At 62.4% G+C, this 55,290-nt stretch carries 55 protein-coding genes and 1 tRNA gene (2 of these 56 cut by a window edge); 34 read left to right on the forward strand and 22 right to left on the reverse strand.

What is annotated here, in order from left to right:
- The 9 genes from thrS to HWV67_RS14325 all read left to right on the forward strand — a co-directional run.
- On the forward strand, window positions 1-1,150 hold the 3' portion of the coding sequence (gene thrS / locus HWV67_RS14285) for a threonine--tRNA ligase (RefSeq protein WP_110970816.1). It extends 773 nt beyond the left edge of the window; the window shows 1,150 of its 1,923 coding nt (coding positions 774-1,923); its start codon lies beyond the left edge, outside the window; the stop codon is at window positions 1,148-1,150.
- Window positions 1,150-1,701, forward strand: coding sequence for a translation initiation factor IF-3 (infC, locus tag HWV67_RS14290; protein ID WP_175651949.1), 552 nt, complete (start codon window positions 1,150-1,152; stop codon window positions 1,699-1,701). Before thrS ends, infC begins: the two co-directional genes overlap by 1 nt.
- 60 nt (window positions 1,702-1,761) lie before the next feature.
- A complete protein-coding gene (gene rpmI, locus HWV67_RS14295; protein ID WP_009394045.1) occupies window positions 1,762-1,956 on the forward strand; it encodes a 50S ribosomal protein L35 in 195 nt (64 codons plus the stop codon).
- A 28-nt stretch (window positions 1,957-1,984) separates the two neighbouring features.
- Entirely contained in the window at window positions 1,985-2,341 is a 357-nt protein-coding gene (gene rplT / locus HWV67_RS14300) for a 50S ribosomal protein L20 (protein WP_095159233.1), read from the forward strand.
- Window positions 2,342-2,448: 107 nt separating this feature from the next.
- Window positions 2,449-3,465, forward strand: a complete 1,017-nt coding sequence (gene pheS, locus HWV67_RS14305) for a phenylalanine--tRNA ligase subunit alpha (RefSeq protein ID WP_095159234.1) — start codon at window positions 2,449-2,451, stop codon at window positions 3,463-3,465.
- A 36-nt stretch (window positions 3,466-3,501) separates the two neighbouring features.
- Entirely contained in the window at window positions 3,502-5,877 is a 2,376-nt protein-coding gene (pheT, locus tag HWV67_RS14310; protein ID WP_175651683.1) for a phenylalanine--tRNA ligase subunit beta, read from the forward strand.
- Between the two features lie 3 nt (window positions 5,878-5,880).
- Window positions 5,881-6,183, forward strand: coding sequence for an integration host factor subunit alpha (gene ihfA / locus HWV67_RS14315; protein WP_009394049.1), 303 nt, complete (start codon window positions 5,881-5,883; stop codon window positions 6,181-6,183).
- On the forward strand, window positions 6,164-6,520 hold the full coding sequence (locus HWV67_RS14320) for a MerR family transcriptional regulator (RefSeq protein ID WP_043213594.1): 357 nt from the start codon (window positions 6,164-6,166) through the stop codon (window positions 6,518-6,520). The genes ihfA and HWV67_RS14320 overlap by 20 nt, the downstream gene beginning before the upstream one ends.
- Window positions 6,521-6,621: 101 nt before the next feature.
- Window positions 6,622-6,698: transfer RNA gene (locus HWV67_RS14325), tRNA-Pro, on the forward strand.
- 82 nt (window positions 6,699-6,780) lie between these two features.
- Here the strand turns inward: HWV67_RS14325 and HWV67_RS14330 are convergent.
- Together HWV67_RS14330 and HWV67_RS14335 are read right to left on the reverse strand one after the other, a co-directional pair.
- The gene (locus tag HWV67_RS14330; protein WP_175651684.1) at window positions 6,781-8,955 is read right to left on the reverse strand and encodes a DNA/RNA helicase domain-containing protein; all 2,175 of its coding nucleotides are present in this window, start codon (window positions 8,953-8,955) and stop codon (window positions 6,781-6,783) included.
- Window positions 8,952-9,272 carry a nucleotide pyrophosphohydrolase gene (locus tag HWV67_RS14335; protein WP_175651685.1) on the reverse strand — a complete coding sequence of 107 codons (321 nt, stop codon included), beginning with the start codon at window positions 9,270-9,272 and terminating at the stop codon, window positions 8,952-8,954. The genes HWV67_RS14330 and HWV67_RS14335 overlap by 4 nt, the downstream gene beginning before the upstream one ends.
- 213 nt (window positions 9,273-9,485) lie before the next feature.
- On the opposite strand from HWV67_RS14335, the gene feaR reads away from it, so the two are divergent.
- From feaR to HWV67_RS14365, 6 genes are all read left to right on the forward strand, one after another.
- A complete protein-coding gene (feaR, locus tag HWV67_RS14340) occupies window positions 9,486-10,418 on the forward strand; it encodes a transcriptional regulator FeaR (protein WP_095159238.1) in 933 nt (310 codons plus the stop codon).
- Between the two features lie 176 nt (window positions 10,419-10,594).
- Window positions 10,595-12,706, forward strand: coding sequence for a PQQ-dependent dehydrogenase, methanol/ethanol family (locus tag HWV67_RS14345; protein WP_175651686.1), 2,112 nt, complete (start codon window positions 10,595-10,597; stop codon window positions 12,704-12,706).
- 90 nt (window positions 12,707-12,796) lie between these two features.
- On the forward strand, window positions 12,797-13,657 hold the full coding sequence (locus tag HWV67_RS14350; RefSeq protein WP_175651687.1) for a transporter: 861 nt from the start codon (window positions 12,797-12,799) through the stop codon (window positions 13,655-13,657).
- A 221-nt stretch (window positions 13,658-13,878) separates the two neighbouring features.
- Window positions 13,879-15,897 carry a TonB-dependent receptor family protein gene (locus tag HWV67_RS14355; protein WP_175651688.1) on the forward strand — a complete coding sequence of 673 codons (2,019 nt, stop codon included), beginning with the start codon at window positions 13,879-13,881 and terminating at the stop codon, window positions 15,895-15,897.
- 83 nt (window positions 15,898-15,980) lie between these two features.
- A complete protein-coding gene (locus tag HWV67_RS14360) occupies window positions 15,981-16,421 on the forward strand; it encodes a lysozyme (RefSeq protein ID WP_175651689.1) in 441 nt (146 codons plus the stop codon).
- Between the two features lie 176 nt (window positions 16,422-16,597).
- Window positions 16,598-17,473, forward strand: a complete 876-nt coding sequence (locus HWV67_RS14365) for a LysR substrate-binding domain-containing protein (RefSeq protein ID WP_175651690.1) — start codon at window positions 16,598-16,600, stop codon at window positions 17,471-17,473.
- Between the two features lie 152 nt (window positions 17,474-17,625).
- Here HWV67_RS14365 and HWV67_RS14370 read toward each other — a convergent pair.
- From HWV67_RS14370 to HWV67_RS14400, 7 genes are all read right to left on the reverse strand, one after another.
- Window positions 17,626-18,848 (reverse strand): IS3 family transposase gene (locus HWV67_RS14370; protein WP_175651691.1). Its coding sequence is split into 2 segments (ribosomal slippage): window positions 17,626-18,497 and window positions 18,497-18,848, totalling 1,224 coding nucleotides; the frame shifts between segments, so codons are not numbered across the junction.
- 119 nt (window positions 18,849-18,967) lie between these two features.
- Complete coding sequence (locus HWV67_RS14375) at window positions 18,968-19,801, reverse strand: bifunctional allantoicase/(S)-ureidoglycine aminohydrolase (RefSeq protein ID WP_110970898.1); 834 nt, start codon at window positions 19,799-19,801, stop codon at window positions 18,968-18,970.
- Window positions 19,802-19,933: 132 nt separating this feature from the next.
- Entirely contained in the window at window positions 19,934-20,581 is a 648-nt protein-coding gene (locus HWV67_RS14380; protein WP_256680115.1) for an START domain-containing protein, read from the reverse strand.
- 153 nt (window positions 20,582-20,734) lie between these two features.
- Window positions 20,735-22,675 carry an autotransporter outer membrane beta-barrel domain-containing protein gene (locus tag HWV67_RS14385; RefSeq protein ID WP_175651692.1) on the reverse strand — a complete coding sequence of 647 codons (1,941 nt, stop codon included), beginning with the start codon at window positions 22,673-22,675 and terminating at the stop codon, window positions 20,735-20,737.
- Between the two features lie 357 nt (window positions 22,676-23,032).
- Window positions 23,033-27,292: an AAA family ATPase gene (locus tag HWV67_RS14390; RefSeq protein ID WP_256680116.1), complete on the reverse strand. Its 4,260-nt coding sequence runs from the start codon at window positions 27,290-27,292 to the stop codon at window positions 23,033-23,035.
- 6 nt (window positions 27,293-27,298) lie between these two features.
- Window positions 27,299-28,876, reverse strand: coding sequence for a hypothetical protein (locus HWV67_RS14395; protein WP_175651693.1), 1,578 nt, complete (start codon window positions 28,874-28,876; stop codon window positions 27,299-27,301).
- 13 nt (window positions 28,877-28,889) lie between these two features.
- Complete coding sequence (locus HWV67_RS14400) at window positions 28,890-29,762, reverse strand: helix-turn-helix transcriptional regulator (RefSeq protein WP_175651694.1); 873 nt, start codon at window positions 29,760-29,762, stop codon at window positions 28,890-28,892.
- 322 nt (window positions 29,763-30,084) lie between these two features.
- Here HWV67_RS14400 and HWV67_RS14405 point away from each other — a divergent pair, with 322 nt between their 5' ends.
- The 6 genes from HWV67_RS14405 to ku all read left to right on the forward strand — a co-directional run bounded on the left by HWV67_RS14405 (window position 30,085) and on the right by ku (window position 32,959).
- On the forward strand, window positions 30,085-30,690 hold the full coding sequence (locus HWV67_RS14405) for an SCO family protein (protein ID WP_110970904.1): 606 nt from the start codon (window positions 30,085-30,087) through the stop codon (window positions 30,688-30,690).
- Entirely contained in the window at window positions 30,690-31,169 is a 480-nt protein-coding gene (locus tag HWV67_RS14410) for a copper chaperone PCu(A)C (protein WP_175651695.1), read from the forward strand. Before HWV67_RS14405 ends, HWV67_RS14410 begins: the two co-directional genes overlap by 1 nt.
- A gap of 197 nt (window positions 31,170-31,366) precedes the next feature.
- Window positions 31,367-31,549, forward strand: coding sequence for a general stress protein (locus tag HWV67_RS14415; protein ID WP_095159252.1), 183 nt, complete (start codon window positions 31,367-31,369; stop codon window positions 31,547-31,549).
- A gap of 142 nt (window positions 31,550-31,691) precedes the next feature.
- Window positions 31,692-31,865, forward strand: coding sequence for a hypothetical protein (locus HWV67_RS14420; RefSeq protein ID WP_175651696.1), 174 nt, complete (start codon window positions 31,692-31,694; stop codon window positions 31,863-31,865).
- A 92-nt stretch (window positions 31,866-31,957) separates the two neighbouring features.
- Entirely contained in the window at window positions 31,958-32,092 is a 135-nt protein-coding gene (locus tag HWV67_RS31710; RefSeq protein ID WP_256680117.1) for a PSPA7_2676 family Cys-rich small protein, read from the forward strand.
- A 9-nt stretch (window positions 32,093-32,101) separates the two neighbouring features.
- Window positions 32,102-32,959 (forward strand): non-homologous end joining protein Ku, encoded by an 858-nt coding sequence (ku, locus tag HWV67_RS14425; RefSeq protein ID WP_175651697.1) that lies wholly within the window; start codon window positions 32,102-32,104, stop codon window positions 32,957-32,959.
- 288 nt (window positions 32,960-33,247) lie between these two features.
- On the opposite strand, the gene HWV67_RS14430 is transcribed toward ku, so the two are convergent.
- Genes HWV67_RS14430 through ligD form a run of 6 tightly spaced genes read right to left on the reverse strand, consistent with a single transcriptional unit; the run spans window position 33,248 to window position 39,020 of the window.
- Window positions 33,248-33,895 carry a glycosyltransferase gene (locus HWV67_RS14430; RefSeq protein WP_175651698.1) on the reverse strand — a complete coding sequence of 216 codons (648 nt, stop codon included), beginning with the start codon at window positions 33,893-33,895 and terminating at the stop codon, window positions 33,248-33,250.
- Window positions 33,892-34,491 carry a class I SAM-dependent methyltransferase gene (locus HWV67_RS14435; RefSeq protein ID WP_175651699.1) on the reverse strand — a complete coding sequence of 200 codons (600 nt, stop codon included), beginning with the start codon at window positions 34,489-34,491 and terminating at the stop codon, window positions 33,892-33,894. The genes HWV67_RS14430 and HWV67_RS14435 overlap by 4 nt, the downstream gene beginning before the upstream one ends.
- Window positions 34,488-35,240: a PIG-L deacetylase family protein gene (locus HWV67_RS14440; protein ID WP_175651700.1), complete on the reverse strand. Its 753-nt coding sequence runs from the start codon at window positions 35,238-35,240 to the stop codon at window positions 34,488-34,490. The genes HWV67_RS14435 and HWV67_RS14440 overlap by 4 nt, the downstream gene beginning before the upstream one ends.
- Window positions 35,237-36,280, reverse strand: a complete 1,044-nt coding sequence (locus HWV67_RS14445) for an acyl-CoA dehydrogenase (protein ID WP_175651701.1) — start codon at window positions 36,278-36,280, stop codon at window positions 35,237-35,239. The genes HWV67_RS14440 and HWV67_RS14445 overlap by 4 nt, the downstream gene beginning before the upstream one ends.
- Window positions 36,277-36,540, reverse strand: coding sequence for a hypothetical protein (locus tag HWV67_RS14450; RefSeq protein ID WP_175651702.1), 264 nt, complete (start codon window positions 36,538-36,540; stop codon window positions 36,277-36,279). The genes HWV67_RS14445 and HWV67_RS14450 overlap by 4 nt, the downstream gene beginning before the upstream one ends.
- Window positions 36,540-39,020 (reverse strand): DNA ligase D, encoded by a 2,481-nt coding sequence (gene ligD / locus HWV67_RS14455; RefSeq protein ID WP_175651703.1) that lies wholly within the window; start codon window positions 39,018-39,020, stop codon window positions 36,540-36,542. The genes HWV67_RS14450 and ligD overlap by 1 nt, the downstream gene beginning before the upstream one ends.
- Window positions 39,021-39,187: 167 nt before the next feature.
- Here ligD and HWV67_RS14460 point away from each other — a divergent pair, with 167 nt between their 5' ends.
- Window positions 39,188-39,667 carry a phosphotransferase system, HPr-related protein gene (locus HWV67_RS14460; protein ID WP_175651704.1) on the forward strand — a complete coding sequence of 160 codons (480 nt, stop codon included), beginning with the start codon at window positions 39,188-39,190 and terminating at the stop codon, window positions 39,665-39,667.
- Between the two features lie 17 nt (window positions 39,668-39,684).
- Entirely contained in the window at window positions 39,685-39,921 is a 237-nt protein-coding gene (locus HWV67_RS14465) for a metallothionein (protein ID WP_175651705.1), read from the forward strand.
- A 155-nt stretch (window positions 39,922-40,076) separates the two neighbouring features.
- Here HWV67_RS14465 and HWV67_RS14470 read toward each other — a convergent pair whose 3' ends face one another.
- The gene (locus tag HWV67_RS14470) at window positions 40,077-40,988 is read right to left on the reverse strand and encodes a DUF72 domain-containing protein (RefSeq protein WP_175651706.1); all 912 of its coding nucleotides are present in this window, start codon (window positions 40,986-40,988) and stop codon (window positions 40,077-40,079) included.
- 158 nt (window positions 40,989-41,146) lie between these two features.
- Here HWV67_RS14470 and HWV67_RS14475 point away from each other — a divergent pair, with 158 nt between their 5' ends.
- From HWV67_RS14475 to HWV67_RS14495, 5 genes are all read left to right on the forward strand, one after another.
- Window positions 41,147-41,542 (forward strand): low affinity iron permease family protein, encoded by a 396-nt coding sequence (locus tag HWV67_RS14475; protein WP_175651707.1) that lies wholly within the window; start codon window positions 41,147-41,149, stop codon window positions 41,540-41,542.
- Window positions 41,543-41,602: 60 nt separating this feature from the next.
- Window positions 41,603-42,154 (forward strand): ATP-dependent Clp protease proteolytic subunit, encoded by a 552-nt coding sequence (locus HWV67_RS14480; protein ID WP_175651708.1) that lies wholly within the window; start codon window positions 41,603-41,605, stop codon window positions 42,152-42,154.
- A 136-nt stretch (window positions 42,155-42,290) separates the two neighbouring features.
- On the forward strand, window positions 42,291-43,175 hold the full coding sequence (locus HWV67_RS14485) for an EamA family transporter (protein WP_175651709.1): 885 nt from the start codon (window positions 42,291-42,293) through the stop codon (window positions 43,173-43,175).
- A gap of 172 nt (window positions 43,176-43,347) precedes the next feature.
- On the forward strand, window positions 43,348-43,539 hold the full coding sequence (locus HWV67_RS14490) for a hypothetical protein (protein WP_110970919.1): 192 nt from the start codon (window positions 43,348-43,350) through the stop codon (window positions 43,537-43,539).
- A 202-nt stretch (window positions 43,540-43,741) separates the two neighbouring features.
- A complete protein-coding gene (locus HWV67_RS14495; RefSeq protein ID WP_095159841.1) occupies window positions 43,742-44,044 on the forward strand; it encodes a hypothetical protein in 303 nt (100 codons plus the stop codon).
- Between the two features lie 57 nt (window positions 44,045-44,101).
- On the opposite strand, the gene HWV67_RS14500 is transcribed toward HWV67_RS14495, so the two are convergent.
- Both HWV67_RS14500 and HWV67_RS14505 read right to left on the reverse strand, forming a co-directional pair.
- A complete protein-coding gene (locus HWV67_RS14500) occupies window positions 44,102-44,521 on the reverse strand; it encodes a group II truncated hemoglobin (protein WP_175651710.1) in 420 nt (139 codons plus the stop codon).
- A gap of 112 nt (window positions 44,522-44,633) precedes the next feature.
- A complete protein-coding gene (locus HWV67_RS14505; RefSeq protein WP_175651711.1) occupies window positions 44,634-44,966 on the reverse strand; it encodes a hypothetical protein in 333 nt (110 codons plus the stop codon).
- A 463-nt stretch (window positions 44,967-45,429) separates the two neighbouring features.
- Between HWV67_RS14505 and HWV67_RS14510 the strand changes: the two genes are divergently transcribed.
- Window positions 45,430-46,920 (forward strand): DASS family sodium-coupled anion symporter, encoded by a 1,491-nt coding sequence (locus HWV67_RS14510; RefSeq protein ID WP_175651712.1) that lies wholly within the window; start codon window positions 45,430-45,432, stop codon window positions 46,918-46,920.
- A 44-nt stretch (window positions 46,921-46,964) separates the two neighbouring features.
- On the opposite strand, the gene HWV67_RS14515 is transcribed toward HWV67_RS14510, so the two are convergent.
- From HWV67_RS14515 to HWV67_RS14525, 3 genes are all read right to left on the reverse strand, one after another.
- A complete protein-coding gene (locus HWV67_RS14515) occupies window positions 46,965-47,513 on the reverse strand; it encodes a cupin domain-containing protein (RefSeq protein WP_175651713.1) in 549 nt (182 codons plus the stop codon).
- Window positions 47,514-47,603: 90 nt separating this feature from the next.
- Window positions 47,604-48,806, reverse strand: a complete 1,203-nt coding sequence (locus HWV67_RS14520) for an MFS transporter (protein WP_175651714.1) — start codon at window positions 48,804-48,806, stop codon at window positions 47,604-47,606.
- A 92-nt stretch (window positions 48,807-48,898) separates the two neighbouring features.
- Window positions 48,899-50,155, reverse strand: coding sequence for an OprD family porin (locus HWV67_RS14525; RefSeq protein WP_175651715.1), 1,257 nt, complete (start codon window positions 50,153-50,155; stop codon window positions 48,899-48,901).
- Between the two features lie 186 nt (window positions 50,156-50,341).
- Between HWV67_RS14525 and HWV67_RS14530 the strand changes: the two genes are divergently transcribed.
- Entirely contained in the window at window positions 50,342-51,535 is a 1,194-nt protein-coding gene (locus tag HWV67_RS14530) for a multidrug effflux MFS transporter (RefSeq protein WP_306167782.1), read from the forward strand.
- A gap of 187 nt (window positions 51,536-51,722) precedes the next feature.
- Window positions 51,723-53,096: a nucleotide 5'-monophosphate nucleosidase PpnN gene (gene ppnN / locus HWV67_RS14535; RefSeq protein WP_175651716.1), complete on the forward strand. Its 1,374-nt coding sequence runs from the start codon at window positions 51,723-51,725 to the stop codon at window positions 53,094-53,096.
- Window positions 53,097-53,156: 60 nt separating this feature from the next.
- On the opposite strand, the gene HWV67_RS14540 is transcribed toward ppnN, so the two are convergent.
- The gene (locus HWV67_RS14540; RefSeq protein WP_371929310.1) at window positions 53,157-53,597 is read right to left on the reverse strand and encodes a hypothetical protein; all 441 of its coding nucleotides are present in this window, start codon (window positions 53,595-53,597) and stop codon (window positions 53,157-53,159) included.
- Window positions 53,598-53,775: 178 nt separating this feature from the next.
- Between HWV67_RS14540 and HWV67_RS14545 the strand changes: the two genes are divergently transcribed.
- From HWV67_RS14545 to HWV67_RS14555, 3 genes are all read left to right on the forward strand, one after another.
- On the forward strand, window positions 53,776-54,063 hold the full coding sequence (locus HWV67_RS14545; RefSeq protein ID WP_175651718.1) for a hypothetical protein: 288 nt from the start codon (window positions 53,776-53,778) through the stop codon (window positions 54,061-54,063).
- A 145-nt stretch (window positions 54,064-54,208) separates the two neighbouring features.
- Window positions 54,209-54,748 carry a DUF3455 domain-containing protein gene (locus tag HWV67_RS14550; protein ID WP_175651719.1) on the forward strand — a complete coding sequence of 180 codons (540 nt, stop codon included), beginning with the start codon at window positions 54,209-54,211 and terminating at the stop codon, window positions 54,746-54,748.
- A 66-nt stretch (window positions 54,749-54,814) separates the two neighbouring features.
- Window positions 54,815-55,290, forward strand: partial view of a sigma-70 family RNA polymerase sigma factor gene (locus tag HWV67_RS14555; protein WP_175651720.1) — the 5' portion only. It continues 58 nt past the right edge of the window; only the first 476 of its 534 coding nucleotides appear in the window; it begins with the start codon at window positions 54,815-54,817; the stop codon falls past the right edge of the window.

Here is a 55,290-nt window from a genome sequence, read left to right on the forward strand (position 1 = left end):
AGCGCCGGGCATGGTGTTCTGGCACCCGAACGGCTGGACCCTGTACCAGGTTCTGGAGCAGTACATGCGCCAGATCCAGCGTGAAAACGGCTACCTGGAGATCAAGACGCCGCAAGTGGTTGATCGCAGCCTGTGGGAAAAGTCCGGTCACTGGGCCAACTACGCCGACAACATGTTCACCACTCAGTCGGAAAACCGTGATTACGCGGTCAAGCCGATGAACTGCCCGTGCCACGTGCAGGTGTTCAACCAGGGGCTGAAAAGCTACCGTGAGCTGCCGCTGCGCCTGGCCGAATTCGGTGCTTGCCACCGTAACGAGCCCTCGGGTGCACTGCACGGCATTATGCGTGTGCGTGGCTTTACCCAGGATGACGCGCATATTTTCTGCACCGAAGAGCAGATGCAGACCGAATCGGCAGCATTCATCAAGCTGACGATGGACGTCTACTCCGACTTCGGCTTCCAGGATATCCAGCTCAAGCTGTCCACTCGTCCGGAAAAACGTGTTGGCTCCGACGAGCTGTGGGATCGTGCCGAGGCTGCGCTGGCCGCTGCGCTGGACAATGCTGGTCTGCCGTTTGATCTGCAGCCGGGCGAAGGTGCTTTCTACGGTCCGAAGATCGAATTCTCGCTCAAGGACTGCCTGGGTCGTGTCTGGCAGTGCGGTACGCTGCAACTGGACTTCAACCTGCCGATCCGTCTGGGCGCGGAGTACGTTTCCGAAGACAACGGTCGCAAACATCCAGTCATGCTGCACCGCGCCATTCTCGGTTCGTTCGAGCGCTTCGTCGGTATTCTCATCGAGCACTATGAAGGTGCATTCCCGGCTTGGCTCGCGCCAACCCAGGCGGTGATCATGAACATCACCGACAAGCAGGCCGAATTCGCTCAAAAAGTGGAAAAAACCCTCACTGAAAGCGGATTCCGTGCCAAGTCTGACTTGAGAAATGAGAAGATCGGCTTTAAAATCCGCGAGCATACCTTGCTCAAGGTTCCCTATCTCTTGGTTATCGGAGATCGGGAAGTCGAAACGCAAACTGTCGCTGTGCGTACCCGTGAAGGTGCTGACCTGGGCTCGATGCCCGTCGCACAGTTCGCGGACTTGCTTGCGCAAGCGGTTTCCCGGCGTGGTCGCCAAGATTCGGAGTAATTACTATTAAGCGTGAAATGAGACAGGATAAACGAACTGCACCGAAGGCCCCGATCAACGAGAATATCTCGGCACGCGAGGTTCGGTTAATTGGTGCTGACGGCGAGCAGATTGGCATCGTCTCGATTGATGAAGCGCTTCGTATCGCTGAAGAAGCGAAGCTGGATCTGGTAGAAATTTCTGCAGACGCGGTACCGCCCGTCTGCAAGGTCATGGACTACGGCAAGCACCTCTTCGAGAAGAAGAAGCAAGCCAACGAGGCCAAGAAAAACCAGAAGCAGATCCAGATTAAAGAAATCAAGTTTCGTCCAGGGACGGAAGAAGGGGATTACCAGGTAAAACTACGCAACCTGGTACGTTTCCTTAGTGATGGGGACAAGGCCAAGATTTCCTTGAGATTTCGTGGTCGTGAGATGGCTCACCAGGAGCTGGGCATGGAACTGTTGAAGCGGGTCGAGGTTGACCTTGCCGAATACGGTACCGTTGAGCAGCATCCGAAGATGGAAGGACGCCAACTTATGATGGTCATCGCCCCCAAGAAAAAGAAATAACCACCAGGGCACGGCAGGCCTTGCGGTTATGTTTATCCACTGAATGCGGAGTATCCGAACATGCCAAAAATGAAAACCAAAAGCGGTGCCGCGAAGCGTTTCCTGAAAACTGCTTCCGGCTTCAAGCACAAGCACGCTTTCAAGAGCCACATCCTGACCAAAATGTCGACCAAGCGTAAACGTCAACTGCGTGGTAGCAGCTTGCTGCACCCGTCGGACGTTGCAAAAGTCGAGCGCATGCTGCGCGTACGTTAATTTCGGTCAAAGATAGAGGAAGTTACTCATGGCTCGTGTAAAGCGTGGCGTCATCGCTCGTAAGCGTCACAAGAAAATTCTGAAACTGGCTAAAGGTTACTACGGTGCACGCTCGCGCGTATTCCGTGTTGCCAAGCAAGCGGTCATCAAGGCAGGCCAATACGCCTACCGCGACCGTCGTCAGAAAAAACGTCAGTTCCGCGCTCTGTGGATCGCCCGTATCAACGCTGGTGCTCGTATCAACGGTCTGTCCTACAGCCGTCTGATCGCCGGTCTGAAAAAGGCGTCCATCGAGATCGACCGTAAGGTTCTGGCTGATCTGGCAGTGAACGAAAAAGCGGCGTTTGCTGCGATTGTCGAGAAAGCTAAAGCCGTTCTGGCTTAAGTACCCACGACAATCATTCGCCGCTGAATCCGGCGGCGAATGTTAAACGTCATAAATAGGGGAAGAGCCTGTAAGCTCTTCCCCTATTTCGTATCTGGAGTCTGTACATGGAAAACCTGGATGCGCTGGTCTCTCAAGCCCTGGAGGCTGTGGAGCGCGCCGAAGACATCAATGCCCTGGAGCAGATCCGGGTTCAATTCCTTGGCAAGAAAGGCGAGCTGACCCAGGTGATGAAGACCCTGGGCAACCTGCCTGCTGAAGAGCGTCCGAAAGTCGGCGCCCTGATCAACGATGCCAAGGAACGCGTTACCGAAGTGCTCAATGCGCGCAAGACCGCCTTCGAAGAGGCCGAGCTCAGCGCTCGCCTGGCGGCTGAGTGCATTGACGTGACCTTGCCGGGCCGTGGCCAGACCTCCGGTGGTTTGCACCCGATCACCCGTACCCTCGAGCGCATCGAGCAGTTCTTCACCCATATCGGCTACGGCATCGCCGAAGGCCCTGAGGTCGAAGACGACTATCACAACTTCGAGGCGCTCAACATTCCCGGCCATCACCCGGCGCGGGCAATGCATGACACCTTCTATTTCAATGCGAACATGCTGCTGCGTACCCACACCTCGCCGGTGCAGGTGCGGACGATGGAGTCCTCGCAGCCACCTATTCGTATCGTCTGCCCGGGCCGCGTCTATCGTTGCGACTCGGACCTGACTCACTCGCCGATGTTCCACCAGGTCGAAGGCCTGCTGGTCGATCGCGACATCAATTTCGCCGATCTCAAAGGCACCATCGAAGAGTTCCTGCGGGTGTTCTTCGAAAAAGAACTGGCGGTACGTTTCCGTCCTTCGTTCTTCCCCTTCACCGAGCCTTCGGCTGAAGTCGATATCCAGTGCGTGATGTGCAGTGGCAAAGGCTGCCGCGTCTGCAAGCAGACGGGCTGGCTGGAAGTCATGGGTTGCGGCATGGTTCACCCGAACGTGCTGCGCATGTCTGGCATCGACCCCGAAGAGTTCTCGGGCTTCGCCTTCGGCATGGGCGCCGAGCGCCTGGCCATGCTGCGTTACGGCGTCAACGATTTGCGCCTGTTCTTCGACAACGACTTGCGGTTCCTTGCGCAATTTCGCTAGGTCGCGCACCCGTAACGAATCTTTCAGGAGAGCAGGATGAAATTCAGTGAAAAATGGCTGCGCGGTTGGGTCAACCCGCAGGTTTCCCGTGACGAGCTGGTAGCTCGCCTGTCGATGGCTGGACTTGAGGTCGACAGCGTGACTCCGGCCGCTGGCCAATTCAGCGGTATCGTGGTGGGCGAGGTGCTGAGCACCGAGCAGCACCCGGATGCCGACAAGCTGCGCGTTTGCCAGGTGAGCAACGGCAGTGAAACCTTCCAGGTCGTGTGCGGCGCGCCAAACGTGCGCCCAGGCCTGAAAATCCCGTTCGCCATGATCGGTGCCGAACTGCCTGGCGACTTCAAGATCAAGAAGGCCAAGCTGCGCGGCGTCGAGTCCAACGGCATGCTGTGCTCGGCCTCCGAACTGCAGATCAGCGACGACAATGACGGTCTGCTGGAACTGGCGGCTGACGCTCCGGTTGGTCAGGACATTCGTGAATACCTGGACCTGGATGACGCCAGCATCGAGGTCGACCTGACCCCGAACCGCGGCGATTGTCTTTCCCTGGCGGGTCTGGCACGTGAAGTTGGCGCGCTGTATGCCGCTCCGGTCACTCGTCCGGTCGTTCCTGTTGTGGCGGCGGTCCATGATGAAGTCCGTCCGGTCGAGGTACTGGCGCCAGCCGCTTGCCCGCGTTACCTGGGGCGAGTGATTCGCAACGTCGACCTGTCGCGTCCGACCCCGCTGTGGATGGTTGAGCGCCTGCGTCGCGCCGACGTTCGCAGCATCGACGCTGCTGTCGACATCACCAACTACGTGATGCTCGAGCTGGGTCAGCCGCTGCACGCCTTCGATCTCGCCGAAATCAACGGCGGCATTCGCGTGCGCATGGCTGAAGAGGGCGAGAAGCTGGTTCTGCTGGATGGTCAGGAAGTCACCTTGCGTGCCGACACCCTGGTCATCGCAGACCACAGCCGTGCCCTGGCCATCGCAGGTGTGATGGGTGGCGAGCACAGCGGCGTGTCCGCTACAACGCGTGACATTTTCCTGGAAAGTGCGTTCTTCGAGCCGATTTCGGTTGCTGGCAAGGCTCGTTCCTACGGTCTGCACACCGATGCCTCGCACCGTTACGAGCGCGGCGTTGACTCGCAACTGGCTCGCGAAGCCATGGAGCGTGCGACTGGCCTGCTGCTTGAAATCGTCGGTGGTGAAGCCGGCCCGGTCATCGAGGCACTGAGCGAACAGCACCTGCCGCAGATCGCGCCGATCACTCTGCGTGCCGAGCGCGTGACCCAGATGCTGGGCATGGAAATGCCTGATGCTGAAGTTGAGCAACTGCTCAACGCGCTGGGCCTGAAAACCACCGCCGGAGAAGGGCAGTGGCAGGTCGAAGTGCCAAGTCACCGCTTTGATATCAGCCTGGAAGTCGATCTGATCGAAGAGCTGGGTCGTCTGTACGGTTACAACCGCCTGCCGGTTCGTTACCCGCAAGCGCGTCTTGCTCCGCAGGCTCGCGCGGAGTCTCGCAGCGAGCTGCCGATCTTGCGCCGTCTGTTGGTTGCCCGTGGCTATCAAGAAGCGATCACCTATAGCTTCATCGATCCGAAACTGTTCGAACTGTTCAGCCCTGGCGTCGAGCCGCTGCTGCTGGCCAACCCGATCTCCAACGACATGGCGGCCATGCGTGCTTCCTTGTGGCCGGGTCTGGTCAAGGCGCTGCAGCACAACCTGAACCGCCAGCAGGATCGCGTGCGTCTGTTCGAGAGCGGTCTGCGTTTCGTTGGTCAGCTCGACGGTCTGCAACAGCAGCCGATGCTGGCAGGTGTGGTGTGCGGTAGTCGCCTGCCGGAAGGTTGGGCAAATGGTCGCGACGGCATCGATTTCTTCGACGTGAAAGCGGATGTGGTAGCGCTGCTGAGCTCGTCGGGTTCGCTGGGTGACTTCACCTTCGTTGCCGGCAAGCATCCTGCGCTGCATCCTGGCCAGACCGCACGCATCGAGCGCAATGGTCATGAAGTGGGTTCTCTGGGTGCGCTGCATCCTGAGCTGGTCAAGACCCTTGGCCTGGACCGTACTGTCTACGTCTTCGAGCTGGTGCTGGATGAAGTAGTGGAAGGGCGCCTGCCGAAATTCCACGAACTGTCCAAGTTCCCGGAAGTGCGTCGTGACCTGGCCCTGGTGGCTGGTCGTGATGTGGCGTCGAATGCCGTCCTGGAAGTTATCCGTGATAACGCAGGCGAGTGGCTCACGGACCTCAGGCTGTTTGATGTCTATCAGGGTAAAGGTATTGATCCTGATAGAAAAAGCCTGGCCGTCGGCTTGACCTGGCAGCATCCATCGCGCACTCTTAACGACGATGAGGTGAATGCCACTACCCAGAATATCCTCACCTCGCTCGAACAAAGGTTGAACACCACGTTAAGGAAATAGCGGATGGGTGCTCTGACGAAAGCTGAGATGGCAGAACGGCTGTACGAGGAGCTGGGCCTGAACAAGCGAGAGGCCAAGGAATTGGTCGAGCTGTTCTTTGAGGAAATCAGGCACGCTCTTGAAGACAACGAGCAGGTCAAATTGTCCGGTTTCGGCAATTTCGACCTGCGCGACAAGCGCCAGCGTCCGGGACGCAACCCGAAAACGGGTGAAGAAATCCCGATCACTGCACGTCGCGTCGTCACCTTTCGTCCAGGGCAGAAACTGAAGGCCCGGGTTGAGGCTTATGCTGGAACCAAGCCATAACGACGAACTCCCGCCTATCCCGGGAAAACGCTACTTCACCATTGGTGAAGTGAGTGAGCTTTGTGCGGTAAAACCGCACGTGCTGCGTTACTGGGAGCAGGAGTTTCCTCAGCTCAACCCGGTCAAGCGCCGTGGAAACCGTCGCTATTATCAGCGCCAGGATGTGCTGATGATCCGTCAGATCCGCGCCTTGCTGTACGACCAGGGCTTCACCATCGGCGGTGCGCGTTTGCGGCTGTCCAGTGATGAGGCCAAGGACGACACCACCCAGTACAAACAACTGATCCGGCAGATGATTGCCGAGCTGGAAGATGTACTGGTGGTTCTGAAGAAGTAATCCTGAGTTGAATGCGGAAGGTGTTGTGAAAAATAATCCTTCCAAAATTCAAAAGCTTAAGGTAGATTCTTCAACGTTCTCAGCAATATCGAGAGCATCGTCGGGGCGTAGCGCAGCCCGGTAGCGCACTTGCATGGGGTGCAAGGGGTCGAGTGTTCGAATCACTCCGTCCCGACCAAAATACCTCAATAAAAAGGCCAGTTCTTATCGAACTGGCCTTTTTGTTTTCAGAGACTTTGTGAGCCTGAGCCGTTTCAGCGTTAGCCAAGAACCCTGACGAACTCTCCGACGACCTTGTAGCTCGACAGCAGATCATCCTTCAACTCGATTGTTTCGAACGTCGTGTCGTAGGACCTTGGGATCAGCAAGATCCTGGTGTGGCGCCAGCCACTTTCATCCTCTGCCTTGACGCTCTGGTACTCCTTGACGGTGTAGTGAGCGCCACCGGCTTCATCTTGCTGCTCCACCAGGACGATCTTGCCATTGCGGCTTCCGCCACTCTCCAGGCGAAACAGGCAGGTGGCTCCGTCCGCAATGATGGTGTTCATGGACTCGCCAACGACCGTGCAGGCGAAATAGCTGTCGTCTAGCCCGGGTTCTTCAACAACCTCAATCCATTTCTCTGGCTCGGCCTCTTGAGCCTCGCTGAAACCTCCAGCGGCGGCGTGCAGATTGTATAAAGGCACGGCGTTTACATAAGGAACCAGCGTCTCTGGTTTCTTGACCCGTTGGATCGGCTGGTGGGCCGGGACATGTTGTTCCAGGTAGTCGCGCAGGTCCTTGTTGCATGCGTAAACGAACGTGCCCCTGATGCCGCGGAGCATGATGGTTTTATAGATATTGAGGATGTATTTCTTCAGCGCGGCAGGGTGCTTGATGCCGTTCTTTCCGTTCTTGTCGAAGTACTGTTTCGCATCGATGGTGATTTCGCCGCGTTCTTTGTCGAAGCCGATCTCGTTTCCGAAAATGATTGCTGCGTAGTTCAGGTCATAGCCTTGGGTCGTGTGGATGCAACCCACCTCCATTTCGGAGTTCTTGGCGTTGATCCAGTCGGTATTTTTGCTATTCCAGCGCAACTGGATGCCTTCGATTTCGATATCGAACGCGTTGCTGTCTTTCTTCGACGCCCACGGCCAGGAGTAGCCAGCGATCAGTCGGGAGAGACCGAACTGACGGTTTCTGTCCTGGGTAACCCGGATCATCTCGGCGATGCTATCGAACAAGACCAGTTCGTAGTTCTTCGGAGAGAACAGGTTCCCCGCTGGCAGATCGACGTTCAGCAGGCCATTCAGAAACGTTACATATGGGTTCCCCGCGCGAACGCGGAACTGCGATACCAGTTTCTGAACTTGCGTCGTGCCAAGCGCTTTCAACTGGGCGAAGTCTTCAGCGTTGGCATCCGACGGTTTGACTGACTGGCTTTCGTCGTAGAAGAAGATGGCTTTGCCGGCTTGCTTGCAAACCCAGTCCACTTCGCTGCAGGTGTGCTTATCGAATCCCAGTGCTTCGGACGCTTTGTCGAATGCACCGAAGTACGAACCCAGATTGACCCGTTTGCGCAGGCGGTGGGACTCATCCACAAGGACAATGTCGTAGGCCTGATTGGCCAGCTCAGACGGGCCAATGACCATCTTGGGATCAAGGCCGGCAACGTTCTTGAAGGCTTTCTTCAAGGTCTGTCTGAACGACGCCATGGGTACGACCAGCGCCATTTTCGGCTTTCCAAAGCGCAGCTTCAGACGCACTAGCAGATCACGTAATTCGGCCTCTTCAGCATCGAAATCATGAAGATTCAGCCTGTCGACATCGGATTGAAGCAGCTTGAACAGGAAAATCGCCAGGATGGATTTTCCGGTTCCCGCGCCGCCTTGAATAATCAGGGTCCTGGTGTTTTCATCCAGCAGGGCATGAAGAATGCCGAGCAGCCCTTGGCGTTGATCGGACGAAAGTGATTTGTAGGGCGAGTACTTGAACAAGTCCGAGTTGTCGATGGACTCCAGGGAGTGTTGCACCAGGCCGTCGCCACGCAGCTTGTTCCAGGTCTCCTTGAAGATCTCGGTGTACAGCTCGTTTCGCTGGTAGTAGTTGTGATCCACCAGACCCAGGTTGCTGTTGAGCAGCGAGTACTTACCGTCTGCGGCGATGTATTTGATCAGCGTGGATTCAATGTCGAGGGTCGCCGACTTGTTGAAACGGTCACTGCTGATCAGATGAACCGAGCGAAGCAGGTTCTTCTCGTCGTGCTTCAGGTGAGCATTCATCCGCGTGAGCGTATCGGTGGTTTCACCGATATACGCCTGCTTTCTGGCTTCGTCGCTGAGGATGTAGACCAGCGGCCAGTAGCCGGCCGCGTAAGCGTTGCCGCGGATGTCCTGGTCCAGGGCTTTTCGAGAGAAGGTATAGCGGTTTACTTCAACAAGGTGTTTTGTACTCATAGCTCCGTGTACTTCTTGGCAGTTCCTTTGGCCTTGCTTACTGGGTACTTGCTGTCATTCAGTTTGATCTTGTCCAGGATGATCTGCTGCACGTCCAGGTCATAGGCGTCTGCCAGCAGCAAGGCGTAGGCAAACACATCGGCCAGCTCTTCCTTGACCTTCTCGACGTTCGCTTCTTCAGCGGACTTCCACAGGAAAACCTCCAGCAACTCGCTCGACTCGATGCTCAAGGCCAGCGCCAGGTCCTTGGGGTTGTGGAATTTCTTCCAGTCCCGTGCATCACGGAACTCCCGCAGTTTTTTCAGTGCCTCTTCCATAATTCAGTCTTGCCGAGAGAGAAATGCGGCCATGATTGCTCACGAAACACAGCGAAACAAGGCTATGGGAAACGCTCGCCAGGATAATCCCGAGTTGACGCGTAGGCTTTTATGAATGAGCCTGTCTCCCGAATCACCCGTTTGCGCACCTTCAGCTTGCCCTCCTGTAATTTAGATAATATGTTAATAAAAAAATAACCCACCGGAGGCACCATGTTCCTGCCATCGAGCGAGCAGATTGGATTCGAACGCTGGTGCCACTCCTTGCGTAGCATCTGCGGCAATTTCAGTACCCTGCCTTCCAGTCTCACCCGTCACTTCATCGGCGAAATCCACAGCCAGACCATTGGCGCACTGGATACTGCGCACATTCGCACCAATGCCCGGTTGATCAGCCGCGAGCTGATCGGCGTCGACAGCGATGACAGTCATTGCTTCCTCATCTACCAACGCAGCGGCCGCCAGCGGATCCGCCAGGCCGGTATGGAAGTGGAACTGGGCCCGGAGGACATCGCGCTGGTGGACTCGGCGCGGTTGTTCGAGATCGAGCCGCTGGGGCTGGTGGAGAATGTCTCGGTACATCTCTCCCGGGATATCGTCACTCGCCAGTTCAAGGGCGATAACCTCTTCGGAAAACTCTCACGAAATAATGTCTCCAGTCGCATGGTGCGCTCGCTGGTGCAGTCGATCGGCATGCTCGGCGACGGCGCCGCCAATGGCGAGGATGGCCAGGCGATCCAGAGTGCGCTGGTGAGTCTGGTGTTGCCGGCGATGTCGGGCCAGGCAGAAGGGCAGGAGCATCTGCTGCAGAGCAATAGCCTGTTTTCCACCGCGCTGAGACTGGTGGATGAGTCGCTGCAGGATATCGACCTCGGGCCGGCCTATCTTGCCGATCAGTTGCACACCTCGGTGCGCAGCCTTTACCGGTTGTTCGAAGAGCACGGTGAAAGTGTGTCGCGCTATATCCTTCGCACGCGCTTGAGCAAAGTGGCCCATGACCTGTGCAGTCATCCCTTGCGCAGCCAGTCGATTACGCAGATCGCCTTCAAGTGGGGCTTTGTCGATGTGGCCCATTTCAGCCGGGCGTTCAAGCGTCAGTTCGATGTTTCGCCCCGCGATTACCGGGCCCATGCCTTTCAGGAGTGAGCCCGTCGTTACTGGCAGAAAATGCCAACTGGATTGGCGGTCACAGTCAAGCGCAGCCCTCCCGCAAAACTTCTAATACTCCTACATAGCGCAAGCTCTGCTATTGCGTGACCCGCGGGGGCGGCCTGCCTCGCGGGTTCATAAAAACAATAATGCGTCGCTGGAGTCCGAAACACATGAAAACCCTCTTTCTGCTGGCGGGTCTCCCGTTATTGCTGTCCTCCTTGCATGCCTCGGCTGTGGACAGCACGCACCCTGCCCAGGTCGATGCGAAACGCCTGACAAACGCCAATCTCGAACCCGGCAACTGGATGAGCCACGGTCGTACTTACGACGAGCAACGCTACAGCCCGCTCAATGCCGTCAACGACAAGAACGTCAGTCAGCTCGGCATGGCCTGGACCACGCGTCTGGATATCGATAGCGGCACTGAAGCCACGCCACTGGTGGTCGACGGGGTGATGTACACCACCGGCGCCTTCAGCATCGTTTATGCGATGAATGCGGCCACCGGCGAAATGCTGTGGAAATACGACCCGAAAGTCCCGCCCGAAAACCTCAGCCAGGGCTGCTGCGGACCGGTCAACCGCGGTGTTGCGGTGTGGAACGGCAAGGTTTACGTCGGCAGCTTCGACGGTCGGTTGATCGCTCTCGATGCAGCCAGCGGCAAGGAAGTCTGGTCGGTGGACACCATCCTCGACCGCTCCAAGAGTTATTCCATCACCGGCGCTCCGCGCATCGTCAAAGGCAAGGTGCTGATCGGCAACGGCGGCGCTGAGTTCGGCGTACGCGGTTATGTCACGGCCTACGATACCGAGACCGGCAAGGAAGCCTGGCGCTTCTACACCGTGCCGGGCGATCCCAAGCTGCCGCCGGAAAACCCGGCCATGGCCATGGCCCTCAAGACCTGGACCGGTGACGACTGGGTGAAGTGGGGCGGTGGCGGCACGGCCTGGGACTCCATGGCCTACGACGCGGACCTTGATCTGCTGTACATCGGCACCGGCAACGGCTCGCCGTGGAACTACCAGTTCCGCAGCCAGGGCAAGGGCGACAACCTGTTCGTCTCCTCGATTCTGGCCTTGCGCCCGGACACCGGCGAATACGTCTGGCACTACCAGGTCACCCCGCAGGACCGCTGGGACTACACCGCGACCCAGCACATGATCCTCGCCGACATCAAGGTCGACGGCCAGGTCCGCAAAGTGCTGATGCAGGCGCCGAAGAACGGCTTCTTCTATGTGCTGGACCGCACCAACGGCAAGCTGATCTCGGCGAAGAACTATGTGCCGGTGAACTGGGCCAGCGAGATCGACCTGAAGACCGGTCGCCCGGTGCTGACTGGCGCTGCGGACTACTCCAAGGAGCCAAAAGTCGTGCAGCCAAGCTTCCTTGGCGGGCATAACTGGCACCCGATGTCCTACAGCCCCAACACTGGTTACGTCTACATCCCGGCCCAGCACACCATGGCCGAGCTAAGGGCTGCGAAGGAGCCGATGTTCTTCCCGAACAAATCGGTGCTCAACTTCGGACTGGACGTACCTGATCTGCCGGAAGATCCCAAGACCTTCAAGCAGATCCGCGATGCCTGGACCGGCGAGCTGATCGCCTGGGACCCGGTGAAGCAAGCACCGGCCTGGAAGCAGGAATATGCCAGCGCCGGCAATGGCGGCACCCTGGCAACGGGCGGCAACCTGGTATTCCAGGGCACCGCAGACGGTCGGGTGGTGGCCTACAGTGCCGACAAGGGCGAGAAGCTCTGGGAGCACCGCGCCAACTCCGGCGTGATGGCCGGGCCGATTACCTACACCGTGGGTAACGACCAATATGTGGCGTTTTCCGTAGGCTGGGGTGGGATTCTTCCGCTGCTGACCGGCTCGCTGACCAACAAGGCCAAGGTGCAGTCGGAGTCGCGGATCATCGCCTTCAAGCTCGGCGCGAAGGGTGAGTTGCCGCCGCCGCGTCAGGCACCGGTATTCCCCAATGTCGATCTGGAACTGACGGCGACCCCCGAGCAACTGGTCCAGGCACGCAACATGTTCAACGGCCTGTGCGCCGGTTGCCATGGCCTCAACGCCGTCGCTGGCGGCGTGGTCCCGGACCTGCGCTACCTGACCAAGGACAAGCACGCGGCCTTCCCGGCGTTCGTCAGCGGTGCGTTGATCCAGCGCGGCATGCCGAACTTCTCCGACATCCTCAAGCGTGAGGACATGGAGTTGATCCGCCAGTACCTGGTCAAGCGCACCCATGACCTGCAGGCCGACCTGAAAGCCAGCGCCGCGCAGTAAACCTACCGTCACCGAACCCGCCTTGGTGGCCCCTGAAAAGGGGCCGCCCGGGACTCTTCACGCCAACAAAAACAACAACGAGAGTTCACCATGAAGATCATCAGCCCCTCGACCCTCACGGCCGGCCTGGCTCTGTTCGGCGTTTCCCTGTTCGCCCAGGCCGACGTCAAGCCTGACCCGGGCGACTACACCGCGCTGCCCAAAGGCACCGACGTGGTCGTGCTCTACCAGCAGAATCCGCGTGGAGACAAGGTTTACTCCGGTGGCAAGAAAGTCGCCGACGACCTCGACCTGGACATGACCGTCGGCGTCCTGCGTCTGATCCACTTCACCGATTTCTTCGGCACCGGATACACCTGGGACCCGCAGATCGTCATCCCCTTCGGCCAGCAGGACATCGGCGCCAGCCACAGCAAAACCTCGGGCCTGGGCGACATCACCTTCGGCGGCACCCTGTGGACCATCGGCGACCTGGAGCGCAACGAGCACCTGGGCTGGTCGGTGTTTTTCACCGCGCCTACCGGCAGCGACAAGAACCAGGGCTTCGCCCTCAGCAACAACCGCTGGGCCGTGGACTTCCAGGTGGGCTACATCAAGGGCCTGACCGACAAGATCAGCTGGGACGTGATCGCCGAGGCCGAGTTCTATGACGATCAGCGCTCCACCGACGCGAAAAAGGACACCCTGCTGCAACTGCACAACCACCTGCGCTACAACTTCACCCAGGACACCTATGCCGCCATCAGCTACCGGCACAACTGGGGCGCGCGCGAAACCCTCGACGGCCAGACCCTGGCCACCAGCCGCAACAACGGCACGGTCGGCTTCACTGTGGCGACCATGGTCGGCAAGCAATTGCAGTTGATGGGGCAGGTGATGCACGACACCACCGTGCGCGAAGGGGTGAAGATCGATAACTCGCTGCAGTTCAGGGCGGCGTATTTCTATTGATGCAGAGGGGGCCGCAGTGCGGCCCTTCATTGCACGGGCTCGTTGTGATCAATCTCCTACTTTCGGCGGATCCACCTTAGTACCCCGTACTTCTGACTCCTGCTTAGTAGCCATATGCCTATCAATTTTCGTATGGTCCAGCCTGACAAGCGTTCAGCCCAGGTGCCAACGCGGAGCCGGCACCCTGGAAAACTTCCTCGCGGGACCCAGTGGAACGACCCATGAACAATAACGAGCGGCAACGGGCCGCACATCGTCGCGCAGCATTCGGCGCACTCTTGCTGACCACCACCGCAGCCTTGGCGGACTCCTCCGTTGAAGTCGAACCGGTTGAAATCACCGCCACTCGCACCGGTGACCACTGGGCCCAGGCAGCCTTGTCGGCCAGTGTCGTCGACGCCGCCGACAGCCGCGGCGACCAGGCGCTGACCCTCGGTAACATGCTTTCCAGCGTGCCGGGCGTGGTCGTGCAAAGCCGCTACAACGCCGCCCAGGGCCTGCGCCCGGCGATCCGCGGTTTCGGCTCGCGTTCAAGCTTCGGCGTGCGCGGCATCCGCGTGCTGGTGGACGGCGTGCCGCTGACCATGCCCGACGGCCAGACCGAACTCGACGGCCTCGATATCGGCCTGGTGGAACGCATGGAAGTGCTGCGTGGCCCCGCCGCCGTGCTCTACGGCAACGGCGCTGGCGGCGTGCTGGCGATCAATACCCGCGAGCCGGGCGATCATCCCGGCGTCGCCGCCGATTTCAGCCTCGGCAGCTACGGCTATCGCCGGCAGAGCATCGAGGCCAGCGGCACCGAGGGCAATTTCGGCGGTCTGTTGGCCGTCAGTTCGACGCAGATGGACGGCTATCGCGACCACGCCACCAGCGAAGCCAACAACCTCACCGGCAAACTGCGCTGGTGGGGCGACACTGGGCGCCTGGCCTTGACCATGCATGCGCTCGATAACCGTTCGGAAGATCCCGGCGGCCTGACCCTTGCGCAGGTTCGCGCGGATCGCAATCAGGCGCGTCCGCAAAGCCTGAGCTTTGATTCCGATGAGCGCATCAGGCAACAGCGGCTGTCGCTGGTGTGGGATGGCGAGGCCGTGGGCGAGGACACCTATCAGCTTCGCAGCTACGTCGGTCAGCGCGACTTCACCAACCGCCTGCCGCTGGCCGCCAATGGCCAGACCAGCTACGAGCGCCTGTTCGGCGGGGTAGGCGGGCATTACAGCCATGTCGCCAACTGGTTCGGCCTGAATCACAAGCTGACCTTCGGCGCCGACATGGAATCCCTGCGTGACGACCGCGACCGCAACAACAACATCATCGGCGGTGAAAAGGGCGCACTGACCTCACGCCAGCGAGAGGAAGCCACCAGCCTCGGCCTGTTCGTGGAAAACCAGACCGAGCTGACCGAAAACTGGGTGCTCAGCCTCGGCCTGCGGCATGACGCCGTGCGCCTGAGCGTCGACGACCGCTTCCTGCGTGACGGCGACGACTCCGGTGATCGCACCCTGCGCGACCTCAACTACAGCGCCGGCCTCAGCTATCGCCTGGACCCGAACCACACCGTCTACGCCCGCGTTGCGACCTCGTTCGAGACCCCGACGGTGGCCGAAATGGCCAACCCGAGCGGCGGCGGTTTCAACAGCAGCCTGGAACCCGCCGAAGCGCTCAATCAGGAAATCGGCTTCAAAGGCGAGACCGCCCACTGGCGCTACGAGGCGGTGGTCTACCGCATCGACACCCGTGACGAACTGGTGCCTTACGTCGATGGCCGCACCTTCTACCGCAACGCCGGGTCCACTCGCCGCGACGGCCTGGAACTGAGCGCCCGCTGGCAGCCCGACGATCACTGGCAACTGAGCACCGCCTACAGCCTCAACGACTACAGCTATCGCAGCTTCGACGGCGCCGACGGCAAGCGCCTGCCGGGTATTCCCGTGCAGAGCCTGTTTGGTGAACTGAGCTACAGCCGCGACAACTGGTACGCGCGCCTCAACACCTCGGTCTACGACCGTCAGTACGCCGACAGCGCCAACACCGCGCGGATTGGTGGCTACGCGGTGGTCAACCTGCGGGCGGGCATCCAGCTCAAGGGCTGGGCGGAGAATGTGGAGCCCTATGCCGGGCTGGATAACCTGACCGACCGGCGTTACTACGACAACTTGCGGATCAATGACAGCGGCGGCCGCTACTACGAACCCGCACCCGGTCGGACCGGATATGTGGGCGTAAAAGTCCGCTTCTGAGTAAAGGCTTAGTGCTATCACGGCGGCGATGAGTGAAGTAGTCTTGGGCAATATTTCCCTCACTTTTTGCAAGGAATTTGAATATGCGACTGTCCTCGACAGGTCTGGATTTGCTCAAGCGCCGCACCGGATTGACCCTCAATGCTCGTCAGGATGCCGCCGGCCTGTGGTTTATCGGTTACGCGCACTACGGCGATGTCCATGAAGGCATGACCATCACCCAGGATGAGGCGGAGGCGAAGCTGGAGCACGAGATTGGCCGCTACGAGACCCAGTTGGCCGGCATGCTTCAGGTCCCGGTGAGCCAGGGCCAATGGGATGCGCTGCTGTTACTGGTGTTTGACTATGGGTCGATCCGTATCCGCAGTTCGATCCTGATTCGACATGTCAATGCCGGAGCGATCGACCAGGCGGCTGACGAGTTCCGGAAATGGGTTCAAGTACGCGGACGGCCGGATACGCAGATGATGAGGCGACGCGCTATTGAGCGGGAGATGTTTCTTCAGAGTCCGCAAGTCGCGTGAGGTAGTAGAGGGCAGGGCGGTTGGATGACCGTTACTGCCCTTTGTTTTATCCGCGAATTACTTGGTCGAAAGCTGCACCCTGATTGCATCGGTGGACGATAGACACGAACCCGCGTTGCCCCACCTCCTGGTGCGTGTTAGAACCTTTCCACCTCATTCGCATTCCAAATACCACAATGCCCTCCATTCCAAACCCCACTAGAACCCTCTTCGACCTCGACCTTCTCCGCGCGGTCGTGGTGGTCGCCGACTGCGGCAGTTTCACCACCGCCGCTTCCCGTCTGCATTCGACCCAATCCACCATCAGCCAGAAGGTCCGCCGCCTGGAGGATATGGTCGGCCACCGCCTACTGGAGCGCGGTAACCGTGAGGTGCTGCCCACCGACGCCGGTCAGACGCTGCTCGGCTACGCCCGGCATATGCTGGCGCTGAACGATCAGATGGCGGAGGCGCTGGCGGGGGCGACGGTGGGGGTGACGGTGCGCTTGGGGGTGCCGGAGGATTTTGTCGGCGGGCGGGCGACCAATGCGTTGTCGGCGTTCAACCGCAAGCACCCGCAGGTGAAACTGGAGGTGACCAGTGGCCTGTGCCGGGATATCAGCCAGAGCTACGAGAACGGCGAACTGGACCTGGTACTGCTGAAGCAGCGGCGCAATGGGCGGGAAGGGGTGGTGAGCTGGCCGGAAGAACTGGCCTGGATCGACAGTGCGAAGAACCCGGCGCTGCAACTGGACCCGATCCCACTGGTGACGTTTCCGCCCCGTGGCCTGTACCGGGACGAGATCATCAGCGCAGTAGAGAGCCTGGGGCGGCGTTGGCGGATTGCGTTCACCAGTTCGAGTCTCAGTGGGATTCAGGCAGCGGTGGCGGATGGCATGGGCATCAGCCTGCTGCCGCCGCGTGCTGTGAGCGGTGATCATCGGGTGCTCGGGGTGGCCGACGGGCTGCCGGTGGTGGACAGCTATGAAATCGTGATCGTGCATCGGCCGACGGCGGAGCCGATGGTGAAGGAGTTGGGGGCGGTGCTGGGGCGGTTGCTGGATCAGCAGTGAGTTTGAGGTCGGGTACGGTCAGGTAGGGCGAGTTGGCAGGTTTTACGGCCGTTCGCTGCGGTTCGGCGCCCCGACAAGCCACACACAAGGTTTTGCGTTCGTCTAGGAGACACGGTGTCCAGTCCTGAAATAGGTTTACACCTGTTTCAGTCTCAAAACGCCCGATGCACCGCATCGGGCGTTTTGTATTTCAAGGCCAGATGTGGCCGCTCCGCGTTGTAGATCAGTACCGATTCATCAACTATTTTTACCGCGTCGGCCAAGTTCTTGGGGCGATGCAGCAAAAATTCCGTCTTCAAAATTCCGTTTATTCGCTCCGCCATAGCGTTCTGATAGCAGTCATAGCCATCGGTCATCGAGCAAGTGACCCCATGCTTGACGTGAAAACGCTGATAAAGCTCGGAGCAATATTGCACCCCTCGGTCTGAGTGATGAACCAGGGATTGCTTGGTTTTCCTTCCCCCTACAGCCTTCTTCAGTGCTTTGAGCACCGACTCTGTATGCAAGCTCTCATGCACATGATGCCCCACTATTTTTCGCGAGTAGGCGTCAGTGATTAGGCTCAGATAAGCAACGCTTTCTTGGGTCGGCAGATAGGTTATGTCCGCTACCCAAACTTGCTCAGGACCACTGGCGACGATCTGCTGCGGGCCTGCCTTGAGTAGGTTGGGATGACGGCGAAATCGATGATGGCTGTGAGTTGTCTTGTGGTAGGCCCGCCTGCGAGGGACCAGTTCTCGCGCTTCTCGCAGGATGTGAAACAGACGATCCCGCCCCACCTGCAATGCCGTTTCTGCTTCGGCATGCAGCAAATAGTGCAGCTTGCGTGTTCCCAGCCTTGGCTGACGCCGGCGCTTTTCCAGAACGAAATCCACGACCTTTTGAGCGGTGCTAGCCTTGGCATCAAAAGCTCGATTGCGCTTGTAGTAAGCCTGGCGTGAAATACCCATGAACAGGCAAGCCCTGCTAATACTCAGGTCTTTGACTTGCCCTTGCGCGAGGACTTGCCGGGTCGCTTTTTTGCGACGGATACACCGTAGTCGTTCTTCAGAACATTCACGACAGCTTCAAAGAACTGAGCCTTTTGATTACTCAGTGCAAGCTGTTCTTCAAGCTCTTTGATCCGCTGCTCGGGTGTGAGCGGTAGCGTTGGCTCGGTCATGGACCTGTTCCTCGGCACTCGAATAGACGCGCCCTGGCTCCAATCCTGCCGACCATGTTTGCGTAGCCACACCAACACCGTAGACCGGCCCTGGATACCATAGCGCCGTTGAGCCTCTTTATAACTCAACTCGCCCTTTTCGACCTGGTCGACCACTGACAATTTAAAAGCCTGCGTGTAATCGCGCTGGCTGCGCCTTTTCCCCGAATCCATTGCTCCCTCCTGAAATAAGGTCAGAAGGTGTAAACCTTATTCAGGACGGGTCACGGCCCACAAAAAAGCCCGCCGGGGAGGGCGGGCTTTTTCTGTTCAGGCTGCGAAAGCCGCGAGCATTAACGCTTGGGGTTCAGCGTCAGGTGCACGTTGCGGTTCACATCCTTGTACAGCAGGTAGCGGAACGGGCCCGGGCCGCCGGAGTAGCAGGCTTGTGGGCAGAAGGCGCGCAACCACATGAAGTCGCCGGCTTCCACTTCGACCCAATCCTGGTTCAGGCGGTACACCGCTTTACCTTCCAGGACGTACAGGCCGTGTTCCATGACGTGGGTTTCAGCGAACGGAATGGTGCCGCCCGGCTGGAAGGTCACGATGTTGACGTGCATGTCGTGGCGCATGTCGGCCATGTCGACGAAACGGGTGGTGACCCACGCGCCATCGGTGCCCGGCATCGGAATTGGAGCGATGTCCTGTTCGTTGGTGACGAACGCTTCCGGGTGCGGCAGGCCTTCTACGGTTTCGTAGTGCTTGCGGATCCAGTGGAAGGTGACATTGGCGTTGCTGTTGTTGCGCAGGCTCCACTCGGCAGCCGGCGGGATGAAGGCGTAGCCACCCGGTTTCAGGGTGTACGGCTTGCCTTGCAGGGTGATGTCGACTTCACCTTCGACGACGAACAGTACCGCTTCGGCGTTCTTGTCCAGCTCAGGACGCTCGCTGCCGCCTTCCGGGGCAACTTCGACGATGTACTGGGAGAAGGTTTCAGCGAAACCGGACAGCGGGCGGGCAATGACCCACATGCGCATCTTGTCCCAGAACGGCAGGTGGCTGGTGACGATGTCACGCATCACGCCTTTAGGGATAACCGCGTAGGACTCGGTGAACATCGCACGGTCTGTCAGCAGCTCGGTCTGAGCCGGGTGCCCGCCGTGAGGGGCGAAGTAGGTTTTGGACATGGGAAGTCTCGGGGGTGTTTGTTGTTGTGTCCGCGGGACCGCCGGTGAGGGCGGTTCTACCGGGCTTGCGCTCCTACAATAGGAACAATGCTTCGCATCCACAAATTAAATGTTGGAATTCGTCGTATTCATTTATTGAATGGGCTCCGTTGGCTCGTCCGTTGAGTGGATGCCTTGGCGTTCGGCCACGGCGCGCAAGGTCTTCAGGGTGATGGTCGGGGCATCGATAACGAAGCGGTTGGCCAGCCAGGCGGGGATGTCGCCGGCGGGTTCGGCCTGCAGTTCGTAGGTGACTTCGGTTTCCCGCTCGCCCTTGGGAATCATCCTCCAGGTGCCTTGCAACTGGGTGACACGTATTTGTCCGGATTCCCGCGGCACCATGCCGGGTACGGCCGAGAGGTGGCGGATCAGGCTGCCGTCGTCGCTCCGCTCGGTCTGCACCTTGAGCACCATGTCGCGGGTGGTGGCGGGCCAGGGCAGGGCGGTGGTGAGGTAGACCCAGGTGTTGTCGTCCTCGACTTTCAGCAGGCGCATGTCGGCGCAGGCGTACAGCCATTTGCAGGCGACGCGGAGGTTTTCCTGGAGGTCGCTGAGGGTGCGCACGTCGGCCTTGATCAGGGCGACGCCGCGGAAGCTCTGGTAGTTGGAGTGGGGGACGTCTTGCAGGTAGACCTGGATGCCGTCTTCGTCGCTGGCCAGGTGCCAGGGCTCGGCGGCCTGGGTCGGCAGGGACAGAATGCTCAATAGCAGGGTGGTCATGAGGCCAGGGAGGCGGGGCATGGTGGAGATCCTGGCTGAGTAGTTGATTGAGGATAGGTCAGAATTGTCTGGTGATCTCCAGGACCTCATCGCCGGCAAGGCCGGCTCCCACAGTGTTATGCCCTGTGGGAGCCGGCCTTGCCGGCGATGAGGTCCCTAAAGATCACCCAACCATCAGAACAACCACTGCACCCCCAGCGAATACCCCGCCTGGTTCCCTTCGTCATGGGCAAAGCGTGTATTGGCTTCGGCGAACACCCCCAGTTGCTCGGTCACCATCAATTGCGCGCCCAATTGCGCGCGGCCGAAGTTCTTGTCCACGTCGCTCAGATTGGCTACGCGCACCAGGCCGTCGGCGCGGCTGGTGAGGTCGATCTCGTCCAGTCGGCCATCCGCCAGCTCTCGCACCCAGCGCACGCTGGCGTAAGGCTTGAGGGCCATGCCGCCAAGGCCGAGGCTGCCATGCAGGCGCCAGCCGAGACTGGCTTCGAGGGTGTCGTAATCCTGTTTTTCGAAGCCCAGGGCGGTGCGCAGCGCTTCGTCTTCGTTGAAGTCGTCGATGCGGTAATGGACGTAGTCGAGCCCGGCCACTGGTCCGGTCTTCAGGCCGCCGAAGGTGAAGTCATAGCCACCGTCCAGCCGCGCGCCCCAGAACAGCGCCGAGGTGTCGCCGGACAAGCGTTGATCCAGCAGCACCGGGCCGCCGTTGGCCTGGATGAACACCGAGCGCTTGGTGTCGAAGCGGGTGTGCCCGGCGCTCAGTTCGCCGGCCAGCCATTGCGGGCCGCCATCGTTGAGCAGGGCGAACGCGCCGACCTGCCAGGCATCGCCTTCGACGCGGCCGCCATGGTCGAGGCTGTCACGGCTGCGCTCGAAGCTCAGGCTGGCGCCGACGGTGACGGCCTGGCTTAGGCGGTAGTCGCCCAGCACGTGCACGCCCAGGCGTTTCGATTCGGGATTGCCCGGCGCGTCGAAGCCGCTGTCCGGTGAAACTTCGCCCTCGACACCCACTTCGCCATCGAAGCTGCCCACCGCGCGTTCGCTGCCCAGCACGCTCAGCCAGCGGCGGTCGTGCAAGCGAGTCATGGCTTGGTGCTGGCGCTGCAACTGGTCTTCCATCTGCCGCGCCATGGCGCCGCCGGAGGCGGTGGAGGCGAGCAGGTCAGCGTTGGTCAGTTCCAGCACGAGGCGGGTCAGCAGACGCGAGAAATCGCGCAGGCGCTGTTCGATGCGCTCTTCGCCGAAGGCGTTGGTCAGCACGGTTTCGTTGTCTTCCGCCGGGTCGTGCCAGGTGGAGCCGCCGGGGATCGCCGGGTTGTCGGTCTGCTCGTAGCCGTCGAGGTCGCCCAGTTCCCAGTTGGTGGCTTCGATGAACAGCACTGGCACGTTCAGGCTGTTGAAGCTTTCACCGTCGCTGCAGCAGCCGGTGCCGGCGGGGTAGTCGCTGTTGAGGCCGGGGTTGGTGAAGAGGTCGATCTTCAGTTCGCTGGCGATGCGCAGCAACTGGTCGCGGTAGGCGCCGAGGGCCGGGTTGGCGACGGCATTGCTGCCGGCGTGGGCGTACATCTTGTCGCCGGTGATCAGGCTGTCGAGGTTGATCATGCCCAGCAGGTTGGCGCGCTGGCTGTCGCTCAGTGACGCGACGTAGGCGCGGGAGCCGCGCAGGCCTTCTTCCTCGGCGCCGAAGGCGACCACCTCCAGGCCGTTCTCCAGGGCGACGCCGCCCAGGTTGCGGGTGATCTCGGTGAGCACCGCCGCGCCCGAGGCGTTGTCGTCCAGGCCTTGCAGGGTGGGGCGACCGTAATAGGTGTCGAAGTGGGCACCGAGCACCACATAGGTGCTGTTGCTACCGGCGGCGGAGGCGATGACGTTCTGCGAACTGCGGGTGCCGGCCCAGGTGAAGTCCTGGCGGCTGGTCTGGTAGCCGAAGCCCAGTTGCGACTGCATCCAGTCGGCAGCGCCGGCGAAGTTGGTAGTACCTCGGTAACGACCGGGGTAATCGTTGATCAGGCGGTCCAGGGTCTGTCCGGCGTATTCCCCATACTCGTAGGCGCTTGCGCCCAGAGGCAGCAGGGAAGATCCGAGGGTTACAGCAATGGCTAACGGTTTGAACACGGCACTTATCCTTAAGCTCTGTACGAAATGCATCCGAACTCGTCCATGCTGCGTTGAAAACAGGCTCGGAATGCTCATTGACAACCAGTCAACTCCGCTTCCTCGCCTGTTTTCGCCTTGCCTGGCCTTCGCTCGAATACATTTCGTACAGAGCTTAGGTGTCGGTATGCGTGTGCATCGTGACGATGCGTCGGCGTACCGACAGCAGGAAGTGGGCCGTTTTGTGACAGTTGTGTGGCGGTTGCTTGGTCAGGCTGTGGGATTTGACGGATACATCGCAAACTGCCGATTACGTGCCGAGTTAATTGTTCCCACAAGTTTCAGGCGATCCTTGTGGGAACAATTATTGCTGCCGACTCAGTCCTCGTCGCAGCTTGCCAGTATGTCCTCCAGCGACGCACGTGTTTCCTCGTCGAGGCCGTCCATCAGGCGGGTCATGACCGCTTCGCTGAGCGGCGCGTCGCCAAAACTCAGGGAGAAGGCGATGGCTTCCTTGACCTCAAGACTGCTGTCACCCGCGAGTGTCAGCAGGATTTCCTCGTTGCTGGCCGGCGCATGGCTGCCGAACAGCGTGCTCGCCAAGGCAATACGCACCTCTTCGCTGGCATCGTTGGCCAGGGTCTTCTGCGCCACGATCAGCAGGCGGGGTCCATAGCTGCTGCTCTTGTCGATCAGCGCCTTGCGCACTTTGATGTCGGTGTCCCGAGCCAGCGCCAATTGCACGTGAGGTAACAACTGGGCGTTGCCGGCGAGGGCTACGCGCACGCTGCTTTCGCGGTCCTTGAGCAAGCGCAGTTGTACTTCTTCGCTCAGTGCCCGGCCCCAGCGATTGCCGGGTGTTCCGGCCAGGGCCTTGCGCACGGTGATGGAGTCGTCCTCGGCGAGGTGGCTTTGCAGGGCGAGGCTCAGGTGAGGGTGTTCGGCCAGCAAGGCGCGAATCTCGAATTCGTCGTCCTGGGCGAGCAGACCCTGGGCCAGCAGTTTCAAGGCGAAGCCCGGGTAACCGCTGGCCCGCTTCAGCAGTTCGGTGCGCACCTCTTCATAGTTATCCGTGGCCAGCGTTTGCTGGGTCCGCTTGCTGAGGTGCGGGTTGGCCGCCAGGGCGACACGGACGTTGTGCGAGCTGTCGCTGCACAGGCGCTCCTCGATATCGGCGGGCAACGGCTGGCTGCCGATCAGTGCCGAGCGCACGGTCGCGGTGGAGTCCTTGGCCAGCTTTTGTGCCACCTCCAGTGCCAGTTTCGGGTTGGCCGCGAGTTTCGCGCGGACGGTGTACTCGCTGTGTGTTGCCAGCTTTCCTTGCAGTGCGGTATCGAGGGCCGGATTGCCGGCAAGCACTTCCATCAGTGGTGTCGATTTGACCCAATTGTTGTGGAAATCGCTTTGCAAGCTCACTGGCAGCTTGGCATTGCCTGCCAGGGCCAGGTCGACCTTCGAAGGCTCGGGGATCACATACCAGGCGGCGTGCAAGGCGGGCGCAGGCGTCGCTTGAGCAAGCTCGCGCATCACGTCTTCGCCGAGGTTGGTGTTGCCGGCCAGGGTTTGCCGCACCTCGTCGAACTCGCTTCTGGCCAGTTGCGCGTATTGCCCTTGGGTCAGGCTTGTATGCCCGGCCAGTTCGATCTGGACCGCCATGACGTCCTTCAGCAACCCGGCGAACACCGGCGCAGTCAGTTCCAGATTGCCGGCCAGATCGACACGTACCGCGACTTCAGGGTCTTCCGCCAGGCGTGCCTGGACCGGGCCGCCCAGACTCAGGTTGCGCGCCAGCGCGCGACGTACATCGACCTCGCCGTCGACGGCAAGCTGCTGCTGGATACTGGTGCCGATGCGGTAGTTGCGTGCGAGGTTTTCGCGCACCTGCACCGCGTCGCCGAGCAGTTTCGCCTGTGCGTCGTCGTTCAGTTCGCAGTGCCAGGCAAATTGCTCGCGCACGCTCGGTTCCGGGTCTTTGGCGATGCGTTGCTGTTGTTCGGCGGACAGCGCCGAGCACCAGATCAGCATGGCTTCGCGAACCTCGGTGTGCGGGTCTTGCAGCAGGGTGTCGATGATCTGCGCGTTGATGGCGTCGTTGCTGACCAGCTTCTCGCGCACCGACGCATCCGGGTCACGGGACAGCAGGCCGAGAATCTCGATGCTGGCGTGATCGTTGCCGGCCAGCGCCGCACGCACCTCAGCGGATTCGCTTTGCACCAGCCCGCGTTGCAACAGGGCCGAGTTCAGGGTGCGGTTGCCGGCCAGTTCGACCTGCACCGATTCGCTGTCCTTGGCCAGGTATTGCAGGGTCGCGCTTGCAAGGGCGGGGTGGCGGGCCAGGGCCTTGCGCACTTCAATGTGGGTGTCTTGTGCCAGCAGCAATTGCGCGGGCGCACCGATGGCCGGGTTGACGGCCAGTTGCAGGCGCACGTCCGCGCCGTCCTGGGCCAGTTGCAGTTGTACCGAATCGGGCAACGCCGCTTCACCGCCGCGCGCCGCCAGCGCCAGGTGCACCTCTGTTTCCTCATCGCGGGCGAGGTTCAGTTGCACGGCCTCGCTCAAGGACGGCAGCCGGGCGAGGGTTTCGCGGACATCGGCGTGCGCGTCCCGCGACAACAGCGATTGTACTTCGCTGGACAGCACCGGATTGCCGGCCAAAGCCAGGCGTACGCTGTCTTCGCTGTCCTTGCTGAGCTGGCGCTGGGTGTCGTTGCCGATATGGCGGTTCTGCGCCAGGGCGCGGCGAACCTCGGAGTCCTTGTCCTTCAGCATTTCCCGCAGTAGCGGCTCGTGGCTGCTCTTGGTCGCCAGCAGGCGCCGGTGTTCGGGTTTCAACCCGAGGCGGTGGAATTCGCTGGCCAGCAGGTCTTGCGGTGCCTGCGGGTGAACGCAGGCCAGGTGCAGCAGGTCGAGGTCGAAATCGGGATGTTTGTCCTCGATGTTGATCCGCAGGGTCAGCACGCGCTCCGGGCAATTGGGGTTGCTGTACACCGCGATGCGGATGTCCTCGACCTGATCGCCCGCGAGTTTTTCCAGCAGGTCGTCCGGGCAGTCTTCACTTCTGGCGACTTCTTCGCGGCGTAGCGCATTGACGCTGTCAGCCATCTGGATCATCTGCGCCACGCTCAGGCCGTCGCAGGCCGAGGCCGGTTTGAGCTTGAGTTTTTCGAACAGCTCTTCGTACTTTGCCACCTGCTCACGCAGGGTTTCGCGCAGCGGTACGGTCAATTCGATGGCGGCTTCGACGTCCTCGAACTTCAGCGCGCGGCTGTCGAGGAAGGCGGCTTCCCGCGCCTCGTTGATGGCGTTCTGGATATCCGCGCCGGCGTAGTCGCGGCACTGGGTGACCAGCGTGCTGCGTTCCTCGGCCGAGAGCTCAAGCTCCTCGCCCTTGAGGTGGATATCGAGGATCGCCCCGCGCTCGGCGGCGTTGGGGAAGCCGACATAGAACACCTCGTCGAAACGCCCCTTGCGCAGCAGTTCCGGGGGCAGGGCGGTGATGTTGTTGGCGGTGGCGATGACGAACACCGCGCCGGTCTTTTCCTGCATCCAGGTCAGGAAGTAGCCGAACAGCCGCGACGACACTTCCGAGCCGCTGCCGCTGGTCATGCCGACGAAGGCTTTTTCCAGTTCATCGATCCAGAGAATGCACGGGCTGACCGACTCGGCCATGGTCAGGGCGCGGCGCATGTTGTGTTCGCTTTCGCCGACGTATTTGCCCAGCAGCGAGCCGATGTCCAGGCGCAGCAGCGGCAACTGGAACAGGCCGGCCGCGGCCTTGGCGGTGAGGGATTTGCCGCAGCCGGGCATGCCGGCGATCAGCACGCCCTTGGGCGCCTGCACCCGTGCATCGTGGGCTTCGCCGAGGCGGCGGAAGATCTGTGCGCGGCGTCCCAGCCACAGCTTGAGGTTTTCCAGGCCGCCGATATCCGTGGCGTTTTCGCTAGCCCGGAGCATCTCCAGCACACCGCTCTTGGCGATGATCTGTTCCTTTTCATGCTGGATCAGCGCCAGCGCGGCATCGTTGATCTGTTCGTGCTGCAAGCGGACCATCGCCAGCGCCGAGCGGATTTCTTCCTGACTCAGTCCGCTGCAGGCGGCGTGCAGGCGCTGCCGGAGGTTTTCCGGCACCAGCAATTCCAGGTGCTGGCAGACGCTGTCGAGCTGGCTGGCGATTTCCTCGCCGCGCGGCAACGGCAGCGGCAGCAGGGTGATCTGTGCTTCGATCGGCGGCGGGATGTGCAGGGTTTCCGAGACCAGCACCACGGCGGCCTTGCCGCGATGATGGCGCTGGATGCGGTTGAGCAACTGCTTCAGCCGCGCTACCGCCAGGGGTTGGTTTTCCAGGGCGCTGCGGGCGTCCTTGAGGATGAACAGCTTGCCGTCCAGATCATCATCGAGCAGCGCCGGCAGGCTGTCGGCCAACTCGGTCTTCGCGCCCTGGCTGCCACGCGGTTGCTTGTTGAAGAAGTCCACCCAGCCGTAGCCGAGGTTCCACTCCTTGGGGTGCAGGTTCAGTTGCGCGGCGACGTCCTGGAGCATGGCGTCGACCCGCGCCTCTTCGCCGGAGTGGATGTACAGCCCCGGATAGCCGGCGACCAGGTGGGATTTGATCTTGTCCTTGAGTTCGAGCAGGTTCATCAGTGCTTACCAGCCGGAGAAGAGGGAAGAGGCGAAATTGCTCATGCCGCGCCCAATGGACTCCAGCGCCCGGCCAGCCCCTTCGACGACGCGCGCCACGGTCTTGAGCGCGGTCTTGGCCACGGCCTTGCCGGCCGTGTAGATCACCTCGCCGATCTGGCCACCGGCAATACCGCCGGCCACGCCACCGACGAAGCCGCCGACCAGCGTGCCGACCGGGCCGAAGACGGTGCCGATCGCCGCGCCCACCGACGCGCCCTTGGTGGCGGCGACGATGGCCATGGTGGTGGTCACGGTGGTGTTGCCGATGGCGTCGATGGCCTCTTCGCCAGTCAGTTCGCCTTTGCCCAGCTTGTAGAGAATCTTGGCGTTTTGCAGGCCGACGCAGGCGATGTTGGTGATCAGCCCCGCCGGGGTGCCGCGCAGGGCGGTGCCGAGCCAGCCGTTCTTCACTGCCACCACCACGGCGCCGGAGACCGCCACCTGGGCGGCAGTGTTGGTGCCGGCGCGCAGGGAACTGTTGAAGAACTCCTTGAGGTCGTCATTGGCGCTGGGGTTTTCCCGGCCGTTCAGCCAGTTCCAGGCGCGTCGGGCGAGGATCCGCGTGCCCTGCATGCCCACCGCGATGCAGGCGCCGACCACCGCCTGCTTGCCGATTTGCTTGGCGATATCGATGCGGTTGGTGTCGTTCCAATCGTACTGGCGCGACTCTTCCTCGGCCTGGGCCTTTTCCTGCAGGGCCTTGGCTTCTTCCTTGGACAGCGGCTTGGACTTGACCCCGTCGACCTCGATCACTTCGGTGCTGTCGGGCACATCGGCGCTTTGGCCTTCGGGGACCAGGCGTTTCTGATCGCTGTAGTCACCGCCGTTCAGTTGGGTGTTGGTGGCCTTGGCGTCGGCGCCGTACTTGGACTGGTACTTGCCGACCACATTGCCATTGCCGTCGACGATCTCGATGTCGACCGAGTTCAGTTCCTGGGAACCGACCACCCGCGCGCGGTAGGGGCTGCCTTTGGCGGCGGCGTCGATATTGAAGGTGTCGACGTGATGCTGCTCGGCGATCAACCCGTTTAGGTTGGGGTTCTGGTTGATCGGCCCGGCCTGGGTGGTGATGATCTTCCGGGCGTTTTCGCTGGCGTCGGCCAGCGCTCGGTCGATACCGCCGGCGTACTGGCCGACGTTTACAGATCCGGTGACAGCGGCGTTTTTCTCGATCTCGCCGGCCAGCCACGAAGCCTTGCTGCGACCCGTGTCCAGGTGCGCTTGCAGCGACTCGCGGGACTGATTGAACGCCGTGGTGGACTGGACCACCTCGCGGCTGGTCTGCAGCAGGTCTTGCTCGTCCTTCCACAGGTCCGGGTATTTGCGGAACTCGTCACTCAGCCACAGCTCCAGCGGCTTCTCGCCACGCGCATTGCACGAAGCGACGAAGGAGGCGATCACCGCGGTGGTCTTGTTGGCGTTCTCGGTGTTTTCGAACAGCTCGCCTTCGATGCGCGTCGCCTGTTCCTCGGCGACCTGCTCGAAGTCGATGCTGTCGTCTTTGTCGTAGTCGTCGCCCAGGGGCTTTTCCATTTCGGTCATGGGGTGTCGTGCCTCAGTGCAAGTAGTCGGTCAGTTCGTCGCGCAGCTTTTGCTGCAGCCAGACGGGTTCGAGAATGCGTACGTGGGGAATCCAGTAGCGAATGATCGGCAGCAATTGGTTGGGGTGATTGACCTGGCAACGCAGTACCAGTTGGCCGTCATCCTGCTGTTCGATCAGTTGCTGGTGCGGCAGCACGTTGCGCCGCAGGAAGTAATGGGCGTTGCTGGCGGCGACCCGCACGGTGACGTCGAGGCGGTCCTGGCCGAACCAGACGTCATCGTCGTTTTCGATCTGCGCCTGGATATCGGCGTTGGGCGCGAAGGTTTCATCCAGCACGCGCAGCTCGCCGAGGCGCCCGAGTGCGAAGCTTTTCAGGTGGTCGTTTTCGGTGGCGGCGAGGTACCAGATGCCCTTGTTGTGGATCAGCCGGTACGGCTCGCCCCGCCGCAGCTTGCCGGTGTAGCTCAACTGGCAGCGCTGGCGCCGCTCGATGGCCTGGCCCAGTTGGCGGAACGCGTGGTGGTCGGGGCGGCTCGCGCCTGAATGGCCGTCGCGCACCAGGAAACTCGCGGGGCCCGGCTTGAGCAGCTCGAGCCAGGAGCGGCGGTCGCTGGCCGGAAACAGCTGCTCGACGCCGCTGATGCGGGCGAAGGTCTGCAGGTCGGCGGGCGACAGGCTGCTGCGGTAATGGCTGGCGAGCTGATAGACGCCGTTGGCGCCGGGCTCGATGACATCGCCCAGGCGGTTGAGGTCGCGGTAGATGGTCCGCTCGCTGACGCCGAAGCGTTCGGCCAGTTGCAGGCGGGTAGGGCGCTCGCCCGATTGCATCAGGCGGAGGATGTCCGCGAGGCGCAGGGCCAGGGTGTCGTGTTCGTGGGCCGCCATGACGGGTCCTGTGTCGGGTGGACGTTGGCGGCGACTCTAGCGTGGCGCACTGACAGGCTGTGTCAGTGGCACTGACAGCATTTCGAGCGCATCCCTGTCAGAAAAACGGCGACAATAACCCGGATGCTGGCGCGTGGCCACTTTCGCGAGTCTCGTCACGCGCTGTTACGACTCCGTTACGCAACTGCGACATCGGGTCGCATCCGCCGGGCGCTGTGCGCTGGCAGGGGTGTCAGCGACCGTGACAAAATGCCGCCTCGCAAAAAACCATGAAATGAACGGCTTCGCTGTGAGGCTCGTACCTTCCCGAAAGGACGGTTACATGAATGATTTACTGACCCGGCGCAAGGTTATCGCCGGGCTCAGCCTGCTGGGCCTCGGTGCCCTGACTGGCTGCGACACATCGCCAAAGCTCGACTTCAAGTACGGCAAGGACCTCAGCAACAAGATCCTCGGCCGCTCCTTCAAACTCAAGGACGTCCACGGCGACACCTACGCATTGTCGAGTTTCTACGGCTCGATGCCGATGGTGTTCTTCGGCTTCACCCAGTGCCCGGCCGTTTGCCCGACCACCCTGGCGCGTGCGGTGCAGATCAAGAAGCTGATGGGCCGCGATGGCGACTTCCTCAAAGTGGTGTTCATCACCCTCGACCCCGAGCGCGACACCCCGCAGGTGCTGGATGATTACGTGAAGGCGTTCGATCCGACCTTCACCGCGCTGTCCGGCACACCGGAACAGATCGCTGCCACCGCCAAGGAATTCGGCGTGTTCTACGAGAAGGTGCCGCTGGGCGACACCTACACCGTGTCCCATTCTTCCACCAGTTTCGTCTTCGATTCGCGTGGCCGGTTGTACCTTGGCCTGTCCCATTCGCTGAACGCCAAGGAATGCGCCGAAGACCTGCTGACCCTCATGGAGATCTGCTGATGCGCTCCCTGTTCAAACCTGCCCTGGCGGTGCTGGCCCTGTGCGCCGCTGCGTTGCCAGCGCTGGCGCAAACCCGCGTCGACAACGCCTGGGCCCGCGCCACCGTGGCCAACCAGCAATCCTCCGGCGCCTTCATGACCCTCACCGCCGACACCGACAGCAAACTGGTCGAGGTGCGCTCGTCGGTGGCGAAGACCGTGCAGATCCACCAGATGAAGATGACCGGCGACGTGATGACCATGGGCCCGGTGGATGCTCTGGCGCTGCCGGCCGGCAAGGCCGTGGTGCTCGATGCCAACGGTTATCACGTGATGCTGATGGGCCTGAACCAGCAGTTGAAGGAAGGCGAGCAAGTGCCGCTGACCCTGGTGATCGAGGATGCCAAGGGCACTTCGCAATCCATCGAGGTGCAGGCGCCCGTCCGCGCCCTCAACGATGCTGGCGGCCACGCCATGCATCACGATCACGGCAACATGTGATCCTCGCGGGGCAGCGTCGCTGCCCCGTGTTTTTCCTTTGTGATGAATCCCTTGGCGCGCCAAACAAGCGCCTGCGGTCATTTACTGCCACTTGTCCGGCAGTGCTCAAATAAACCGAATCCCTCCCGCCAGCCGTACTCCCAATTCATGTACGGCATCAGCCGTGCACCCTTCGCTTTCCAATGAGGTGAAAGATCATGGCTAACAACGAAAAAAGCACTGGTCAGACAGGTAGCAAGCAGGGTGGCAACCCGGGCAACTTCGCCAATGACCGGGAAAAAGCGTCAGAAGCCGGACGCAAAGGCGGCCAGCACTCGGGTGGCATGAATCAGGACAAGCAAAAAACCACCGATACCAGCCGCAAGGGTGGTCGCTCCTGATTGCGGGGTCTTTCCGTAATCACAGCTTCCGTCATCACAGCAGTACCTGGCGGGGCATGAACAGTGCCCCGTCTGACTGGCGCATCGTGGCCTGGGCCCGATGCGCCGCTTTGTTTTTGCAGCGCTGTGGAGGGCACTGTCCATGAAAAGTGCATCGGTGTTTCTGCTGTCTGGCCTGTTGCTGCTGGGCGGCTGCTTCGACAACTCCAACCACCCCGGCAAGGACTCCGACCCGAGCAAACCGTCGCTGCAGATGCAGCAGCCGGCGGAGAACCCGGCGTCGCAATTGGCGCCGAGCAAGGACAGTGACAACTGATCCTGTGGTTGCGCAGTTCATTCAAACCTTTCCCGCCTCCCGGTAGTCACTATCTGTAAGAGCCCGATTCACGGGTACCCGGGAGGTGGCCGATGACCTTCATCTGCCTGTTGCGTGGTTGCCAGTGGCGTTCGATGTCGAGCAGTGACGTCGAGCAAATGGATTGCCAGTGCTGTGAGCGCTGCGGTGCCGTGCGCTATCGCCGGCTCGGGATTACCCACTCTTAGGAGCGCGTCATGGCACGAGCAATCTGGAAAGGCGCGATCAGTTTCGGCCTGGTGCATATCCCTGTTGCGCTAGCGTCGGCGACGCGCAGCCAGCGGGTCGATTTCGACTGGCTGGACCAGCGCAGCATGGACCCGGTGGGCTACAAGCGGATCAACAAGGTCACCGGCAAGGAGGTCAGCAAGGAAGATATCGTCAAGGCCGTTGAATACGAGAAAGGCCGCTATGTGGTGATCAGCGAAGACGAGATCCGCAAGGCCCGGCCCGAGGCGACCCAGACCATCGATATCTTCTCGTTCGTGGCCGCGCAGGAAATCCCCTTGCAGCAGTTCGACACGCCGTATTACCTGGCCCCGGACAAGCGCGGCGGCAAGGTCTATGCGTTGCTGCGCGACACCCTGGAAAGCACCGGCAAGGTCGCGCTCGCCACCCTGGTGTTGCACACCCAGCAGCATCTGGCGATGTTGCGGCCGCTGGAGGATGCGCTGGTGTTGATCACCTTGCGTTGGCCGGACGAGGTGCGCGGCATCGACAGTCTGGAGCTCGACAGCAGTGTGACCACGGCCAAGGCCAACAAAAGCGAGTTGCAGATGGCCAAGCGCCTGGTGGAAGACATGAGCGGTAGCTGGACACCGGATGAATACCAGAACGTGTTTCGCCAGACCATCATGGACCTGGTGGAGGAGAAGGCCAGCAAGGGCAAGATTTCGGTGGTAGAGCAGGGCGAGGAAAGCGCTGGCGGCAAAGGCGCCGATATCATCGATCTGACCGAGCTGTTGAGGCGCAGCCTGGGCGGGAAGGGTGGCAAGGTGGCGGAGCCGAAGAAGAAGGCGCCGGCGAGCAAGAGGACGGGGCGCAAGGCTTCGTGAGAGGCGTTATTGCTGCATGGGGATTTGAACCTCTCGCAAATCGTCGGCCGCTTGCCATTCTGTAGGAGCGGCCGTTAGCCGCGATGGGCCGCACAGCGGCCCCAAAACCATCCCGCACGAGTTAGCTGTGTGCATCCAGTATTTCTTTCGGCCTTGAGCAGGCTTGAATGTGAGACCCAGACCCGCCAGAAACAAGGTGCTGGATGGTTCTGGGGCCGCTGTGCGGCCCATCGCGGCTAACAGCCGCTCCTACAGGGCTTCGCGTCAAGCCACGGTGTTGCGTCACCCTCACAACGATTTCAAATAATCCCCAAACCCACCCCGCGCCCGGCTATCCAGCCGGCTGCTGGTGCTGACGCTGTTGCGGGCGGTCCAGACGATATGGGCGCCGCTGGCCATCAGGGCGTTGACCAGTTCCACATCCTCGTTCAACGCCAACGGCGGGAACCCGCCCACGCGCTGGTAGGCGCGGGCGCAGATGCCGAGGTTGGCGCCGTGGATATGCCGGTGATCTTCCCGCGCCTGATAACGGCTCAGGTACAGCGCCTGGAACGCCGCATTCTGTTCCGGCTGCCACTGCTCGACATGCACCGTGCCGCACACCGCGTCCGCAGCAAAATCCAGTTGGCACAGCAGCCAGTCCGGCGGCACGCAACTGTCGGCGTCGGTGCAGGCCAGCCAGTGCGCGCCGCGTTCCAGCATCAGCGCCGCCCCGGCCCGTCGCGCCTGGCCGACATTGCGCACATTCACCTCCAGGGTGCCCACACCATGCGCCGCGGCGATGCGGGCGCTGTCGTCGTCGCAGCGGTCGAGCACCACGAGGATTTCCACCCTGTGTCCGGCCCCTTCGGCGGCGCGGGCCGCCAGTTGCACGGCGCCCAGGCAGCGGGGCAGGGCGTCGGCTTCGTTATGCGCGGGGATGATCACGGCAATCATGGGCAGGTCTCATCCAGGTCGATCACGCTGGGCTGGCAACTCCAGTACTCCAGCAAAAAGTCCGCTTCTTCATGGCGCACTACACGGTACAGCGGCAGCCGTTGTTCCAGCAGCGCATGAACCTCACGGCCCTGCTGCGGGCAGCCGTCGATCGGGTGCAGCCAGTGGCAGGCGAGCAGGCCGCCGTCTTCGGTCAGGCTGGCGACCGACTGTTCGATCACCTGCAGCCATTGGCCGGGATCGAGGTAGTAGCCAATTTCGCTGAGGACGATCAGGTCGAAGCGGCCGCCCGGCCAGTCACCGGGCAGCCGGCCCTGTTCGACCCGCACATGGGGCAGCGAAGCCAGGCGTTGCCGCGCCAGCGTCACGGCTGTGGGGTCGAGGTCGTGACATAGCAGTTCGGTGCAACGCTCGGCGAGGGCGGCGCTGAGTTCACCGTTGGCGCAGGCCGGTTCGAAGATCCGCTCGTGAAACTGCCGCGGCAGGCTGGCCATGATCAGCTCGCGCTTGCGCCGCTCGTACCAGCGGGTGCGGAAGGCCCACGGGTCGTCGCTGGCGGCGAACAGCCCGGCAAAATACTGCGCATCGACACTCATCGGAACACCAGTTCGAAAGGTTGCATCAGGCATTCAAGGGTCGCCGCCGGCAGCACCGGCGGACGGCCCTCATCGGTTTCCATCTGGCTGACATGGGCGGCGATGGCGTGTTGCTTGCGCTGCAACGCATCGCGATCCAGGCGCAGTTTGCAGGCCCGTTCCCACGGCAGGCGGCTGTCCTCGGGCTCGGCCCAGTACCAGGCCCACACCGGCACTTCCAGCAATTGAATGCCCTTGGCCTGAGCCGCCTGGGCACAGGCGCGGCCCACCGCTTCGTGGTCGCAATGACCGTCGCCACGCCAGGTGCAGAGCAATTGGTCACCGGGCTGGAGAAGCTGGCTGAGGTGATTGACCAGGTAGGCTTCGTCCCGCGCCACGGCGCTGTCTTTCAGGCTCAGGCGTTGCCAGGCCAAGGCCTGCACGTCGAGGCCGAGGCGTTGCAACGCATGGCGGCTTTCCTGCGGGCGCTGGCGGCGCAGGCGGTGTTCGGTCCAGTGCGTGGAGCCGGGGTGGCTGCCTTCGCCATCGGTGACCGAAATCAGCAGCAGGTCCTGCTCGCGACCGCGCAGGCTGGCGAGCAGGCCGCCGCAGGCGAGGATTTCGTCGTCCGGGTGCGGCGCCACCACCACCAGCCGTTGGCCGGGCGGGCAGAGCTGGTCGGGCTCGATCCAGGTCGCCCGGGCGAGGTGCGCCGAATGCTGCCAGTCGGCGGGCAGGGTGGCGGGCCCTTCGAACAGTTCGCGGCTCATAGCTGCCACGCCCCGGCAGGGAACTGCGCCAGTTGCCGGCCCAAGGCCGCGAGGTCGCGCTCGGCGTGGCTCTGGCGCAGGAACACCGGCAGGTCGGCGCTGAGCCGGGCGAAGTGGCTGTTGTGGCAATAAGGCGTTGCGCCGAGGGCGCGGCCGACATGCTCGATCACCTGATTGACCGCCTGTTCCACCTGCGCCCGTGCGCGGCGCACCGGCAGTTCGGCGTTGCTGTCGGGATGCTCGTCGATCCACGCGGCGCAGTCGCGCAAGGTGGCGCGGGCGCCGCAGAGGGCGGCGTCCACCGCGCCGAGGTGGGCTTCGGCGTGCGGGTCCGGGCGGGGCTTGCGGCAGTGTTCGCGCAAGTAGTCGGCGAGGGCTTCGGCGGCGCCGAACCAGCACGCCGCGATGCCAGCGCCGCCCTGCCAGAACCCGGGCCGCGACAGGTACTGCCCCGGCGAGCCGATGGCCACGGCCGGGGAACGGTCGAACTCCAGCAGCACGCTGGTGGTGGTAGCCATGCCCACGGCCTGCCAGCCCTCGGCGATGATTCGCTGGCTCGGGTGCGACAGCTCGATGGCGACCAGTTGCGGCTGCTCGTCGGCATCCCAGGCGGTGACCAGGGCGTTGTCGATTTGCAGCGCGCCGGAGCACCAGGCCTTGCGGCCCTCGAGGATTACCCGCTCGCCGTCGCGTTCGACGATGCGCGTGCGGGCGTCTGGCGGCTCGGCGGCCCACACGCCCCAGATGCCGGGTCCGACCCGGTGGCTGGCGCCACACTCGGCGAGAATCGCCAGGGCGTCGGTATGGCCTTCATAAAGTTTGGCCAGGGCCAGGTCGCAGCCGGCGACCCGCGCCAGGGTCTGCCAGCGTTGCAGGGTGTGGCCCTGGCCGGGCAAGGGCAGCAGGTCGAGATGGTCGCGCTGCAGCGATTGCATCACCACCGGCAACTGGGTATCCAGGTGCAGCGCCTGCGGTCGCTCGGTGAAACTGCGCAGCAGGGTGTCCAGGCTGCCCAGATCGAAATCCTGAATGATGCTCATGGCGTTGACTCCTTGGCCCTTGCGGTGGTGGGCGTGTCGTTTTTGCGCAGGCCGCGCAGGTTCATCGCGAACAGGCACACCTGCAGCACGATCAGCGCCCAGGCCTGGGTGTGCCAGCCCCACAGGGCCCAAAGCAGGTTGCTGGCGATAAAACAGATAAAGCCGATGCGGCGCCGGCCCGCGTGCAGCGAGGCGATCCACCAGGCCGCCAGCACCGTGGCCAGCATTGCCGGCCATTGCAGCCAATCGATCCAGTCCATTACTTGCCGCCCATTCGTTTGCGCATGCTGGCGCTGATGGATTGGCGGATCCCGCCGTAGTCCTGCCACGGGTCATTGCCCTCGGCCAGGCGTTGCTCGATGTTGGCCAGGGTCCACTGGCTGGCGCCCTTGATCTCGCCCAGTTCCTCGCGCCAGATCGGCACCGAGACCGGCATGCCTTCCCGCGCCCGCAGCGACCAGGCGCACGCGGTGGTCGCGCCTTTGCCGTTGCGCAGGTAGTCGATGAAGATTCGTCCGACCCGGTTCTTCGGCCCCGACACCGCCGACAGGCGCTCGGGAAACAGCCCGGCCAGGTGTTTGACGAGGGCGTGGCTGAAGTCCTTCACCTCGTCCCAGCCGGCGCGCCGCACCAGCGGCACGACCACGTGGATGCCCTTGCCGCCGCTGGTCTTGAGAAAGGCGCGCAGGCCCAGTTCGTCCAGCAGGGTCAAGGTCAGGGTGGTGGCTTCGACCATGGCTTTCCAGGGCAGCGCGGGGTCCGGGTCAAGGTCGAGGATAAAACGGTCGGGCCGTTCGAACTGGCTGTCGGTGGCGTTCCAGGTGTGCAGTTCAAGCATGTTCATTTGCACGGCGGCGAGCAGGGTGTCCTGGCGATTGATCACCATCGCCGCCTGGCCGGCCTGGTCCTTGTCGTAGCTTTTGACCCCCGTCAGATCGAGGTGGGCGACGTGCTTCTGGAAGAACAGCTCGCCGCTCAAGCCGTCCGGCGCCCGCACCAGCGCGACCGGGCGGTCCTTGAGGTGCGGGAGGATGAGTTCCGAGACCTGCGCGTAATACTCGGCCACCTTGAGTTTTGTGGTGCCGCTGCTGGTATCGATGATGCGCTCGGGGTGAGTCAGGTGCAGGCTGGCGCTTTTTTTCGCAGGCCCGGTTTTACCAGGCTGGGACTTGGCAGGCATTGCACGCTCCAGGTTGATGGCGCGGGCCGGCTTGTCGTCGCGCAGGCCATGGAACACGGCATGGCGGACGATGCCGTCGCGGGTCATCTGGGCAAAGCTGACTTCCGCCAGCAGCGCCGGTTTCAGCCAGTGCACGCCGCGCACGTCGGCGCCGGTGGGCGGTTTGGCCAGCGGCGGCTTGTCGACCTGCAATGGGCTCAGGCGTTGCAGCAGGCTGTTCAGGGTGGCGGTGCTGAAACCGGTGCCGACCTTGCCGGCGTAGCGCAATTCACCGTCATCGTGCAGGCCGAGCAACAAGGCGCCGAGGGCGCTGCGACTACCCTTCGGATCGGTGTAGCCGAGCACCACGAACTCCTGGCGTTTCTTGCACTTGAGCTTGATCCAGTCGCTGCTGCGGCGCTCGACGTAGAGGCTGTCCAGGCGCTTGCCAATCAGGCCTTCGAGGTTCAACTGGCAGGCACTTTCCAGCAGCGAATCCACCGGCTCGGCGAAGGCGGCCGAGTAGCGCAGGGCGTCGGGTGCATTGGCCAGCAGTTTCTCCAGCGCCGCGCGGCGGTCCTGCAACGGGGATTGGCGCAGGTCGTGACCGTCGAGAAACGGCAGGTCGAACAGGTAGTAGGTGATGGGCTCGTCGCGCTCGGTATCGAAGGCGTTTTGCAGAGCCTGGAAGTCCGCCACGCCGTTTTCGTCGGCGACGACCATCTCGCCGTCGAGCCACGCCGAACGGAGGTTGAGCTTCTTCAACGCGGCGACCTGATGGGGCATTTTCGCCGTCCAGTCATGGCCGTTGCGGGTGAACAGGCGAACCTCGCCGGCGTCGATGCGGGCGAGGATGCGGTAGCCGTCGAACTTGATTTCGTAGAGCCAGTCGCCGTCCGGCGCGGCGTCTACCAAGGTCGCCAGTTGCGGCTTGATCTGTTCGGGGAGGGCGCTTTGCGCGGCGGCTTTTTTTGCGGGCCGGGCGGCCTTTTTCGGGGCGGCGGCTTTCGTTGTCGCGGGCAGGCTGCGGTCGCTGATGACGCTGTCCGGCTCGGCTTCGAGGATGTCGTAGTCGCTGGCGTCACGGGCTTGCTTGTCGGCGGATTTCACCAGCAGCCACTGTTCCTTCTTGCCGGCCAGATGGGTACGAAACAGCGCCCAGCGACCGCCGAGTTTTTCGCCCTGCAACTCGAAATGCAGACGTCCGCGGGCGTAGTCCTGATGGGGGTCGCCTTCGGGCAGCCAGACGCCGCGGTCCCAGACGATGACGTCGCCGGCGCCGTAATGGCCCTCGGGGATATGGCCCTCGAAACTGGCGTAGTCCAGCGGGTGGTCTTCGACGTGCACGGCGAGGCGTTTCACGCTCGGGTCGAGCGATGGCCCCTTGGGAATCGCCCAGCTTTTCAGGGTGCCGTCCAGCTCCAGGCGGAAGTCGTAGTGCAGGTGGCTGGCGTCGTGTTTCTGGATACAGAACTGCAACGCCCGCGCCGGTTTGCCGCGGGCCTGCTTGCCGGCCGGCTCGGGGCTGGCCGCGAAGTCGCGCTTGCGCTGGTACTCCTGCAAGGGCTTGGGCTTGGCCATGGCGGGCTCCGGTCGATGGCGAGAGGAATCTGCGTCCTTTCAAGTGGGAGCGGGCGCCGGTGACAGGAGTTCAATCCGCCTGCCGCCGACCGGATGGCGGAAAGTCTGAATCATTGTCGGGGTGGGGGAGTCGACTCCATGAGAGCCCACCTGACACCGAGGCAGTCATGATCGAGAAGAGCGATAAACCCGCAGAAGCCACGCCACATCAGGCCCAGGAAATCGACGATATCCAGGACCGCATGGGCGAAATGCGCGAACTGGACTTCCGCGACCGCAACGACGAGCGCCAGGGCGGTGCCGGCGATGCCCGTCCGGGCCGCGAGGTGGATGAGGAGTTTCCCCGGGAGCGCGTCGAGCGCAGCGGCATGAGCGGCGGCGAGACCCTCACCGAAAGCCAGCACGAAGACAACGTCAACTACGACGACCTGAGCCCCGACACCCTGTATGACCAGACCGGCGCCCGCGATGCGTTCGAGCGCGGTGGCGATGGCCCTGCTGACCAGGAATTGCGTCCCGTCGATGGCGCGGAGATTGGTGGCGGTCTTGGCCTTGATGAGGCCGAGCTGGCCCGCTCGGCGCCGCTCGACGGCAAGCCCTGGACCGACCGCGTTTCGCCTGCCGAAGGCGATGACGAAGAACAATGAGCGAGGAGGAAATGACCATGTCCGATCATCACTGTGCCTGTCCTGGCTGTACGTGCGAGGTGGGCGCCAATGCCGTGGTTCGCGACGGCCAGTCCTATTGCTGCGAGGCCTGCGCCGCCGGCCATGCCCACGACGAACCGTGCCGCATGGGCGATTGCCATTGTGGCGACGAGGCGCCGGAACAGCCCAAGGAATCCAGTGTGGATAACGCGCTGGAAGAGACGTTCCCGGCGAGCGATCCGATTTCGCCTTGAGGTTTGTCGTGGGCTTGCGGCGTTCTTGTGATCGAGCGCCTCTTGCGCGGCGCATCGCGGCTAACGGCCGCTCCTACAGGGGACGTGTACCACCCACCCATGCGCGCCCTCCGCTTCGGCTTCTGTAGGAGCGAGCTTGCTCGCGATCAAGCCACTCAAATCTCCCAACGCTCGCCCGGCACCGTCTCCAGCCCACCCGCAAGCTTCAGCCGCTCCAGCAAATCACGGGCATCAAAGGGCGCGCGGACCTTGAGGTCGTTGTCGAAGTAGCAATAGACGTCCTTGGCGCCCTTCACCGCGTCCTTGCGCGCACCGGCCAGTTGGGCGTCGGCGGGCTGCTGGCCACGGCTCCAGGTGCGGATGCGCTGAGCCCAGCGTTGCAGCGCGGATTCGGTGTAGCCGCTGGCGTACAGCTCGGCATCGCCATGCAGGCGCAGGTAAAGGAAATCGGCGGTCAAGTCTTCCAGGTACGGCCACTTGCCGGCGGTGTCGGCCACCACCAGGGCAACGCCGTGTTTGCGCAGCAGGTCGATGAACTCGGCGTTGCGAAAGCTCTCGTTGCGGATCTCCACCGCATGGCGCAGCGGACCGTTGCCGTGGCTGTGGAAGGCGCCGTCCTTGTTCATGCGCGTGCTGCACTGGCGCGCGCATTGCGTGGCGGCGTGGCGGTCCTGGGGCAGGCGTTCGAAGAAGTCGGCGAAGCGCTGTGGATCGAACGTCATGCTCGGCGGAAACTGCCAGAGGATCGGCCCGAGCTTGTCGCCGAGTTGCAGCGGGCCGGAGGCGAAGAAATTGGCCAGCGGTTCGGCGATCTCTTTCAGCCGCCGCACATGGGTGATGTAGCGCGGCGCCTTGACCGCGAACACGAAGCCGTCCGGCGTGTCGTCGCGCCATTCGGCGTAGCGCTGCGGGGTTTGCAAGGCGTAGAACGAGCCATTGATCTCGATGCTGCTGACCGCCCGCGAGGCGAATGCCAGCTCTTTGGCCTGGATCAGCCCCTCGGGGTAGAACTGCTTGCGCCAAGGGGCGTAGCGCCAGCCGGAAATGCCAATGTGGATCTCGCTCACCGGGGTGTCCTTTGCGAGGGATCTTATGGCGTGCGACCGGAAGTGCTGGCGATGCGTTCAGGGCGATGGACGAGTGGCGCCGGCAGGCGAGATTGACTGAACTTTGCCCTCGCCAGCCTTTCCACCGAATGTCGAACTGTGTTGTGAGGAGCACCCACATGAAGTTCTCGCGTTTCGCGCAGAAGCTGGCCAACTGGACGGGCCGGCCGATGACGTTTGGTATCGCCTTCGGGCTGGTGGTGGTCTGGGGGCTCAGTGGGCCGTTGTTTCATTTCAGTGATACGTGGCAATTGGTGATCAATACCTCGACCACCATCGTCACCTTCCTGATGGTGTTCCTGATCCAGAACACACAAAACCGCGACACCGATGAGCTGCACATCAAGATCGACGAACTGCTGCGCACCACCAAGCGCGCGCACAATGCGTTGCTCGGGCTCGACGATCTGGACGAGAAGCAGTTGCACGAGCTGCGCCAGCGCTATCAGCATCTGGGTGAGCTGGCCGAGCACAAGTCACCCGGCAAAAAGGACGTGAAGGCCGACGACGCCTGACCCACGGAAGACGCCGAGGCGCCGCCTGGCCCTCGGCAACCGACCTGAAACGAGGTGAGCATGACTACTCATATCATTCACTTCACCGGACCGATCAATTCCTCCACCTGCGGCAACCTGATCACGACCTGCTCGCGGGCGCTGCAACAAGGCGCCGAACGTCTGCAATTGAACATCGCGACCATGGGCGGGGAGTGCAGCTACGGTTTCAGCCTGTACAACTTCCTGCGCTCGCTGCCGATCCGGGTCGACACCCACAACCTCGGCACGGTCGAGTCCATGGGCAATATCCTCTTTCTGGCCGGCGAGCACCGCACCGCCTGCGCCCTGAGCAAGTTCCTGTTCCATCCCTTCCACTGGAACCTGCATGGCTCGGTAGATCACGCGCGCATGGCGGAATACGCGATGAGCCTGGATTACGACCTGCTGCTCTATGCGCAGATCGTCGCCGAACGCACCGAGGGCGCGGAGCAGGTGCTGGATATTCCGCGCTACCTGATGTCGCACCCGCGCATCGTCACCCCCGACGAAGCCATCCTGTGCGGGCTGATCCAGGCGATCGACGATTCTCCGATGGGTGCGGATGTCACCCAGTGGAGCGTCCACGCCTGAGATTGCCGCGTCATGGTGCACCGATCCGATCACGACCCAGCCATAACCCGGGCCGCCCGTCTCGTTTCGCGGCGTAGAGCGACTTTTGTAATAACGTTATGATGTTTCCGAATATTACAAATAAGCCGGGGGGAACATGCCGCTCAAGGATCTGTTGTTGGCGCTGGTGGTGATCGTCGCCTGGGGCTTGAATTTCGTGGTGATCAAGGTCGGGCTGGACGGCTTGCCGCCGATGTTGCTGGGCGGCCTGCGCTTTGCGCTGGTGGCGATCCCGGCGGTGTTTTTCATTCGCCGACCGCAGTTGCCGTGGCGCTGGCTGCTGGCTTACGGGCTGACCATTTCGTTTGGTCAATTCGCCTTTCTGTTCGAAGCGATGGGCAACGGCATGCCGCCGGGGCTGGCGTCGCTGGTGCTGCAGTCGCAAGCATTTTTCACCATGATTTTCGCTGCGTTTTTTCTTGGCGAGCGGCTGCGGGCGGCCAGTGTGCTGGGGCTGTTGGTGGCGGCGGGGGGCCTTGCGTTGATCGGCAGCGAGAACGGCGGCCATGTGCCGTTGCTGGCGCTGATCCTCACCCTCGGCGGCGGCGCCTGCTGGGCGATGGGCAATATCATTACGCGGCGCTTCGGCAATATCGATTTGATGGCGCTGGTGATCTGGGGCGCGCTGGTGCCTCCGTTGCCGTTCTTCGCCATGTCGTGGTACCTCGAAGGCCCGGCGCTGATCGAGACGTCGCTGCGTAATATCGGCATGAGCTCGATTTTGTCGCTGGTGTACCTGGCGCTGATCGCGACGATGCTTGGCTACGGCTTGTGGAGTCGGCTGCTGTCGCGCTACCCGGCCGGCAAAGTGGCACCTTTTTCGCTTCTGGTTCCGGTGGTGGGGCTGAGTTCGTCGGCACTGCTGCTGGATGAGCGGTTGAGCGCGATCCAGTGCTGGGGCGGTTTGCTGGTGATGGTCGGGTTGCTGATCAACGTGTTCGGGCCGCGCCTGAAAGCGCGGTTCCTGCCGGCGCGAGCCTGAGATTCAGCGAGGGGCGCGGGCGGAATGATTGCACTGCGCCATTTGTCGGTCTTTTTGCTTTGTGACTGAGCAGTCCGCAAATGTCCGGCTAGTCTCTGAAACATCCAGGTCGATATTTTCAGGTCTCTCGCTGGGGGATCGGTATCGACCGAATTCAGAGGGGAGCCGGTAAATGAAGGATCAATTTCTCGAAGACCTCGGTGACGAATTTCCCGTCAATAGCGTGGTGCGTTGCGGCCAGGCGGCGTTCCGTCTCGGTTTCGCCAACATGACCCTGGACGATGCCCAGGCCACCTGGAAATCCCGGACGCCTTCGCGCATCGAAAGCCGCAGGTTCCTGCCCGCCGCATTGCCAAAACGCTGAAACCCGTGCCCTTCGGGGCATGTTCGGCCTGTGCGCCACGTCGTTGTTCTTGGTAAGGCATTGCCTGAAAGCGCGGACTGGTACGCGAAATGTGCCAATTCATGCCGCTTTGCTTGATCTTGCTCATTGCGCCGCCCGGCGGTGCTGGAGGGGGAGGGTAATGTGTGCCTTACTAGCGCGGTAAATCCAGTGGAGGACTGTAATGCGCATCAGGGAAGAGAAGTATTGGGAATGGGCGGATGCCCGGTTGCACAGCCGCAGTCATGACGAGGTGTTCAGCGATGGCACCAGTATCGATGTCCAGGTGAGGCTTTCGCGCACCGGGGCAACGCAGCTTTTTCTCGGCGTTTATGCCCGTCAGGGCAAGGCCTTGCTGGAAGAGTATTACCCGTCCCGCCCCGGCGAGAGCATGAGCCGCTCGCTGGTCTGGGGTGTCGATCGGGCCCGGGCGATGGTCGCCGGGCTGCAACCTGAAGAGCCGATGGCGCTGCTGCGCCAGGCGTGAATTAACCGTTGAAGAAAGCCGGCAGGGTGTCTTTGCCGGTTTTTTTATGCCCGCGTTTCAGTGCCCGTGCCGCGCACGGCTGGCCTGGACAATACGCCCGGCCGGGACCCGCAATTGAGTCAGCAGGTACTCGGCGAAGTCCGCTGAGTAGTCCTGTCGAGCGATAGCCTGCTCCATGCAGTCGAGCCAGATCTGCGCGTGCCGCTCGTCCATCGGCCACTGCGCATGAAAGGAGGGCAGGCCGATCGGGCCGTAGCGCTCGGCGAACAGGCGCGGACCACCGAGCCAGCCACTGAGAAAACACGTCAGTTTGTCGCGGGACAGGCTCAGATCATCGGCGTGCATGTGCCTGACGGACTGCGCGCTCGGGTCCTGGTCCATGATGTCGTAGAAGTCATCCACCAGGCGTCGCAGGCCGTCGAAGCCGCCGGCTGCCTGGTAGGACGCATCCGCGGTGCCGAAAGCAGGACTGGTCATGGGCGTACTCCGGGGAAAAGCCGCATTCTAGCCAGAATCGCGCTGCAAACTTTGATGCCGGGCATGAAAAAGCCCGGCCATTGCGGGCCGGGCTCAATATGACGCGGGTGTCTCAGCAGAGGCGGTCGATAATCTGCACGCCCTGGGTTTCACGCAGCGTTGGCCACTCTTGTTCCAGGGTCTGCAACACGCGACCGACGTACTGAGTGTCGGCGGCGGCCTTCTTGCCGACGTAGCCCTGGCCGCGGCGGTACATCTTCAGCCGGGCGCGCATGTTCGGCGTGCGCTCTTCGAATTCGTCTTCGGCGGTGTAAGGCGACAGGCTGTCGATATGCACTTCGCCGGCATCGCAAACCCAGAGAATGTGGCTGTCGAGGCTGTCTTTACGCGCTGCGAACAGTTTGGCCAATTCTTCGATGGTCGGTTTTTCGTTCAAGTTCATCATTAAAGCCCCCATTAACCCGTCAGTGGTTTTTGTCTATCTGGCGCTACTCATGTAGCGCACTACCAAGGCTGCTATCGCAGCATTGCAACAGGGGCTTTCTTCACTCTGCCTTTTGGACAGTCCCTCTCCACGGACGACCCGAAAACTGCTCAGACCGTCTGGAACACCCTTGCCAGCACTCCCGATCGGGGAGATGGGCTCATCATGCAGAGGGCGACGAATGGCGTCAACAGGTTTTGTAGTGATTTTTTCTTAGCACTACAAAATACTTTTCCTACGCCTGGGGCGTTTATGTAGTGCTCTGTTGGATTGCCCTACAAAACCCGTTGCAGACACCTGCGGCAATGTCGGGCGGGTTTGATCCGGGTCAGTTTTTTCCGGGCGGGTGGAGAGGATCATCAGAACCAGGGGTAAGCGCCGTGCTAGAGCGCTTGCCGGGTTTTCTGCAGTCAGCGAGGCGTTCATGAGCCAGACAAGCACTTCTCCTTCAACCACCGGCGCCAGGCCGGGGCTGCCCGTCGGCTTGTTGGTCGGCATCGTCGCGCTGGTGGCCGTGCTGCTTTTGCCGTTGCCGGCCGACTTGCCGGTAGCGGGGCAGCGGGTGTTGGCGATCCTGGCGTTCGCCGTGGTGATCTGGATCACCGAGGCGGTGTCCTACGAAGCCAGTGCGATCATGATCACCTCGCTGCTGGCGTTTCTCCTCGGCACCGCGCCGACCTTGGCTGACCCCACCGTCACCTACGGCTCGTCGGCGGCGGTGAGCATGGCCCTGACCGGCTTCTCCAACCCGGCGCTGGCACTGGTGGTGGGCGCGCTGTTCCTCGCCGCGGCGATGACCCACACCGGGCTGGACCGGCGCATCGCTCTGGTGACGCTAAACCGCATTGGCGTCAGCACCCGGCGCATCCTGCTGGGCGCGGTGGTGGTGACCATTCTGCTCAGCCTGGTCGTGCCCAGCGCCACCGCGCGCAGTGCCTGTGTGGTGCCGATCATGATGGGGGTGATCGCCGCGTTCGGCGTGGACAAGCGCTCCAACATCGCCGCCGGGATCATGATCATCGTCGCCCAGGGCACCAGCATCTGGAACATCGGCATCCAGACCGCCGCAGCGCAGAATCTGCTGACTGTCGGCTTCATGGACAAGATGCTCGGCGCCCGGGTGTCATGGATCGACTGGCTGATAGCCGGCGCGCCGTGGGCGGTGCTGATGTCGCTGTTGCTGATTGTGCTGGTGCTGAAAATGCTGCCTCCGGAGACCGACAGCATCCCCGGCGGCAAGGCCGCAGTCGCCGAGCAACTGGCGGCGCTGGGGCCGATGAGCGGGGCGCAGAAGCGTCTGCTTGGCGTGTCGCTGGCCCTGCTGCTGGCGTGGGCTACCGAAGGCAAACTGCACGCGTTCGACACCACGTCCACCACCTATGCCGGCCTGGTGCTGTTGCTGTTGCCGCGCTTCGGCGTGATGACCTGGAAGGACGTGCAAGCGCGGATTCCGTGGGGCACGGTGATCGTTTTCGGCGTGGGTATCAGCCTCGGCACCACCTTGCTCAGCACTCATGCGGGGCAATGGCTTGGCGCGCAGGTGGTTGCCCATACCGGGCTGGATCAACTGGGTACGCTGGGCGTGTTTGCGATTCTCGGGGCGTTCCTGATCGTGATCCACTTGGGCTTCGCCAGCGCCACGGCGTTGACCTCGGCGCTGTTGCCGATCCTCATCGCGGTGCTGCAGACCTTGCCGGGTGACTTCAGTCGGCTGGGCATGACCATGGCCCTGGGCTTCGTGGTCAGCTACGGCTTTATCCTGCCGATCAATGCGCCGCAGAACATGGTGTGTCTCGGCACCGAAACCTTCAACGCACGGCAGTTCGCCCGGGTCGGGTTGGTGGTGACCGTGGCCGGTTATCTGCTGATGTTGGTGTTTGCTGCCACCTGGTGGCATTGGCTGGGCTGGATGTGACGAGCCAGGGCATCACGGGCTGGCCGCGATGCCCTGGCTGATGGTCAGAAGTTCGCCGGGGTGTTGGCGCTGATCACCTCGGCCTCATCGGGGCCGATGTTCTTGAAGCTGTGGGGCAGGGTGGTCGGGAAGTAATAACCGTCACCGGCATTGAGAATGCTGACCTGGCCATCGACCCGCAGTTCGATGGTACCCCGGGTGACCAGGCCGCATTCCTCGCCTTCGGCGTGGACGATCAGCTCTTCACCGGAGTCGGCACCGGGCGCGTACAGCTCGCGCAGCATGCGCATCTGCCGGCCTTCGACGCTGGCGCCAACCAGCAGCAGGCGCAGGCCGGAACTGCCCAGGTCGGGCTGTTCGGTGGCGCGGAAGACGAAGCGTTCTTGCCGCGGCGGCTCGTCGAAGCTGAAGAACTCCGCCAGGGACATGGGGATGCCTTCGAGCAGCTTCTTCAGGGAACTGACAGAGGGGCTGACGCGATTCTGTTCGATCTGTGAAATGGTCGAGTTGGTCAGGCCGCTGCGCCGGGCCAGTTCGCGTTGGGAGAGCTTGTTGCGTTCACGCACCAGTCTGAGTCGTGTCCCCGTGTCCATAGCCGCCTTGGTGTCAAAAATAATGGGCGACGCATTAAAGCACACTCGGGCAGCCTGTGCCCGAGCGGCGAACGGCGGATCGTGCGGGTTTCAGACGTGTGCCGGGGCGCGTGAGGTCGACCACAGCCCCACCAGCAGCAACAGCACGGCGGCGACCAGGTACGGCAGGCGCGGATCGAGGCTGTAGATCAAGGTCCCGGCCAGCGGACCGATCACCACGCCGAAGCCCTGTACGGCGCCGACGGAGCCGGCGGTGGCGCCTTGTTCAGAGGCGTCCACGGCGTTCGCCGCCAGCGCCGCGAAGGCCGGGAACACCCAGCCCATGCCCGCCGCGCTGACGAAGAAACCGAGCGCCAGCACCAGGCTGCTTGTGGCGAAGGCGCTGGCGATAAAGCCCAGGGCCGAGATGCTGGCGCCGACGCGAATCATCCGCAGCGGCGGCCATTGCAGCTTGCGCACCAGCAATTGCGAGCAGATCAGCGCTGCGCCGACCATGGTCAAGGCAATACCGGCGGCCTGCGCCGCGTCGCCCGGCTCGAGGCCCAGGCAGTCGAGGGCGAAGAAGCCGACGGTGATCTGCGCCAGGGACACGCAGAGCATGGCGACGAAGGCCACCACCAGCGGCCGGCGCAGGCGCGGGTCGGTTATCCGCACGCTGCGCGGAGCCTGGGCCAGGTGCAACTCCTGGCGCTTGAGCTTGAACCGCAGCACCAGCAGGGCCAGCAGCGGCAGGATCGCCATGGCGTACATCGGCAGGCTCAGGCTGTGGCGGGCGAGCAGGGCGGCGATGGCCGGGCCGAGCACCAGGCCGACGGCGTTGGCGGCGCCGAGGGACGCCATGGCTTTGGCGCGGTTCTGCGGCGCGACGTTATCGGCGATCAGCGCGTTGCTGCCTACCGGCAGGGCGGCGTAGAACGCACCGATGGCGCCGCGACCGATGACCATGCCGGCGAACGCGATCGAGGCGGGCGGCAGCCAGCGCAGGGCGCCGTCGATGAACAGGCATAGCGCCCAGTAGGAGAGGGTGAAACCGCCGGCGCCCAGCAGCAGGATCCGGCGCCGGCCATAGCGGTCGCTGGCGCGGCCCCAAGGGCGGGCGAGGAGCATCCAGATCACCCCGGACACCGTCATCGCCGCGCCTGCCTGCCAGGGGGCGAGGTCGAGTACGCGAGCGATCGGGCCGATCAGCGAGACGAAGGCCATCATGGCGATGGTGCAGGCCATGTGGGCGAAGAGCAGGGGACGGATATCGAAGGCGGTGTGCTGCGCAGGAGGGACCTGGGCGGTGGTCATAAGCAGTCCGGGGCTGGTTTCGTGGTGGCACATTGTGCCCCGGCCTGCTGTACATCTTGAAGATAAAACCCGTATTTACGCTTTTTCTTCCCTCACCACAGCGCCACGGTGTACCCGAGGATCAGCCGGTTTTCATCGATATCGCTGGTCAATCCGCCGCTGGAACGGAAGGTGGCATTGCGCAGGCGCACGCTGAAATTCTTCAGCGGGCCGTCCTGCACCACGTAGGCGACATCGGTGTCGCGCTCCCATTCCTTGCCGCCGCTGACCGTCGCCGTCTCGATGTTCTTGCCGTTGACGTAGCGGGTCATGAAGCTCAGGCCGGGCAGGCCGAAGGCGGCGAAGTTGTAGTCGTAGCGCGCTTGCCAGGCGTCGGTCTCGGCCTTGGTGAAGACGTTCACCGTGACCAGGTTGACCGAGTACGGGTCCAGTCCCGGGTAGGCGAAATCGCCGTCGCCGGAGAGGTTCTGGTAACCCAGGCCGAATTTGTGTGCGCCCACGCCCAGGGTCAGCATGCCGTTGAAGAAGCGGTTGTCGATCTTGCCGCCATCCACCCGGCGCGCCGAGCGCAAGGCGTCATTGCCGGTTTCGCGGGTGTCGAAGTAGCGCAGGTCGCTGCGCAGGTTGATGCCGTCGGCCAATGGCAGGTCGTGCACCAGGCCGGCGTAGTGCTGGCGGTAGATGTCCTGCATCTGCGCGTAGTAATAGCTCACCGCCAGGCGCGGGGTCAGGGCGTAGGTGCCGCCGGCCAGGTCCAGGTGACTGCTCTCGACGCCGGCGTAGCTCATCTCGTCGTTGCTGGAGGAGTCGCGCAGGTTCTGCTTTTCCAGGCGGCCGATGTTGAAGGTCAGGCCGTCGATGTCCTGGGAGGTGACCAAGCCGCCGGTGTAGGTCGAGGGCAGCAGGCGCACGTCGTTGATCGCCGCGACCGGCAGCATCGGTTGCAGGGTGCCGAGCTTGAGGGTGGTCTTGCTGATGCGCGCCTTGGCGGTCAGGCCCAGCTCGCTGAAATCATCCACCGGCTCCTGGCTGGCGCCGAAGGGCAGCAGGCCGGTGCCACGGCGGTCACGGCTGGAGTCGAGCTTCACGCCCAGCTCGCCGAGGGCATCGAGGCCAAAGCCGACAGTGCCTTCGGTAAAGCCTGACTCCATACGCAGAATGAAACCCTGGGCCCATTCCCGGGCCTGGCTTTGCGGCGCGTTGCTCTGACGGAAATCGCGGCTGAAATAGAAATTGCGTGCTTCCAGGCTGCCTTTGCTGTCCTTGATGAAATCGGCATGGGCGAGGTACGGGGCGAGCGTGGCGCACAGGCCGGCGCTGGCCGCGGTGAGGCGACGGGGGAGGGACATGGACTTCATACCTTTTGTTTTTGTTTTGGTGCGTTCGTTATGGCGTTGTAAGGCCGGGCCCTGGGTCGCGGGCTTGGCATATAGTTAACATATTATCTTTCTGGCAATAAAGTCCTTTTGCTGCGCTTGCGAATAAAATTAAGATATTAACGTTAGGCCGCTTTCTTCCCTGATTTCGGAGTCCCGATGACCCACACTGCCAATCCGGTCCGGCTGATCGTCTTGCTCGCCGCGCTGGTGGCGTTCGCGCCGCTGTCCATCGACACCTACCTGCCCAGCCTGCCGATGATCGCCAGCGATCTGGGCGCCGATGCCGCCAGCGTGCAACTGACCATCAGCCTGTTCCTCGCCGGCCTGTGCCTGGGCATGCTGATCTACGGGCCGCTGTCGGACCGCTATGGTCGGCGCCCGCTGTTGCTGGGCGGCATGGTTCTGTACCTGGTGGCGACGGTGGGCTGCATGTTCGCCAGCTCCGTGGAGCAATTGGTGGTCTGGCGCTTTTTCCAGGCCCTCGGCGGCGCGGCGGCTGCGGTGCTGGCGCGGGCCATCGTGCGTGACTTGTTCGCCCTCAGCGAGGCGGCGCGGGTGTTGTCGCTGATGCACCTGGTGACCATGCTCGCGACCCTGGTGGCGCCGTTGCTGGGCAGTCTGCTGATGGAGATCAATGGCTGGCGCACGGTGTTTTTCGGCCTGCTGGTGTTCGCCACGCTGTGCCTGGTCACCGCGGCCTGGAAGATCGGTGAAACCCATGCCCCGGACATGCGCGGCGATTCACTGGCCAAGGCCTTCAGCGCTTACTGGCAGATCGCCCGGCAGCCGGTGGCGCTGGCCTACATCCTCTGCATGGGCCTGGCGTTTGGCGGGATGTTCGCGTTCATCACCGCGTCGCCCTTCGTGTACATGGAGTATTTCGGCGTGTCGCCGAGCGGGTACGCCTGGCTGTTCGGCTTGAACGTGGTGGGGATCATCGTCGTCACCCTGATCAACGCGCGGATGGTCAGCCGCGTCGGGCCGTTGCGGATGCTGTCGGTAGGGGCGGCGCTGGGCGGTGTTGCGGCGCTGTGGTTGCTGGCGATTGGCCTTAGTGGCTGGGGCGGGCTGGCGGCGATCGTGGCGGGGGGGATCGTCTACGTGAGCATCACCCGCCTGATGGGGGCCCAATGCGTCGCCAGCCTGCTGGCGTTGTACCGCGTCAGGCCGGCGCGGCGGCGGGGTTGGCGGTGGCGTGCCAGTTCGCCCTCGGCGCGGCGTTCAGTGCCGTGGTCAGTGCCCTGGCTGACGGCACCCCGGCACCGATGTGCCTGGCGCTGGCGGCTGCGGGCTTCGGTTGTCTGGCGTGTTTTGCCGCCATTGCCGTGCGAAGCAAGGCGCAAGCCTTGAAGCAGGCGACCTGATGGCCGTGTGAAGAAGCCGCGCTCTGTTGTCGCAAGCGTCCATACTCAGTGAAGCCGGGCCGTTTGCTACAAGCCCGGCCACCTGTTACAAACAGGTGCGAGACCCGCGCGTGCGGCGTTCACAACAGCGGTGCCACAGTCGTTCGCAGGCACCGAACAGCATGGAATTCAGCATGGCCCAAAGACAGGTAATCAATGCTTCGGTCGCCCCGAAAGGGAGTCTGGAGACGCTTTCCCAACGTGAAGTCCAACAATTGAGCCAGGCCGGCTCGGGCAGTATCTACACCCTCTTCCGCCAGTGCGCCCTGGCCATCCTCAATACCGGCGCCCATGTCGACAATGCCAAGACCATCCTCGACGCCTACAAGGACTTCGAGGTCCGTATTCATCAGCAGGACCGCGGCGTACGCCTTGAACTGCTCAACGCCCCGGCGGATGCCTTCGTCGATGGCGAAATGATTGCCAGCACCCGCGAAATGCTCTTCTGCGCCCTGCGCGACATCGTCTACACCGAGAGCGAGCTGGACCGCCTGAAGATCGACCTGGAAAACTCCCAGGGCATCACCGACTACGTGTTCCAGTTGCTGCGCAACGCGCGCACCCTGCGTTCGGGCGTCGAGCCCAAGCTGGTCGTGTGCTGGGGCGGTCACTCCATCAGCAGCGAGGAATACCAGTACACCAAGAAGGTCGGCCACGAGCTGGGCCTGCGCAAGCTGGACATCTGCACCGGCTGCGGCCCTGGCGTGATGAAGGGGCCGATGAAAGGCGCCACCATCGCCCATGCCAAGCAGCGCATGAGCAGCGGCCGCTACCTGGGCCTGACCGAGCCGGGAATCATCGCCGCCGAGGCGCCGAACCCGATCGTCAATGAGCTGGTGATCCTGCCGGACATCGAGAAACGCCTGGAAGCCTTCGTCCGCGTCGGCCACGGCATCATCATCTTCCCCGGCGGCGCCGGCACCGCCGAGGAGTTCCTTTACCTGCTGGGCATCCTGATGCACCCGGACAACCGCGAACTGCCGTTCCCGGTCATCCTCACCGGGCCGCGCAGTGCCGAGCCGTACCTGCAACAGTTGCATGACTTCGTCGGCGCGACCCTCGGCGAAGCGGCGCAGGGGCTGTACCAGATCATCATCGACGACCCGGCGCAGGTCGCCCGGCAGATGACCGAGAGCCTCAAGGCGGTGAAGCTGTTCCGCCGCGAGCGCAACGACGCGTTCCACTTCAACTGGCTGTTGAAAATCGAGGAGGGCTTCCAGCGTCCGTTCGATCCCACCCACGCCAACATGGCCAGCCTGCAACTGCGCCTCGACCTGCCGCCGCATGAGCTGGCGGCCAACCTGCGTCGGGCGTTCTCCGGCATCGTCGCCGGCAACGTCAAGGACAAGGGCATCCGCCTGATCGAAGAGCATGGGCCGTACGAGATTCACGGCGATGCGGCGATCATGCAGCCGCTGGATCGGCTGTTGCAGGCGTTTGTCGAGCAGCATCGGATGAAGCTGCCGGGGGGGGCGGCGTATGTGCCGTGTTACCGGGTTGTAGCCTGATCTGCTGAAACCTCATTGCTGGCGGCGTTGCGCCTGCCAGCGATGAGGTGTTTCAAGGGTTCAGATGAAGTCCCCGTCAGCCAGCAACAGCAGGCTGCCGTCTTCTTGTTCCTTCACCAGCCCGCTGGCCAGCAACAGCGGCTTCAGGCGGACCTGCAGGCGCGCTTCGACGAAGGTCTTGAGGTTCTCAATATCAAGGCTGCCACCAGGCAACTCTTCCTTGTGGTACGACAGCCAGGCTTTTTTCAGCACGCCCAGCACGTCGGCCGCGGTGGTCGTGGCAAAACGCCGATGCAGCGGAATGCCGTTGAACTCGAAGCTGTGGGCGAAGGCGTAGGCGCTTTCGTCGTTCGCGCTTTCCTTGCAGCGGGCGCAGGTGCATTTGCCGTCGCCGAAGGCGTTGTTCAGGTAGGTGTTGAAGTCCACCACGGGCTTCAGGTTCAGGCGTTTGTCGACGTCGAACAGGTCACCGGTCAATTTGGCTTCGGCACTCAAGGTCATCTCCTTACGGCATGCAGTCATTCAGCCCGGCACGATACCAGCGCGGGCAGCGGCGTGCTCGGTTTCGTGATGGCTGGCGATGCCGCGGGAACCGGCCCGCACGTCGGGACACGGGCTTTTGCGCCCATCCTGGCTTATCCTGTGCGGCCGTTTATTCCGCTCACGGAGCACTTTCAGCATGAAGAAATACACCGCCACCGTAACCATCAGCGCCGAGCAGCGCGATGACGTCGAGGCTGTCGAGAACGCCGGCGTGCAAATCTCCCTGGAGGCGGTGACGGAAACGCTGAAGAAGGTGCATTTCAATGGCGCTCTGGCTGCTCCTGAGAGCCCCACGCACATCTGCGTGACCCTCGATAACGGCCTGACCTACTACGGCGAAATCGTCAACGGTCATGCCGAGCTGGAATACGGCTGGATCGCCTTCGAGTCGGACATGCTGACCCCCGACGAACTGGGCCTCTAAACACAGCCCAGGCATCACCCGGATAGTCGCGGACAGGTTCCGCGATTATTTTTTCATCCGCCTGCATCCAATTGGCGTTCTGCCAGGTAGTTCAGACAGCAGCCTCATGCTGCCTGACCGATCATCCTGACTGGAGTCACGCCTTATGAACCGCCAATCCCGCTTCGCACTGGCCGCCGCTGCGCTTGCCGCGTCCAGCCTCCTGCTCGGTTCCGCTGCTCACGCCGCCAGCGCGCTGCCCGACAGCATCAAGGTGCCGGACGGCCACAAGGTGGCGCTGGAAACCGTCGGCGTCGGCGAAATTACGTACGAATGCCGCGACAAGGCTGACAAGCCCGGGCAGACCGAATGGACCTTCGTCGGTCCCAAGGCCGTGCTCAATGACCGCAGCGGCAAGGCCATCGGCGACTACTTCGGCCCACCCGCCACCTGGCAGGCGAAGGATGGTTCGAAAGTCACTGGTACCCAGTTGGCGGTGGCGCCTTCCAGTCCGGGCAACCTGCCGTACCAACTGGTCAAGGCCAACCCGGCCGAAGGCGCCGGCGCCATGACCGGCGTGACCTACATCCAGCGCGTGGCGCTCAAGGGCGGCGTGGCGCCAGGCAGCGCCTGCACCACGGCCGACAAGGGCAAGCAGGAGAAGGTGAGTTATCAGGCGGACTATATTTTCTGGACCGCCCGATAAGACGCGGTTGACCGTTCGGCGGTGGTCTACGCTGCTAGCGTCAACCACCCGTCGACGGCAAGCCCTGTGACCTTACCCCTGACCTCGTTCGACCATGAAGCCCACCTGGCGGCTTGCGCACGCGGCGACCGCCAGGCGCTGCAGCGCCTGTACGAAGAGGAGGGCGCGCGGTTGCTGGGCGTTGCCCGGCGCCTGCTCAAGGACACTGCGTTGGCCGAAGACGTGGTGCACGACGCCTTTATCCGCATCTGGACCCGCGCCGCCACCTTCGACCCGACCCGCGGCAGTGCCCGTGGCTGGATGTTCAGCATCACCCGGCATCTGGCGCTGGACTTTCTTCGTCGCCGGGAGCGGGATGTGCCATTGGATGATGAGCCCGAGCCGGATGACAGCGCCGTCGAAGTGGACGGCCCGCTGCGCAGCGGGCGCATGGCCGCTTGCCTGGAACAATTGGAACCTGTACGCCGGGCCTGCCTGGTCCACGCGTATGTCGATGGTTTTTCCCACGCCGAGATCGCCCGCACGTTCGGGGCGCCGCTGGG

The sequence above is a fragment of the Pseudomonas sp. Marseille-P9899 genome (assembly GCF_903166565.1).
GTDB lineage: Bacteria > Pseudomonadota > Gammaproteobacteria > Pseudomonadales > Pseudomonadaceae > Aquipseudomonas > Aquipseudomonas huaxiensis.

Coding starts and splice junctions, on each gene's coding strand:
- pheS (WP_095159234.1), top strand. CDS start 2,449: ATGGAAAACCTGGATGCGCTGGTCTCTCAAGCCCTGGAGGCTGTGGAG.
- HWV67_RS14395 (WP_175651693.1), bottom strand. CDS start 28,876: ATGACCGAAATGGAAAAGCCCCTGGGCGACGACTACGACAAAGACGAC.
- HWV67_RS14530 (WP_306167782.1), top strand. CDS start 50,342: ATGACCCACACTGCCAATCCGGTCCGGCTGATCGTCTTGCTCGCCGCG.
- ku (WP_175651697.1), top strand. CDS start 32,102: ATGGCACGAGCAATCTGGAAAGGCGCGATCAGTTTCGGCCTGGTGCAT.
- HWV67_RS14345 (WP_175651686.1), top strand. CDS start 10,595: ATGAAAACCCTCTTTCTGCTGGCGGGTCTCCCGTTATTGCTGTCCTCC.
- HWV67_RS14505 (WP_175651711.1), bottom strand. CDS start 44,966: ATGATGAACTTGAACGAAAAACCGACCATCGAAGAATTGGCCAAACTG.
- rpmI (WP_009394045.1), top strand. CDS start 1,762: ATGCCAAAAATGAAAACCAAAAGCGGTGCCGCGAAGCGTTTCCTGAAA.
- HWV67_RS14410 (WP_175651695.1), top strand. CDS start 30,690: ATGCGCTCCCTGTTCAAACCTGCCCTGGCGGTGCTGGCCCTGTGCGCC.
- ihfA (WP_009394049.1), top strand. CDS start 5,881: ATGGGTGCTCTGACGAAAGCTGAGATGGCAGAACGGCTGTACGAGGAG.
- HWV67_RS14405 (WP_110970904.1), top strand. CDS start 30,085: ATGAATGATTTACTGACCCGGCGCAAGGTTATCGCCGGGCTCAGCCTG.
- HWV67_RS14545 (WP_175651718.1), top strand. CDS start 53,776: ATGAAGAAATACACCGCCACCGTAACCATCAGCGCCGAGCAGCGCGAT.
- HWV67_RS14335 (WP_175651685.1), bottom strand. CDS start 9,272: ATGGAAGAGGCACTGAAAAAACTGCGGGAGTTCCGTGATGCACGGGAC.
- HWV67_RS14500 (WP_175651710.1), bottom strand. CDS start 44,521: ATGACCAGTCCTGCTTTCGGCACCGCGGATGCGTCCTACCAGGCAGCC.
- HWV67_RS14435 (WP_175651699.1), bottom strand. CDS start 34,491: ATGAGTGTCGATGCGCAGTATTTTGCCGGGCTGTTCGCCGCCAGCGAC.
- HWV67_RS14330 (WP_175651684.1), bottom strand. CDS start 8,955: ATGAGTACAAAACACCTTGTTGAAGTAAACCGCTATACCTTCTCTCGA.
- HWV67_RS14550 (WP_175651719.1), top strand. CDS start 54,209: ATGAACCGCCAATCCCGCTTCGCACTGGCCGCCGCTGCGCTTGCCGCG.
- HWV67_RS14350 (WP_175651687.1), top strand. CDS start 12,797: ATGAAGATCATCAGCCCCTCGACCCTCACGGCCGGCCTGGCTCTGTTC.
- HWV67_RS14320 (WP_043213594.1), top strand. CDS start 6,164: ATGCTGGAACCAAGCCATAACGACGAACTCCCGCCTATCCCGGGAAAA.
- HWV67_RS14400 (WP_175651694.1), bottom strand. CDS start 29,762: ATGGCGGCCCACGAACACGACACCCTGGCCCTGCGCCTCGCGGACATC.
- HWV67_RS14450 (WP_175651702.1), bottom strand. CDS start 36,540: ATGGACTGGATCGATTGGCTGCAATGGCCGGCAATGCTGGCCACGGTG.
- HWV67_RS14515 (WP_175651713.1), bottom strand. CDS start 47,513: ATGGACACGGGGACACGACTCAGACTGGTGCGTGAACGCAACAAGCTC.
- HWV67_RS14525 (WP_175651715.1), bottom strand. CDS start 50,155: ATGTCCCTCCCCCGTCGCCTCACCGCGGCCAGCGCCGGCCTGTGCGCC.
- HWV67_RS14475 (WP_175651707.1), top strand. CDS start 41,147: ATGAAGTTCTCGCGTTTCGCGCAGAAGCTGGCCAACTGGACGGGCCGG.
- HWV67_RS14440 (WP_175651700.1), bottom strand. CDS start 35,240: ATGAGCCGCGAACTGTTCGAAGGGCCCGCCACCCTGCCCGCCGACTGG.
- pheT (WP_175651683.1), top strand. CDS start 3,502: ATGAAATTCAGTGAAAAATGGCTGCGCGGTTGGGTCAACCCGCAGGTT.
- HWV67_RS14360 (WP_175651689.1), top strand. CDS start 15,981: ATGCGACTGTCCTCGACAGGTCTGGATTTGCTCAAGCGCCGCACCGGA.
- rplT (WP_095159233.1), top strand. CDS start 1,985: ATGGCTCGTGTAAAGCGTGGCGTCATCGCTCGTAAGCGTCACAAGAAA.
- HWV67_RS14490 (WP_110970919.1), top strand. CDS start 43,348: ATGAAGGATCAATTTCTCGAAGACCTCGGTGACGAATTTCCCGTCAAT.
- HWV67_RS14430 (WP_175651698.1), bottom strand. CDS start 33,895: ATGATTGCCGTGATCATCCCCGCGCATAACGAAGCCGACGCCCTGCCC.
- HWV67_RS14375 (WP_110970898.1), bottom strand. CDS start 19,801: ATGTCCAAAACCTACTTCGCCCCTCACGGCGGGCACCCGGCTCAGACC.
- HWV67_RS31710 (WP_256680117.1), top strand. CDS start 31,958: ATGACCTTCATCTGCCTGTTGCGTGGTTGCCAGTGGCGTTCGATGTCG.
- feaR (WP_095159238.1), top strand. CDS start 9,486: ATGTTCCTGCCATCGAGCGAGCAGATTGGATTCGAACGCTGGTGCCAC.
- HWV67_RS14445 (WP_175651701.1), bottom strand. CDS start 36,280: ATGAGCATCATTCAGGATTTCGATCTGGGCAGCCTGGACACCCTGCTG.
- HWV67_RS14520 (WP_175651714.1), bottom strand. CDS start 48,806: ATGACCACCGCCCAGGTCCCTCCTGCGCAGCACACCGCCTTCGATATC.
- HWV67_RS14485 (WP_175651709.1), top strand. CDS start 42,291: ATGCCGCTCAAGGATCTGTTGTTGGCGCTGGTGGTGATCGTCGCCTGG.
- HWV67_RS14420 (WP_175651696.1), top strand. CDS start 31,692: ATGAAAAGTGCATCGGTGTTTCTGCTGTCTGGCCTGTTGCTGCTGGGC.
- HWV67_RS14540 (WP_371929310.1), bottom strand. CDS start 53,597: ATGACCTTGAGTGCCGAAGCCAAATTGACCGGTGACCTGTTCGACGTC.
- HWV67_RS14390 (WP_256680116.1), bottom strand. CDS start 27,292: ATGAACCTGCTCGAACTCAAGGACAAGATCAAATCCCACCTGGTCGCC.
- HWV67_RS14480 (WP_175651708.1), top strand. CDS start 41,603: ATGACTACTCATATCATTCACTTCACCGGACCGATCAATTCCTCCACC.
- HWV67_RS14365 (WP_175651690.1), top strand. CDS start 16,598: ATGCCCTCCATTCCAAACCCCACTAGAACCCTCTTCGACCTCGACCTT.
- HWV67_RS14460 (WP_175651704.1), top strand. CDS start 39,188: ATGATCGAGAAGAGCGATAAACCCGCAGAAGCCACGCCACATCAGGCC.
- HWV67_RS14510 (WP_175651712.1), top strand. CDS start 45,430: ATGAGCCAGACAAGCACTTCTCCTTCAACCACCGGCGCCAGGCCGGGG.
- HWV67_RS14495 (WP_095159841.1), top strand. CDS start 43,742: ATGCGCATCAGGGAAGAGAAGTATTGGGAATGGGCGGATGCCCGGTTG.
- ppnN (WP_175651716.1), top strand. CDS start 51,723: ATGGCCCAAAGACAGGTAATCAATGCTTCGGTCGCCCCGAAAGGGAGT.
- HWV67_RS14355 (WP_175651688.1), top strand. CDS start 13,879: ATGAACAATAACGAGCGGCAACGGGCCGCACATCGTCGCGCAGCATTC.
- ligD (WP_175651703.1), bottom strand. CDS start 39,020: ATGGCCAAGCCCAAGCCCTTGCAGGAGTACCAGCGCAAGCGCGACTTC.
- HWV67_RS14415 (WP_095159252.1), top strand. CDS start 31,367: ATGGCTAACAACGAAAAAAGCACTGGTCAGACAGGTAGCAAGCAGGGT.
- HWV67_RS14465 (WP_175651705.1), top strand. CDS start 39,685: ATGTCCGATCATCACTGTGCCTGTCCTGGCTGTACGTGCGAGGTGGGC.
- HWV67_RS14380 (WP_256680115.1), bottom strand. CDS start 20,581: ATGCCCCGCCTCCCTGGCCTCATGACCACCCTGCTATTGAGCATTCTG.